The organism is Lapidilactobacillus gannanensis (genome assembly GCF_003946675.1).
Taxonomy (GTDB): Bacteria; Bacillota; Bacilli; order Lactobacillales; family Lactobacillaceae; genus Lapidilactobacillus; species Lapidilactobacillus gannanensis.
Map to the genome: position 1 here is coordinate 1 of NZ_RHOT01000008.1, position 57671 is coordinate 57671.

Sequence of the window (57671 nt, forward strand, 5' to 3'; positions counted from 1 at the left end):
TACCGGAATCATGCCGTAAAAGAAATTGCATAGAAACTTTAATTATTTGAACTGTCTACTTGACGCGGACCAGCGCCGACATTAATTTCGGTCGAACAGCTTTTTGATTGTTCTCTCTAAAATTTGGTGATCAATAAGACCAAGGCGTTAGTGATTAAGCAGAACAGATTTTGACGCCATTGCGGGCTTGCTGGTTGTGGAAACACGGCCGAGCGAGTAGGAGACAGTAAACTGCCGCCCGCTCACACCACCATATTCCACGCCATTCAATCGCTGGGACTCTGCCGTCATGCAACTAGAGAGCAACTTAAACTTTTCTCGATAAAGCGAGCTCAGTATTTTTTAAATAAAATGATCGTGCTTCAGCCGATACATGACCCACACAATTGGTGCCACCGAAATCACGACCGAGAATACCCAACTCCATTGCTTGTCAGCTAGTGGGAGCGCCATATTCATCCCGTAAAATCCAAAAATAATTGGTGGGATCATCAGCACAACAGAATAGATTGTCAGTAATTTCATCACTTGATTTAAATTGTTATTCAATAAATTATTAAACGTGTTAGACAGCTTATCAACAATATCGCTGTTTAATTCCAACATTTCTTGGGCCTGATGAGCCTCGACCTCAATATCTTCTAATTGCGCAATATTTTGCGGGCTTAAATTAACATTTTCACCTCGTTTGGCAATTAAACGTAATTGGCCAATTGCGACCAGATTACCATTGGCCCCAGTTAAGAAATAGGTCAGTGCCGTACTTAAATCAGCTAATTCAAAAATATGTTTAGAGGAACTACGCTGATGTAGATGTTCTTCTATTCTTAAGCGACTTTCAGTCATCTTTTGAATATAATCAAAGTAGGTCGTACTAATATCATAAAGTATTGCTAACAATGAATCCCACATACCCCGAGTTTCGTCGGCCTGATTGACAGCATCAACGGCTGATAAGATATGGCTCGTCTGAGCAGTCACAAACACAAATAGCTGATTGCCTTTCAAAATAAAACTGATTGGTTTAATAACGCGCTTATCAGTTTCATTAGCTGTCACTGGAACATTATAAACAATCAACCAACTGCTGGTAAACGGATTATACTCTACACGCGCGCGTTCCAAGGGGTCAGTGGCATAACGTAAAAATTCAGTGGTTAAATGATAATCCTGTAATAATTTTTCCCGATCCGCAGCGGTTTCATCAACTATGGCAATAATCTGATTATTAGCTTTCGTAACTGGTCCGACTCTTAGCATCGACTTTCTCCTTCAATTCTAATCATATCAATAAGCCTAAAGCAAATATCCTGAATAAACAAGTCATGATTAGAAAAAAGTGGCGGTCGAAACAAAGATATTTCTTAAGCCAATAAGTTAATCAATTGCTCACGTGTAATGCCCGTGAAATAGTCACTCACATTAATTTTCTCCAAAGCCGTGGTTAAATGACCGCGATCATAAATTACCCCAGTCAATGAAGCCGCTAGTTCATGAACATCACGAGGACCAAAGAAATCACCAAAAAAGGTGAGGGCGGTCAGCCGACCATTTTCAACTAAAAGGCGCGCATCAATTGTGCCATAGTCGAAGTGCTGCCGCCGCTGAATACTAAATTGCGGATTTTTGCCATAAACCCAATTCCAATTACGATAAGTTGCCGCTGCAATTTGATCAATTTCTTTTTGATCATTAGCCGTTAATTGGTACTCATGTGCTTTAATTGCTGCCAAATCAGTCACACCATAAATCTCTTTCAACAACTCATCACGAAATTCAGCGGTGGTTAGATTTTGATATTGAGGATTTAAATAGGGACTTAAATTAGTTACGCGCGAACGAACCGATTTAATACCCTTTGACGCAATTTTATCAGCCGGGACGTTCAAGGCATTGGTCAGGACATCAAGGTCAACATCATAAGATAAAGTTCCATGACTGAAAGTTTTACCATTACGGGTATACATCGCATTGCCTGAGAACTTCTTACCAGCAACAAGGATATCATTACGGCCACTAACTTCAACAGAGGCGGCACCCATCTTCCGTAGTGCCGTAACAATTGGTTCAACCATGGCTTTAAAATCGCCAAACTGCTGGTCGTCAGCATTGACAACAAAGCTAAAACATAAGTTACCTAAATCCTGATATACAGCGCCACCACCAGATAACCGGCGAGTAACCGTAATATCATGTTCATCAACATAAGTCTGATTAATTTCTTCAAAGGTATTTTGATTCCGACCAACAATGATACAAGGCTTTTCAATATACAACAGTAGTAGCGGTTCATTAAAATCCTTTTGGTTCATTAAATATTGTTCTGTCGCTAAATTATCACGAATATCATTCTTTGGCATCACGACATAATACATGGTAAATCCCTCCACCCAAAACCATTTTAATTGCCTACTAATTATAAGCTATTCCTCAATAAAGCGCATTAAACTTGTCTGTTCTGATTGCCAAAATTAACTAAAAAAATACCACGTTGATCAAATAAGGCGTCGACGTGGTATTTATAATATTATCTACGTTAATAACTAGGTAGGTAACTAGTGAGTATTAGTTTAAAGACTACATTGTTTCCCAATCACGGGCCCAAATCATTGACATGGCCTTCTCACCAGTATGAACCCCAATGACAGGACCAATAATGCTGGTATCGAATTTAACTTGCGGGAAGCGCTTCGTAAACTCTTGCAACCATTCTGCCTTTACTTCAGGGGCATTGGCGTCAAAAATTGTACAACGAATTGGATATTCCTTGTCAGCAATTGCTGCTGCAAAGTGACTTGAAATCCACTCGAAAGCGCGTTTTGCTTGACGTTCCTTGGCAATTGCCGTGATCTGGCCTTTACCTTTAGCATTAATATCAATGGTTAAAATTGGTTTGATCTTCAATAGACCAGCCACAAAACTTGACGCATTACTTAAGCGACCAGTGCGCCGCAAATGAGACAAGTCATCAACCTCAAAATAAACCCCAGTTGTTTCCCGAAGTTCGGCCAAGGCAGCTAAAATCTTCTCTGGATTGGCACCAGCTTGTGCCATCTTACCAGCTAGTAACGCACTGTATGCAGTTCCAGCACAAGTAATATGCGTGTCAAAAGGATAAATTTTCAGCCGTTTTTCGCGTTCAGCATAAGCCTTAAGATTATTATAAAAAGAACTGATCCCACTAGAAATCACTGGTGCAATCAAAGCTTCATAACCAGCGGCAACTAACTTAGAAACAATAGCTTCAACTTGGCCGATTGATGGTTGAGAACTAGTTGGTAACACTGGATCTGTCCGCAAGCGGTCATAAAACTGTTCCTGACCAACATCAACCATGTCGAGTAGGGTTTCATCCCCCCAAATAATTGGAATCGGTAAAATATTAATATGATAGCGTTGAACTTCTTCCGGTTTCAGATAGGCTGCACTATCTGTCATAACTGCAACTTTCATCATGAGACCCCTTTACAAATAAGATATAAGATTGAATAAATTTTACCATATTCATCGCATTTTTTCACGGTTGAACTTAAGATCAGGGCTAATTATTGCCATGGCCGCGGAATAGCCATCAATGACTACTTCATGATAGTGATGATTAAGTTGTTATTACCAATGATGAACGAAGGGGAGACTGGTCCAACCGCAACGGGAAATTTTTTTAGTCATTTGCGAGAACAAAAGCTTTACTTACTTTAAATCAGCTGATATGATGAATTCATGCTTTTAACTTATTGAGGGAGTGTCATTTTATGAATCAGGATTATTTAAATTTAGCCAAACAACGTCGGTCAATTTATGCTTTAGGTAAAGAAGTATCTTTGAGTGATCAAGAAATTGTTGATTTAGTCGAACCAGTGATTGCAGAATCACCAACGCCGTTTAATAATCAAACGACGCGGGCCGTTTTCTTATTTGGTCAAGCTCATGATCAATTGTGGGATATCGTGATCGAACGACTTAAAACAGAAGTGCCAACTGCCGAAGCTTATGCAAAAACAGTTGCTAAACTAAACAGTTTTAAGGCCGGCCATGGGACGATTCTTTACTTTACTGACATGGCAATTGTTCACCAAATGGAACAAGACTTCGCTTTGTATAAAGATAATTTCTATGACTGGTCAGAACAAGCCCAAGGAATTATGACAATGGGTGTTTGGACGACCTTGGCTAATAATGGCATCGGTGCTAGTTTGCAACATTACAATCCATTGATTGATGAAGCCGTTGCTCAAGCTTTTAATATTCCAGAAAATTGGCGGTTACGCGCTGAAATGCCGTTTGGTTCAATTGTAGCGCCAGCGGGTACTAAAGAATACATGGATGCGGCCGATCGTTTTAAAGTATTTAACTAAATAGCTAAGAAAATAACGGGTGATCAATGAGGCACCCGTAAAAATGAGCATTAACGTAAAATAACGAGCAATTCTGCGAAAGAATTGCTCGTTATTTTACGTTAAGCGGAACCAACTGCTTTTTGCGAACACCTTGTAGCAGCTAAAGGTTGCTTTAATTTTGAAAAAATTAGGTCACTGTTTCTGGGCGATGGCTAAGCCGGTGTCAGGTCAGCCGTAGGTAGCTTGGTAGCACTCGGCCATTGCCGTTAGTAGGCAATTGGGTCATTTCTGAGTTACTCACTGATAAATTGCTGCCCGGGCCAGTTGATGGGCTGCGCGATTTTGACGATCCGCAATTTTTTTGACAAAGAATAGTGGGCACTGATCAGTTAAGGCCAGTATTTGAGCCAGTTCCAAGCCATAGTGCTTACTATAGCGTTTATCTAAACCATCAACTAACAATTGACTATCGGTTTGCAAAACTAAGGTATTGGTGGTAAGTAGCTTGTGGTCGGCTAAGTAGTTCAAAGCCCAGATGGCAGCTTGCCATTCAGCATGATGATTATCACAATAAGCCACTTGCCGGCTTTGCTTGAGTTGTAATTGATGCTGATCATCAGTCAAATAAAACCCCAGGCCCGTTAATTGTCGAGCTTGGTCAACAGCTGCATCAGTATTCAACCATAACATTGCGTCACCTCCTTGTTAGCAGTAATCAAAAAACTAACTTCATTAAGCTTAGTTAATTACTCGCAGCTTGTAAACCAACAACTATTTTCGGTTATTTTTCAAAAATTAATTCTAATTAAGAATCCACTAATCAAAGGAGTTTTTTACTAAGTTCACAGCAGACTATGCTAAAATAGGAAAGTATTACGATAAAAAGTCGATTGAGCGCCAGTAGTTTGCCTCAATTAGCTGAGAATGAAGGGTGTCGCTTGCAGAAAATGAGATTTTACTGTCAACCAGTCAGTTTAAACCGCCTTAATCTATGGCTCTGGCTAAGTTGCATTTTATTTTTAGGAATTATCTTTCAATTGGAAAAAACTGATGCCATTAGTTTAGTGGCAATTATTTTAGGCGTTATTTTTCTGATTTTGGCGATTTATGTTGGGCTTAGTTCATATATCCTGCTTGAACCAGCAGCGCACCAACTTAGCTTACGCTATCCTTTTAGTCGTCAAGGACTCATTATTTCTCCGCAGCAATTCACTTTGGTCAGTGAAAGTCCGCGGACAATTACCATTAAAAGTAAAGGTACTAGTCAATATCGTTTCTGGCTAGGTACTAAAAAAACACAACAACTATTAAAATATTGGGAGGAATTAATTTGAAAAAAGATATTGAAATTGCTCAAGCTGCAACTGTGGCTGAAATCAATCAAATTGCGGCAAAAATTGCTTTAAGTCCCGCTGATATTTCCCCGTATAGTCATGATAAAGCTAAATTACCTTTAACAACCTTAAATAAGTTACGCCAACGCCCCTTAGGAAAATTAGTGTTGGTCACCTCGATTAATCCCACGCCAGCAGGTGAGGGCAAGTCAACAGTGACAATTGGGTTAGCTGATGCTTTAAATCAACTTGACCAACAGGCCGTCATTGCCTTACGGGAGCCTTCTTTAGGTCCGGTTATGGGCATGAAGGGCGGTGCCACAGGTGGTGGTTATGCACAAGTTGTCCCAATGGCCGATATTAACCTTCATTTTACGGGAGATATGCACGCTTTAACAGCTGCCAATAATACTTTAGCGGCGCTAATTGATAATCATCTACATCAAGGTAATCAATTACAACTCGACCCCAAGCGGATTGTTTGGAAACGGGCACTAGATATTAATGATCGTGCTTTACGAGAAACAATCATCGGTTTAGGCAAACCAGCTAATGGCCAAATGCGAAGTGATGGCTTTGATATTACAGTTGCCAGTGAATTAATGGCAATTCTTTGTTTGGCTACTGACTTAACGGATCTCAAGGCGCGCTTAAATCGAATTTTAATTGGTTATACTTATGATCGTCAACCGGTTTTTGTAAAAGATCTTGGTGTTGCCGGCGCTTTAACGGTGTTATTAAAAGACGCCCTGCAGCCTAATTTAGTTCAAACGCTTGAACAGACACCGGCTATTATCCATGGGGGACCTTTTGCAAATATTGCCCATGGTTGTAACAGTATTCTAGCGACTGAGGCTGCGCTTCATGCCGGTCAATATGCGATTACTGAGGCTGGTTTTGGCGCTGATCTCGGCGCTGAAAAATTCTTAGATATTGTGACACCGCAATTACCTAAAGCGCCTGATGTGATCGTGGTGGTAGCCACAGTTCGCGCGCTTAAATACAATGGCGGTCAAGCGTTAGCCGATTTAGATCAGGAAGATTTAACTGCCCTAGAGAAGGGTTATGCTAACCTACAGCGTCACTTACAAAATATGCAAAAGTATGGCATCCCAGTTGTGGCTAGTATTAATCGTTTCGCACAGGATACGACTGCCGAATTAGATTTATTGCAAAACTTGATTAGTGCTGATGGCGTGGCCAGTGCTTTAACAGAGGTCTTTGCCAAGGGCAGTCAAGGTGGCCGCGACCTTGCTAAATTAGTTATGACAGCCAGTCAACAACCAGCTAACTATCAACGTTTATACCAAGACGACCAATCACTAACTGATAAAATGACGACGATTGCCCAAGAAATTTACGGTGCGCAGGGAATTGAACTTACTGCAACTGCGCAACGACAATTGCGATTACTAAAGCGTCAGGGCTGGACGAATTTACCTATTTGTATTGCCAAGACCCAATATTCCTTCTCGGATCAAGCCAAGTTATTAGGCGCGCCCAGCGGTTTCACCCTAACAATCCGCGATTTGATTCCTAAATTAGGCGCCGGTTTTATCGTCGCGTTGGCTGGTAACATCTTAACAATGCCAGGACTTCCGCAACATCCCGCTGCAGAAAAAATTGATATTGATGCACAAGGGACAATTACTGGTCTCTTTTAGTAGTAAACAAATATAAATAGTATAGGTGGAAATTATGCGACTGCTCATTTTAGTCTTTGGAATTTTAGTAATTGGCGCTGATCAATGGTTAAAAAGCTGGATCAGCAGTAGTTTAGCGATACAACAACAAGTCACCTTAGTCCCTGGTTGGCTGTCTTTAACCAATATTCGCAATACTGGCGCTGCTTGGAGCAGTTTTGAAGGCCAGACTTGGTTTTTCTACTTAATCACAATTATCGCATTGGCAATTGTGATTCCGCTATTGATCAAGGCTTACCGTCAAAAAACTAGTGTTACTTTTTATACTGGCTTAGTTTTAATTATTGCTGGCACCATTGGCAATTTTATTGATCGGGCCAGCCAAGGTTATGTGGTTGATATGTTCCAACTGGATTTTGTTAATTTTCCCATCTTTAACATTGCAGATATGGCGTTAACAGTTGGGGTCATTTTATTATTTATTTATGTTATTTTTCTGGATAAGGATACCGATACTAAATGAAAACTTACCAAATAACAATTACCACAGAAAATGGACGTTTGGATAAAGTGCTTAGTGAACAACTTGCTGACTTAAGCCGCAGCCAAGTCCAAGCGGCCATTAAAGCTGGACGTGTCCAAGTTAATCAAGTGCCACTGACGAAAGCAAAATATGCCGTTCAAGCTGGTGATCAAATCAACTTGACAGTACCAGAACCAGCACCGATTGAAGCAGTACCAGAACCGATGGCGCTTGATATCGTTTATGAGGATGATCAAGTGATTGTTGTCAATAAGCCGCAAGGGATGGTCGTTCATCCAGCACCGGGTCATCTTCATGGGACTTTAGTCAACGGATTATTGGCTCATGGTCAGTTAGCCAGCATTAATGGTAAAATTCGGCCAGGAATCGTCCATCGAATTGATAAGGATACTTCCGGGTTATTGATGGTGGCCAAAACTGATTTGGCGCAGCAATCATTAAGTCAACAGTTAAAAGCAAAGACGAATCTGCGGGAATACTTAGCGATTGTTCATGGCACAATTGCTGAGGAGCAGGGGACAATCGATGCGCCTTTAGCTCGTGATCCGCGTAATCGTCAACGGCAAGCTGTTGTTGCTGGCGGTCGGCGGGCAGTTACTCATTTCAAAGTACTCGAACGGTTTCCTGGTTACACTTTAGTTAGTTGTCGTTTAGAGACTGGCCGAACACATCAGATTCGCGTACATTTCCAGTATATTGGCCATCCCTTAGCTGGTGATCCGGTGTATGGTCCTAAGAAGACTTTATCAGGCCATGGTCAGTTTCTACATGCAGCTAAATTAGGGTTTACTCATCCCACCAGTGGTCAGTGGCTAGCATTTTCAGCACCTGTCCCAACAATTTTTGCGACAACTTTGGCTAAGTTACGCCGTCAAGCCGCAGGTGAGCAGTCACTTGACAGCAAGTAAGTTAACCACTACACTAATTATAAATTCACATCCTTTAAATAGTCCCGCGAGGCTACAAGGTTAGTTCGACGCCAACTAGAAACGGCCGTCATTAACTCACTCCAGGGTCATTGAACCATGGGGTGTTTTTTATCAGGAGGGTATTATGGCAAAAGTTATTTTGGATAAAACAGCAATGCAACGTGCTTTAACACGAATCACTTATGAGATTATTGAACAAAATCGTGGCCTCAATGATTTAGTTATTGTCGGGATCAAAACCCGCGGGGCGATTCTTGCGCAACGGATTGGTGAACGGATTGCGCAGCTTGAAGGAACCAAAGTGCCGATCGTGACTTTAGACATTACTGATTATCGGGATGATCGGCCCCAAGCAAGTAAACAGCCACTTGACTTAGGCCTGTCGATCACTGGCAAAAATGTCGTCTTAGTGGATGACGTGCTTTATACTGGTCGCACCATTCGCGCTGGTTTAGATGCCTTAATGGCTGCTGGACGGCCACAAAAAATCGCCTTAGCAGTGCTCGTGGATCGTGGCCATCGCGAACTCCCAATTCGGCCAGACTTTGTTGGAAAAAATATTCCAACCGCTCGTTCGGAAAAGGTCAAAGTTCAAGTTGAAGAAATTGATCAACAGGAACAAGTTTTATTGGCTTAACGAATTGACTTAGCTTTGAAGCTTATTAAACAGAAATCCAGTTAGATTGAAGGTCGATTTTTTTGAAACGTTACCTCATCCTTGAAGATGGCACTGTTTTCCCAGGCAATGCTTTTGGCGCGCGAATCAACACTACTGGTGAACTTGCATTATACACAGGGGCTACTGGCTATCAAGAAACGATTACCAACGACAATTATGCTGGCCAAATCGTGGCCTTTACCTACCCACAACAGGGTGCCACTGGGATTAACCGTGATGATTACGAAGCCATTCAGCCAACAATAAAGGGGATGGTCATTGGTGAAAATTATCAACTCCCGAGTCATTGGCAAGCGCAAATGACCCTAGATCTGTTCTTGCAAGCACAGCGAATTCCTGGGTTAATGAATGTGGATACCCGGCGTTTGGCTCGTCATTTGGCAAAGTACGGTAATATGAAGGCCAGTTTTATGGATACCCATGATGCCCATGCTCATGACCAGATCAAGGCGCTCGTAATTGCTAATAATCAAGTCAGCCAAGTATCGACTAAACAGCCATTTCCCAGCCCCAATATTGGTAAAAATGTTGTCGTCATTGACTTAGGCCTTAAAAACACCGTCTTACGTGAACTTTCAAAACGTCAATGTAATGTGACTGTTTTACCCTTTGACGCCGATAGCGACATGATCAACACCATTGCACCAGATGGCATTTTAGTTAGCAACGGTCCCGGAAAACCGGAAGCTTTAACCAAGACAATTGCAACTTTAAAGGCTGTTCAAGAACGCTATCCGATTTTTGGGATTGGCTTGGGATTTGCTGTCATGGCATTGGTTAATGATGTGCCAGTTTTACCACGACCAGTCAGTCAGCATCGCATTAATTTGGCCGTCCGCGAGAAAATCACTCAAAACACTAATTTTGCTGCTCAAAATAGTAGCTTTTATTTGCCAGAATTACCAGCGAATTCTGATTTATTCGTGACTCATGTGGCCGTTAATCATCAAGAAGTTTTAGGTTACCGACACCGGTATTTTCCTAACTTTGCGATTAATTTTGATCCAGAAGCAGCTGCTGGACCTTGGGACACGTTACACTTTTTTGATGATTTTATTGATTTAATGGATGCAAATATTAGTCGAAAGCAGAGGCTAGAATCATGAGTAAACGAACTGATTTAAATAAAATTCTAGTCATTGGTTCCGGACCATATGTCGTCGGGCAATCCACTGAATTTGATTATTTAGGCACGGAAACTGTCGTTACCTTAGCACAGGCAGGCTATCATGTGATTCTCGTTAATTCCAATCCGGCAACTAATATGACTGATCGTTATCCCAATGTTAGCGTTTATTTAGAGCCAATTACATTGAAGTTTTTGACAGAAATCATTCGTAAAGAACTGCCTGATGCAATTCTGGCTAACGTTGGTGGACAAACAACAATTAATCTAGTACTGCAATTACGACAATCAGGATTATTAGATCAGCTTAATATTCAAACAATTGGCACCGACTTAACTCATGAAAATCCTGCAACTGATGTGGATCAATTTCAAGCGTTAATGGAGCAGTTAAATTTACCACTGTTAAGTTCACTTTTTATTGACCAACTTGACCAGATTCCCCAAGCAATCGATCGTTTGGGATGGCCAATTATGGTACGACCAGTTAATTCAATTGGTGGCACTGGCGGTGGCCTCGCCGAAAACCAGACACAATTGGAAAAAGTGTTTGGTCAGGCAACAGCAATTTCTCCATTCCATCAAGTCGCATTAAGTCAAAGTGTCCTTGGGGCTAAAGAGATTGAATTCGAAGTTTTACGAGATCATGCAGATCAGGTTGCTGCCATTTTTAACTGTGAACAACTTAATCAGGTCGGCATTCATTCTGGTGATTCGATTGCGTTAGCGCCCATCCAAACTTTAACTGATCGACAGGTTGAAGCCTTGCGGGCAATGGCAATTACAATTACCCGGCAATTACAAGTTGTCGGTTCTTGCAACATTCAATTTGCAGTGGATACTAAAACCGATCAAGTTTGGATTTTAAAAGCGACCGCACGCTTAGGTCGAACGAGTGCCTTTGCTGCCAAAGCCTTAGGTTATCCCATTGCTAAAGTGACCGCCTTATTAGCAGTGGGGCTACGTCTGGACGAAATCGCCCATCCCTATGAGTCTGGGAGTACTGCCTTAGTCGAGCCAGCGTTTGATTATTTAGTTTGCAAATTCCCTGGCTGGTCGTTTGACCGTGTTTCAGGTGCTGATCGGACTTTAGGCGCTGAAATGAAGGCTACTGGTGAAGTGATGGTCTTCGATCGTAATGTTGAGGCTGCTATTCTAAAAGGGGTCCGTTCTTACAATTTACGAGTTGATCATCTTTGGAAAGCTGAAATTGCCGCATTAGATGACGATCAATTAACAGCCTATTTAATTCATCCCACTGATGAAGAAATATTTTGTTTAGCAGAAGCATTGCGACGCGGCTATTCGGTAACTGATTTAAGTCATATTTCCAAAATCGACGCCTTCTTTATTCAAAAAATTCAAAATATCGTTCAATTGGAACAAGAACTAGTGGCTCATAAAGCCGATATTGAAACTTTGCGGCGAGCAAAATACTATGGCTTTTCTGACTTAGAAATTAGTCGGCTCTGGGAGATCACAACAGATCAATTACGAATTTTTCGCAAGGAAGCCGATATTGAACCAGGTTTCCAAGAAATCAACAGTTTGGCCAGCAATCCCTTAGTCCATTCAAATCAATTCTTTATTACCTACGCCACTGAAAATGAGATTTCTGAGCAGGCTCATAAAGAGAAAGTCTTCGTTATTGGTGCCGGTCCTACGAAAGTTGGTCAGGGGAGTGAGGTTGATTATGAAACGGTCCATGGCTTAGAAGAATTACGACGGCTGGGGTATGAAACAATTCTACTCAATAATAATCCCGATGCATATTCAACCAGTGTACAACTCGCTGATCATTTGTATTACGCGCCAATCAACGCTGAAGCTGTTTTGAATATTGCTAACGTTGAACGGCCAACTTATGTCATCACACAACTAGGCGGTAAGTCGGCCAGTAAACTGACCGCCGCTTTGGCAGACGCTGGCTTACAAATTCTTGGTGCGACTGGCGCAGCCTTAGATCAGGTTCATCAACCTGAGAAAATGCAACGATTATTAGCTGACTTACATTTATTGGGACCTAGAATTCGTCAGATCACGGAACCTTTAGCTGACGCCACTAGCCAGGAATGGGCCCGTCAATTGCCATATCCAATTCTAATCCATCCCAATCCTGAACATCGTTTCTCACCAACAGAAATTCTTAAAAGTGAGACAGATTTACAGCATTATCTGGCTCGCTTTAAGCGTGATTTGGCAAATTATCCCTTTACGATCCGAGAATTTTTAAGTGGCGATAAATATGAAGTTGACGGCATTTATGACGGCGAGCAAGTTTTGATTACTGGTATCATGGAGCATTTAGAGCATTCTAGTTTGCATTCTGGGGATGCCATGACAATTAGCCCCGCTCGTAATTTAAGTGACGCCATCTTATCCCAGATCAAACAAGTCTTTTTGCAATTTGGCCAGCAATTGCAAATGCGCGGTTTCATGAATATTCGTTTCTTAGTTAAGGATGAGTTATTATACGTCTTGGCCGTTGATTTAAAGGGCAGTCGTAATCTTGCCTTTATTAATAAAATGACCAAAGAATCGATTATTGCACTAGGGGTTAAGGTGCTGATGGGTAGTCGCTTAGTTGATTTAGGCTATCAAGATAACCAAGTACTGACCACAGCTAATGTCCATGTTCGTATTCCAGTTTATTCATTCACCAAAATCAACCAGCGGCAAAAATTAGCCAAGGCTCAAATGAAAACAACTGGTGAAGCGATTGGCTCTGATCTCACTTTTGAAAAGGCACTCTATAAGGCATTAGAAGCTGCGCGACAGCCATTACCAGCTTATGGGCGAATTTTATTCTCAATTGCTTCGCACGATTTAAACCGCGGTTTGGAAATTGCTCAACGTTTTAAACGTCTTGGTTACCAAATCGTTGCCACTGCCCACACCGCGACTAAATTTCAACGTTCTGGGTTAGCAACTGATTTCGTTCACGATATTGGTCAACGCCAACCAGATATTGCAGCAGAAATCAGTCAAGGCAATATTCAAATGGTGATCAATACCACCGAGTGGCGGGGCCCAGTGAGTATGTCAGGCGCTTTGTTGCGAGAATTATCGGTAATGCATAATGTCCCCTTGATCACCACTTTAGATGAGGCGGAAGCAATCTTAACGGTTTTAGAATCACGGGCATTTGCAATCGAACCCTTATAATCTGACTATTACACCTTGATTCAAGTTAACTGTTAAATTGAACAACAAAAAAGGCCTGTGCCACAATCCTTGATTTATCTAGCGGGATTGTGGCACAGGCTTTGTCGTTGCTAAAAACCGATTTTGAAACAGTTGCAGTCATTTTACTGGTTCATTTAACTTGATGCGACATAATTCGTGTTAAGACACCAATTATTTTGATTATTGCCAGCGTCATCATTAAAGGTATCTAAAGTCTAGTAAGAATTTATTTTTTTTGGCGTAATTGGACTACTAAATCTTGAGTTGGTGTCACATAAATCGTCTGTTGCCCAGTATAAATAACGAAACCAGGTTTGGCCCCATTAGGTTTATGAATAGCTTTTACTTGAACATAGTCAACTGGCACCTGACTGGATTGACGTGCCTTGGAGAAATAAGCCGCCAGCATCGCCGCCTCTTTAATTGTTTCCGGAGTCGGGTGATCACTTTGAATAATCACATGTGAACCAGGCATGTTTTTAGTATGCAGCCAAATATCTGTCTTGCGAGCCTTCTTCAGCGTTAATTGATCATTTTGTAAATTATTCTTCCCAACTAAAATTGAAGTCCCATCACTGGCATAAAATTGTTCAGCAGGATTAATTTTAACGCGCAGTTTTTTCCGCTTTTGCGTCCGTCGCAATACACCTTGTTGTTCTAATTCAACCCGAATATCTTCAATATCCTTAGGCTCGCCAACCTCAACCTGAGCCTGAACGCCTAAAAGGTAATCCAACTCGGCTTGCGTTTCCTCAATCTGTTCTTGAACCACGGTTAAAGCAGTCTTGGCTTTGTTATAGCGCGTGAAATATTTCTGGGCATTTTTAGCCGGTGTTAAATCAGGGGCTAAAGTAATTGTTAGTGGCTTTTCGTCATCGTAGAAGTTGGGCAAGGTTACTTCAGTACCATGTTCAGGTAATTGATGCAAATAAGTGGTCAAGATTTCACCTTTAATTCGATCTTCATCGGCATTATGAGCACGATCAATGGTTTTTGCCAGTTTCTTCAGTTTATTCTCATTACGCTTGATCACATTATTTAACCGTTGCAGCATCGCGCTAGCCAATTGATGTTTGCGGTCTGATTCCGCTTTAGTGCCATAGAAGGAATCTAACATCGCACTTAAACTGTCAAAACCAGTTTGTTGATCAGTCAGACTTTGATAGGGAATCGCACTAAATTGCAGTTGTCCTTTTTCGTTTTTGCCAATCGTCGGTTGTAATTGCGCAAATTCAGCCCAAAAGGATGTCACAATTTCTTTCAGTTCCACGACACTAGTTACCCGTTGTAAACGTGTCGCTAGTTCTTGAGCTGTATCTTTACCTAAACCCTGATAAGCTTGCTGCAAAACTGTCACCGGTCGATTTTTCAAATCTCTTAGTTTTAGCAGCAACTGTTCCCAATCAGCAGTTGTCAGTTCGTGACTGAAAGGCTGCCAACCTGTTTGCTGTTCTGGTTGCACATATTGAGCCCCGGGCATTAATAACCGATAACGATTTTGATCGGGGGAAACATGCTTAATAAGATCAAGAATTTTATTAGTGGCAGTATCAACCAAGATCACATTACTATGGCGACCCATAATTTCCACAATTAATTGTAAATTCTCTTGATCACCCAATTCATCACGCGAGCGAATTTGTAGTGTCAAGATGCGATCATTAGCTACCTGCGTCAAACTAACCAAGCTGGCATTTTCTAAATACTTCCGTAAGGTCATCACAAAAGTTGGCGCTGTTTTAGGATTAGCGTAGGGAATCGTCGTAATTTGTGCCCGTGCTAACTGTGGATTAGCGGATAAGAGCAGCGGGTAATTATGGCGGTGACTCCGAATTACTAACACAACCTCGTGAGGGTAGGGTTGCTGCACCTTAACAATTTTACCGCCCTCAAGTTGGGCTTTTAATTCGGCAGTCATGCCATGGAGAAAGACACCATCAAATGACATTAAAATCATCCTTTCAGAAATAAATAACGTTAAATTTATTTTTTTAAACCAGCAAAAACTTAGTTATTGGTTATCATTGTAAGTTACATCAGAACTATTGTATAATACATGCATTGCAAGAAATCCTAATCAATCGCAGTTTGCGAGAAAGTGAGGCTAATCATGCTTGATTTTACAGCGGTGACCTTAGAGTTTATTAAACAAATTCGTTTAATTGAACAAAAGCTGAGTCTCAGTAATCAATTGCCAGTTTCACAAATGCGTTTATTACTTAAGATGGACCAGACTGAAGTTAATTTACGTTTCTTAAATCAAGAACTGGCACTAGACCCGTCGACCTTAAGCCGACAGTTGGCCGGACTTACTCAAAAGGGCTATGTTCAAGCTGTCAGCAAAAGCGATAAACGGCAACGTGATTACGCTTTAACAGCTAGCGGCTGGGCCAAGCACCAAGACCTATTAAGTCAATTAGCAAGTTTAGAGCAAGCCTTAGTGGCCAATTGGGCACCCGAAGAAGTGCAATTGTTGACAACATTATTAAACCGTCTGACCACACGGACCCACAAATTAACACTCATACCAGACAACAATTCATAAAATAAAGTTAACCATTAATCGCGCCAGCGCCTAGACTACTTATTTTAACATAAATCAAAGTCTGGTACGACAACGGCTATTAAGCCAATTAACAACTGATCAGGGGGACTTATCTTGAAAATTGCAATTGTCACTGACAGCACGGCGTATTTATCTGCCGCTGAGTGTGCTAAGAATCAGATTACGATTGTGCCAATGCCGGTGATCATGGCCGACCAAGTTTACCAAGAGGGTGTTGATTTGACAACTTCGGAATTTTATCGGCGGTTGCGAACTGAGACCACCTTACCAAGTACTTCCCAACCGGCGATTGGCGAGCTACTTAGATTATATGAAAATTTAGGTAACGCTGGCTATGACATTGTTCTCTCGATTCATTTAGCCAGTACTTTATCAGGTTTTTATAATACGTTGAAATCGGCAGTCAATCAGGTTAAGAATACACGTGTTATTCCTTATGATTCTGGCATCACAGTTAAGCTCATGGGCTACATGGCGATTTATGCAGCTCGATTAGCCAAAGCTGGGTCTCCTATAAATGAAATTATTCAACGTTTAGACCAGCTAAAGCAACAAATCAATGAAGTCTTTATTGTCAATGATTTAAAAAATCTAGTCCGCGGTGGGCGCTTATCTAATACATCTGCAGTGATTGGCACGATGCTGAAAGTAAAACCGCTGTTAACTTTCGACGATCAGAGCAACAAAATTGTCCTTTTTGAAAAAATTCGTTCCTTAAAGCGCGCTTATCGTCGTGCTGAAGAGATTTTTGCCACTGACTTTGTTCAAAGTGCCCAACCATTGCGTTTAATTATCATTCACGCCAATGATGAACCCGCAGCTTTAGCCTGGCAGGCAGAAATTCAAGCCAAGTATCCGCAATTGGTGACCGAAATTTCTTATTTTGGCCCCGTCATTGGGACTCACTTAGGTGAAAGTGCGATTGCCTTAGCTTGGTTACCCGATATTTATCAACTAAAAGACTAATCATTCAACAAAGAAAACGCTATTATTTTTTTGACACTTTTAAAAAAGTGTCCTTTTTTTTTACAATGAAAAGTGTTTGACTATTGGTATTCGCAACGAGGTGTTTATAATGAAAGTTGTACAAGGTATTAGATAAGGAGTGATTCGGATATGACTCGTAAAGCATATATGATTGGTGCCGGAGTTGGTAATCTGGCAGCTGGACTTTATTTAATTCGTGATGGTCATTGGCAAGGCAAGCAAATTACCATGTTTGGCCTAGAAACTCATGGTGCTAATGACGGTGCTGCGGTTAGTGATTATGAACATGAATACAGCAACAGTCCTCTAGGTAATAACAAAGGTTACTTAGCTAAAGGTGGCCGGATGCTGAATGAAGAAACTTATGAAAATCTTTGGGACCTTTTGGCCTCAGTTCCTTCAGAAGATCATCCGGGCTGGAGTGTCACTGATGATATCTTGAATTTTGATCATGATCATCCCACTCATGACGTTGGTCGCCTGATGGATAAAACTGAAGGTTTGCGGATCAACGGTGGTAAGAATGATTATCGTCATATGCAATTTAATAACCGCGACCGGAAATTATTAACAAAATTAATGATGATGCCTGAATCCAAGGAATCTGAACTAAACAATATTAGTATTGAAGAATGGTTCCAAAGCAGTCCTCATATGTTCACTACTAACTTCTGGTACATGTGGGAAACAACTTTTGCTTTCAAACGGCAAAGCTCAGCAATGGAATTACGGCGCTATATGAATCGGATGATTCTTGAATTCAGCCGGATCAATACGCTGGAAGGGGTCACGCGGACACCTTATAACCAATACGAAAGTATGATTTTGCCAATGCGTCATTTCTTAGAGAAACAAGGCGTTACTTTCGTTGATAACTGCAAGATCACTGATTTTGTCTTCAAGGATACCCCATTACGTGATGAAATCACGGTCACTGGCTTGAAGTACGAACGGGTTGATAAAAAGCCCGGCGATAAAGATCATACTGGCGAAATCAAGATTGATCCTGATGACTTTGTTTTCGATACTAACGGTTCAATCACTGATAGCAGCTCAATTGGTGACATGGACACACCAATTAAAGAAAATATGGAATACGCAGCCTCGGCTCAATTATGGAAACAAGCTGCTAATCATTTCTTCCAATTAGGTCAACCTGATAAGTTCTTTAATGATCGGGAACAATCTGAGTGGTGTAGCTTCACTGTAACTGCTAAGAATCATTATCTCTTGAATGAAATTGCGCGGATCACTGAACAACAACCAGGGAATGCTTTAAATACCTTCGTTGATAGTAACGAATTATTATCAATCGTTGTGCATCATCAACCACATTTCCATGCCCAAAAGGAAAACGAGACGATTTTCTGGGGTTATAGCCTTTATCCACGTCAGGTCGGTGACTACGTTGACAAACCGTTCATCGAAATGACCGGTCGGGAAATGCTTGAAGAATTCATTGGTCAGTTGGCAGCAATTGATCCAAGTTCTGATAACATTCGTAACCATATGGATAAAATCATGGATAGCATTGTCAATGTCATTCCAGTTTATATGCCATATGCCAGTGCCCTCTTTAACCAGCGGGCAGTGGGGGATCGGCCAGCAGTTGTGCCTAAGGGTTCAACTAACTTAGCCTTTATCAGTCAGTTCGTTGAAATGCCATTTGACATGGTCTTCACCGAACAGTACTCGTTCCGGGCAGCCCAAACAGCTGTTTATCATTTCCTAGGTATTCCTGAAAGTCGCTTAACTAAGATGCATCATTACGAAAAGGATCCACGAATCTTAGCTCGGGCAACGAAGACGATGTTCCGTTAATTTAGGGTTCTAACTTATTAATTCACACAAGCACCATGATGCAACTTCCTGCATGATTCTCACGCCTTTTCCTTGAGGTGTGAGAATTTTTTTGTCTTGCAGTCAAAACACCGATATTGCTGTTATTAAAACTTGCTTTAGTCGCTCCTTAGTTAGGTGACGGCAGGGGCCCAGCGATTTTGAGGGCGTGGAGCGCTGTGGCCGTCGATTTGAGCTTATTGCTTTCAGCAACAATCTCAAATGCGAGGCTTTGACTAGCTGCTAAAGCAGCAAGACAAATTTCACAGCTGACGCCAATCGCTGGGCCCCTGCCTGATTAAGTAGTTTGATTCGGCAACACTGTGAGAAAAACAGATTGATGTAAACTAATAGTTTGATTGACAAGCATGATAGATTTAAGAAGTTAGTGTAAGCTTTAAAGTGTCAATCAGATATTTGAATTTTCCCATTCAGATGTAAGCACTGTCTAATTTAGTTGAGTTATCCTGCTATATTGGCTTTAAGCAGTAACAACCGTGAAATGAACCAAATCAACTCCAGACGAAATGAAGGGCGTGGTTGTCAGCCGCCAAATTTGTCTTATTGCTTTAGCAATTAGACAAAGGATCGTATTGATGACAATTTGGTTTGTAATTGGCATCAATCGATGCCGGCAGCGTTCCACAACCAGCAAGCCCGCAATGGAGTCAGAACCGATTCTGCCTGTGCATCTTCATTAGACTTGAACACTTTAATCCTAATCAGTCGAGCAAAGTTGAAATGAATCCATTTTTTTGTAGAGTTTTCCTTATTTTCTGAAAATTGAGGCTTATGCCTGTGTTATAATGAATAGTTAAAAATTATTCAGCAATTACTTAGGAGTGATGCTCGATGTCACAAAACAATAAAATAGCGCGACTACTCGTTCATCTACAACAAGATTTACCAGTATTATTAGGTGATAACTTAGTCGGCGTTTATCTGCACGGCTCGTATGTACTTAAGTCATACCATGAAAACGTCAGTGATTTAGATTATATTATTGTCGTCAAAGAGCCTTTAACCGATCAACAAAAATTAACTTTAATGACTTGGACCGTCACGACAGGTTGGCAATTGGCACCTAAAAAAGGCTTGGAATTTCATGTTCTTTTAGAGAAATGGACTCAGAACTTTATTCAACCATTACCATTCGACTTTCATTTTTCACCAATGCATTGGCCTGACTATCAGGAAAATCCTTTACAATACGTGCAACAAATGCAGGGAACTGATCCAGATTTAGCGGCACATCTGACGATTTTGACGCATTATGGTGAGGTAATCAGTGGGCCCGTGATTAAAGACGTTTTTGCACCAATTCCTCGGACCGCTTATCTTAAGAATATTCTTGCTGATGTGAGTGCTGCCGAGCAGGAAATCTTAACTAATCCAGTTTATGTTAGTCTCAATTTGGCCCGGGTCTTAGCGTATATCCAAACTGACCGTATTCTTTCTAAAGCAGCTGGTGGTCGTTGGTTGTTGGAACAAAACATTCTGAATCATGATCAGCGTCAGTTGATCAGTTGGTGTTTGGCCCAATATGAAGCGACAACTACCAGTGAATTGCCGGTTACCACGGCTGTTTGCCAAAGGTTATGCCAGGCAATTACTAAATGCAATTAATGCCCAACTGAAAATAATGGCAAAAAGTGAGGTCTAAAAAATTGACAATTACTTTCGATTGTTATGGTACGTTGCTAAATATGCAACCAATCCAAGATAAACTTGGTGAAATTTCTCGGGCGGCCAAGTTAACGACAACGGCCGAACAAGCTCAAACTTGCTTTAATAGTTACGAAGATCGGCTAATGTACATTGAAAAAGTGATTCCTTATCAAGATTTGTTAGCGCAAATCGTTCGTTTTATGGATTTGGAATTGGGCAGTGGGCACGTTTTCCAGAATAATTTACCAACAATTGTCCAGGCTTATCGCGATTTAGAACCATATCCTGATGTCCTACCAGCTTTGCGGCAATTAAAGCGTGCTGGTCATCAATTATATTTAATGTCCAATTCTTCAGAAATGTTGATGAGCGCTCATTTAGAAAAATTCGGCGATTTATTTACGCACATTTTTCTGCCAGAAGAAACAGGTTGTTATAAACCTGACCGGCAATTCTTTACAACTGTCAGTAAAACCTTAGACTTCGCCAACCATGATCATTATCATCTTGCTAACGGTTTCTGGTGGGACGTCCTGCCGTGCCAAGAACTAAATTGGCCATATTTATGGATCAATCGGCACGAATGGCAAGCGGCTAGTAGTTTTGGGGACATTCCCCAATTACCTGATTTGAAAACGGCACCGGAATTCATTGCGAATTTGACTAAGTAACATCGTCGCACCAGTAAACGACCACAATATCTGATTTAGAATTGCTACCAAGCAGACACTCTTTTTAAATTGGCCTTGACAGTCACTGATAAGTTATGTATGCTAGTACCAATAAATAAATCAGTCCTTTAATTTTAGTCCTGTGAGGCTAACAAGGAGACGGAGCACGCGAATCAGGTCGTACTGTAGTTTAAATGCACCACAACTGGACCTAAATTCAACTTATCCTCTTACTCGTTACTTTACGGGTAAGGGGATTTTTTTATGGCCATGATAATTAAATGATTAGCGAGGTGAGGTGGCGAGCAGGAGGTTTACTGTTCAGCGTACTAACGAATTAAACGCAATTTCTTTTGAGGAGGAGTATTAATTTGAAGTCTGAGTCAACTCAACATCATGCTAGCAAACCAGTTCTGGATATTCACGAAAAACCCCAACCACTTCAATGGTTCGGCCTATCATTACAGCATTTATTCGCCATGTTTGGTGCCACAGTGTTAGTGCCAATTTTAGTCGGATTAGATCCCGGCATCGCTATTTTAAGCTCTGGTGTGGGTACATTAGTTCATTTATTTGTCACCAAGGGTAAAATTCCCGCTTATCTAGGTTCGAGTTTTGCCTTCATCGTGGCCATGCAAGCTTTAATGAAATCAGACGGTTATCCCGCCATTGCTCAAGGCAGTATCTCCGTTGGTTTAATCTATTTATTAGTCGCTTTATTGGTGCATAAGATTGGTTCCAGCTGGATCGATAAATTATTGCCGCCAATCGTTGTTGGCCCCGTGATCATGGTGATTGGGCTATCGCTTGCTGGGAACGCGGCCAAAGACGCCATGATGAACAACGATCATTACGATCTTAAGTTTTTTGCGGTTGCTTTGTTGACTTTGGCCGTCACCATCTTTTTTAACACTTACTGTAAAGGGTTCTTAAGCTTAATTCCGATTCTATTGGGCATTATCAGTGGTTATTTAATTGCAGTGGTCTTCGGTCTGGTTGATTTCAGCAGTGTCATCGCGGCACCGTGGTTTAAGATGCCGAACTTTGAGTTTCCTTTTGCCAGTTATCAACCGAAAGTTTATTGGAGCGCCATTATTGGTATGACACCAATTGCTTTTGTCACGATGACTGAGCATTTAGGTCATATCATGGTGCTAGACCAGTTAACCGACAATGATTTTCTTCGTGACCCAGGCTTGGATCACACCATGACTGGTGACGGTTTAGCTTCAATTATTGCTGGTTTCATTGGTGGTCCGCCAGTGACTAGCTATGGTGAAAATATCGGCGTTTTAGCAATCACCAAAGTTTACAGCGTCTACGTCATCGGTGGCGCTGGTGTTTTAGCAATTATTTTCAGTTTTATCGGTAAATTAAGTGCCTTGATCATGAGTATTCCTAGTCCAGTGATTGGCGGTATTAGCTTCTTATTATTCGGCGTGATTGCCAACAACGGCATGCGCATTATGGTCGAAAAACATGTTGATCTTGATAACAAAAAGAACTTGATCATTGCCGCTGTCGTCATGGTTATCGGAATCGGTGGTGCTTATTTACAAGTCGGCGCTTTTCAATTAACCAGCGTCGCATTCTCAACAATTATCGCAATCATTTTGAATTTAATTTTGCCTGATGATAAAGTTTTGGCAGCTGAAAAATAATAATAATTACTAATTAACAACCACAAATAAAAAACTCGGATTCGATACTATGAATCCGAGTTTTTTATTATGGAAAGAAGTGGCGCAGATAAACAGTCAATTATATTATGTTAACGATTTAAGTTAACATAATATATATTATCGTAAGAATAACTTACAAATCAGCAATCTGAATTTACCGCCCTGATTTTTAATTCTCCGTCAAAATTAGCCGGTTTTTACAAAAAAAGCCCCCTCAGACAATTAAATTTGTTTTTGGGCGCCAATTTTTTATTTTAAATTAATTTCAGCAATAACTTTGCTACTTTCATCAGGTTGAATCGCTTCAATGGCAATCTGGTCAATTAAAACTGGCTCTGGTTCTAATTGCCGCTTCAATTTCTGAATCAGTGTTGATTGATTCAACTTGCTAGCTGCAACTGAACTTAAATGACCTAAAGTGACATGTGATTGATACTGATATTGTTTTTGTTCGTATGGTGCTAACACGCCAGCATATAATTGGTCATGCAATTGTTGAACCCGTTGATGACCAGCTGTTAATTCCCAATATAAATGATAATCTGGCTGCCAACTAATCTTAGCTAATTCAACCTTAAAAGATGTTGTGTCGGCTAACTGGTCATTAACCAGCCGAATTAATGCGGTTGCCGTTAAATCGATTGGTGTAAACGGAAATACTAAGGAAATATGCGGCCGAATCTTAGTCGCCAAAGGATCATAAACTTGACGAATTTCTGTGACTTGCTGTATTTGCTGTAGTTTTGGGAAAATAAGAATAGAATACGTCTGATTCATTGCTAACACCAGCTTTATTTTTGCGATTAATTGCTCAATTAAATACTATTTATTTACATTCAATTGTTGATCCAATTGTTGCAAAAATTGATGAACTTGCGCGACGTAGCCATAGCGCTGATTGAGTTGGTCTAAAGCGACTGGATTATGGGTACTGGCCAAACCGGTCTCACAAACTTGCTGATACAACTCGAAATACGGTAATTTTTGTTGACGTGCTATTTTTAACTCAGCAGTTAAATCATAGCTGACTTTTCTGAACTCAAGGCCGTCATAACCTTGTTCATCCAAGCTAAGCAAAGCATATTGCGAGCGATGATCTGTAAATAAGCGTGGCCAAGCACTATAAGGTTGACCAATTGAACCAGGATTAATGACCAATTGATCTGTTTGGCTGGTACGCATAATTTGATGGTGCGTATGCCCATAAATGGCGATATCCACCCTATTTTTGGTCTTTGGTGCTTCACTGAATAAACGGTTAAAGTTGGCCTGCTCTTGAAATGGCAGCAATTGATGACCATAATTCCGTAATGGTAAGTTATGTGTCAACGAAAAAGTTAGTCCCGCACGTTGGATCATTTGCTGAATGGGTGCTTGATCCAATTGACGATAATATGCCGGCTTCAGCGTTTGTTTAACGTATTGGACCAAGGCCGCAATATAAACATCCTGGGTATTAGTCAAGTCAACGGTGGCACTGCCTAAATTAGTCATTTCAAAAATAAAATTATCCCAATTACCTTTGAGCAAAACAGTTAAATTGACTTGATTCAACAATTCAAAAAGTGAATTTGTGCCCGGTCCTGGCATTAATAAATCACCTAAATACCAGTATTCAGTAGCTCCCTGACGTTCAGCATCGGCTAGCACAGCAGTCAATGCAGTTTGATTCCCATGAACATCAGAAATTAAAGCAATTCGTTGTTGCATTTTGGTCAACTTCTTTCTTTTTAATAATTAGCTGACCAACTAAATTCTAGCTCCACTTGACCAACCGTTTCATCTAATTGACGGCGGGTAATTCTAAAACCCTGTTGCTGATAAAATTGACAGGCGCCTTGATTACGTTCATAAGCATAAAGTACTAGCACTGGTTTTCGCGCCTTAAGAGTAGCCATTAATTGTTGGCCAATCCCTTGATGCTGCCAATCATGAGCCACGAATAAGCCTGCTACTTCATGACTTTCAGGAAGATAACCTAGGAAACCAACAATCTCTTGATTGTGTTTAGCAACCATTAATTGACTAGTTGATAGTAATTCACGCACCTGATCTTGATGACTCAACCAATAATCTGGCGAGACAAAATTGTGGGCTGCTAAATTACCGGCCAGCCAAATCTTCATGAGTTGATCTAACTCACTTGCAGTTGGGGTGGTTAAACTGACAACTTCTACCATAAACAGATCCTCCTATTGAATCAACCGATGTTCCTGTTTACTTGTTTTATAGACAGTTTTGCCCATTTGATTGGATCACTTTTTGATACCAATAAAATGATTGCTTCGGGTATCGTTTCAGTGTCCCTTGGCCAGCATCATCTAAATCAACATAAATGAAGCCATAGCGTTTAGACATTTGTCCGGTGGAAGCACTGACCAGATCAATACAACCCCAAGGCGTATAACCCATCAAGTTAACCCCATCGTCAATTGCCCCGGCCATAGCCTTAATATGAGCCTGTAGATAGTCAATCCGATAATCATCATGAATCTGCATTTGGGCATCAGGTTGATCGACTGCTCCCAGACCATTTTCAACAACAAACAATGGTTTTTTATAACGATCATAAAGTTGATTCAAGGCAATGCGCAGGCCCGTCGGATCAATTTGCCAACCCCAATCACTGGCTTTTAAGAAATGATTCTTGACGCCGCCGACTAGATTACCATTTGCGCTGGCATGATCCTGCTGTGTAACTTCAATCGTCGTCGACATATAATAACTGAAGCCGATATAATCAACTGGATAAGCTTTTAGCAAGGCTAATTCCTCATCCGTCCAGTCAAGATCACTGAATTTTAAATTGTACTCAGCTAATAAGCGCTTCGTATATGCCGGATATTGGCCACGGACCTGGACGTCACCGCAGAAGAAATTAAAATCTTGATTCTGTTGCAATGTTGCCAGTTGGTTGACTGGATTTGAATCGTAGCCATAACTGGTGGCGTAGAGAATCATACAGCCAATTTGCAAATTAGGATCAAGTTGATGACCAATTTTAACTGCCAGCGCACTACTAACAAACTGATTATGCCAAGCTTGGAAAATATTCCGTTGATCATTGGCGCCATTAGCTGGTACTAAGCCTTGCCCCATAACCGGGAAATGAGCAGCACTATTAATTTCGTTGAAAGTCAACCAATACTTCACTTGCTGATGATAACGGGTTAAAACTGTTTCGGCAAAGAGCTGATAAAACTTAATCAAAGCCTTGTTCTTCCAACCACCATACTTCTTAGCTAAGTTAAGTGGCATCTCATAGTGGGAAATCGTAATAACTGGCTCAATCTGATACTTCAAGCATTCAGCAATAACAGCATCGTAAAACTGCAAACCAGCTTCATTAGGTTCAGTTTCGTCACCTTGTGGGAAAATTCGTGACCAAGAAATCGAGAAGCGATAACATTTGAAGCCCATTTCAGCAAATAGCGCAATATCCTCACGGAAATGATGGAAGTGATCAATTCCTAAGTGATTGGGATAGCGATATCTTGTTTCATCAATTGTCCAATCAAAGTCTGGCTGTTGCACGATTTTAAACCGATCAGGTCCACCTGGTAAAGCATCAGCAATCGATAAACCACGACCGCCTTCCTGATAACCACCTTCTAATTGATTAGCAGCAGTTGCGCCGCCCCATAAAAAGTTCTTCGGAAATTCTGTTGTCATCAAACTAACTCCCTTCAATTCGATCACGCTTATAGATAATCATCATGATAAGCTATGCTTAATCTTAACACGCTTATCAAATTTGCGGCAAATTCTTTTTGAGAATGTTAATCAGCTAATAACGTTTAAGGCTTGGTAATACTAATTGGTAAAGTGCGCGACCATTAAAACCTAGTGAAAGTGCTCAAACAGAATGGCACATAAAAAGATCTGCTCGATAGTGCCACATTTGACCAGGAAGATTATCAAGTAGACTTTTGCGATGTCAGCACTAGCGAATAATCCCCTTCATACCCACCACAAAAACTACCAATAGAGAACTCAAGTTTAGTCGTTTCCACTAACATTTCATTTATATCTCGCAACTATCTGACCTCCTCATTAATTACTTTCGCCTCAGGAACTAAAACGATAAAGAACGCTGAATCTAGAAGAAATAATCTAGATTCAACGTTCTCTTGTAATACTTGAAAAATATTTTTAATATGCAGCTGTTAATGGTGGCACAATTTGCTTCTTTCGAGAAACAACACCTGGTAGTGCAACCAAGTTATCGACTAATTTCTTGTCAAATGCCTTTTCAAAGTTAGCTTGGCCAGATGCAGAGCCTAATACCAGCCCTTCAGAATCGCTGTTCAAAATGTTAGTCATGATCAATACGAATAAATCGTAATTTTTATCAGCGATTTCTTGATTGATCACTTTTTCAAAAGCAGCTTTCCGTTGTAAAACACTGTCTAAGTCAACTGTGTTTACTTGGGCGATGCGTACAGACTTGCCATTCATTTCAAAGCTCTTAGCGTCCATATCGATCAATTCTGCTTCAGTCTTGCTATCAAGGTTAGTCCCAGCTTTCAACATATCAAGACCATAGCTTTGATAGTCAACGCCAGCAATCTTAGCTAATGCGACAACTGCTTGGCGATCCTTCTCGGTTGTTGTTGGTGATTTCAGCAATAAAGTATCTGAAATAATTGCTGATAACATCAAACCAGCGATTTTAGTAGGAATTGCAATTTCGTGTTCATCGTACATTTCCCATAAAATCGTGCTGGTACAGCCAACTGGTTCAGCACGATAGAATAATGGATTAGCGGTATTGAAGTTGTTGATTCGATGATGATCAACCACATGTGAAACTTCAACGTCAGCAATATCACTAACACTTTGTTGAGGTTCGTTATGGTCAACTAACATAACTTGCTTAACTTCATTAGCCGCTGTCTTAATGACCCGTGGTGCCTCAGTTTCGAAATGCTTTAAAACATAAGCAGTCTCTTCATTAGGATCACCTAAAGCAACCGCCTCAACATCAGGGCCTAACTGCTTTTGCAAGTATGCATAAGAAATTGCTGCCACAATTGCATCTGTATCAGGATTCTGATGTCCAAAAACTAACTCTTTTGCCATTAATAAAACTCCTTTACAATCAATCTGTCTTATTCATTGTACCGCATTTTAGAGGTGGCGTGAATTACCTAAAACAGTTTGATAGTCCTTTTCTGCAAAAAAAGCGTCCCATTCTTTGAAGAAGCGGGCAATTCGTGGAATTTTACCTTTATCTTGACGATAAACAAAGGCAATATCAAAATTAATCGCTGGGTCAAAGGCAGTTGCTTCCATCTTAAATTCGCCTTGATGAGCTAACCAGAAGCTATATGGTAAGGCTGTTGCCAATTGCCGAGCTTCTGCGAACTTGACGATTTGATACGGTGACGTGAATTGAGCACGGCTAAGCGGTTCGTCGACCATTTTATTTTTGTAGACTTCCCGCAATAATTGGGCAATAAAGTAATCTGGTGGATAAGTTACCCAGTCACTCTTATTTGTTGATTGTAAGCGTACTTTCTTCTTGCCAACTAACTTTTGATCATGATGTAAGAACATCAAGTGATCTGAGAAAATCTTTCGAGTATCATATGAGCGCCAGTTCTTAATACTCTGGTCAGGTACATACATGACAGCTAGATCAATTTGGTTGTTCTCCAACTGTTCCCAGATTTCGCGACGAGTCAATAGAACGAAGCGTACTTTAATGTTGGGATATTTCTCAGAAAAATGAATGAAGAAAGTTTCAAAAGCACTATCTTCCATCGAAGACAAGAAGCCAATATTAATTGAACCACTTGTTGGGCTAGTTGACTGCTGAACCTTATTTAAAGCCTCGTTAACGAGATCAAAAATTTGTTGCGTCGTATTCAGCATCGTCCGACCAGCATCGGATAAATATAATTTTTTACCAATTGAGAAGAAGACCGGGGCCCCCACCGTCCGTTCTAGCTTCTTAATTTGCTGCGTCAAAGCAGGTTGTGTAATACCTAAAATTTGTGCAGCTTGCGTGTAATTCATTGTTTCTGCCAACTTCATAAAATAAGTCAACGTTTTTGATGCAAAAAGATTTTCTTGTTTTGTCTTCATGACAAATCCCCCCAATTTTAATTATGGTTACACGTTAACATTATCATAGTATAAGCAAAAAAAAAAGCAACAATTTTGATTGTCCTTACATTTCGTACCCTTAAAATCATAACAGGCACGGAATCAAGGCTCAAGTCAAAGTATTACTCTTTTTTATAATTTTTCAAAATAAAAGCGATAATGACCAGTCAACTTTCAAAATAACTATTTAGACCAGCCTTGATAATCGTTAACATGTAATAAGTTCTCCGCATTAACAACTCGCTCATGAGTTGGCGGTTCAATCCCTTTTAGCGGATAATCAATGCCTAATGTTTCATACTTAACGACACCCATCGTGTGATATGGCAAAATTTCGACCTTATCCACTGTTTTTAAAGTTTTAATGTATTCGCCAAGCTCACGTAAATTATCATCGTAATCAGTCCGTTCAGGAACTAATACGTGGCGAATCCACATATGATGACCATTATCGGACATATATTCAATCATCGCGAGGACAGTCTCGTTATTAAAGCCAGTCAAGCGCTTATGCCGATCAGTATCAATTTGCTTAATGTCGACTAGAGAAACATCAGTTACCGCCATTAATTGTTTAAATTTGCTAAACCAAGGCTCTTTATAAGTAAAAGGCTGACCACAAGTATCTAGGCAGGTGTTGATTCCTTCGGCTTTGGCCTTAGTAAAAAGATCAATTAAAAAATCAATTTGTAGCAATGATTCACCGCCACTACAAGTGATACCACCACGCTTACCCCAGAACGCACGGTATTTAATGGCCTCCGCCAGAATTTCATCAGAAGTCATTTCATCACCAGTCCCGATGTTCCAAGTATCAGGGTTATGGCAAAATTCACAGCGCATTCGACAGCCTTGGAGAAAAATCACATAACGAATACCAGGGCCATCAACGGACCCGAAAGTTTCAATTGAATGAACGTAGCCAACGACTGGCTTAGTTGTTGTCGAAAGTACCATAATTATCTATCCTTTCTTGAAGCAGAGTAACTCGGTTCGCGATTCTTTGGTACATATTAGGGTGATTGTTGAAATTACATCTTCAGTATAAAACAGACACTCATTTTAATACTGCTTAGCTTAAGCAATTACCACTGAATCCTGTTTCTAATAAAACTACAAAAGACAATAAACCGCTAAAGTTTATTGTCTTTTGTAGAAAGCGTTCAGGAACGCTTCCTACCGTTGCAAAATGTGTTGTACTACATTGTCTCGAAGTAAGTCCGAGAAATAACGTCGTCTTGCTGTTCTTTTGTCAAATCAGCGAAGTATACGCAGTAACCTGATACCCGGACAGTTAATGTTGGATATTCTTCTGGATGTTGTTGCGCATCAAGTAATGTATCACGGTTAAAGACATTGATGTTCAAATGCATACCATTATTTTCCATGTAACCATCAACCATGTTAACTAAAGTATCTTTGCGGGCTTCATCATCATGACCTAAAGTATTTGGTGTTACGCCAAAGGTATTTGAAATACCATCACGAGCAAAGTGATATGGTAATTTCGCAGTTGAAAGTAATGATGCCAAGGCACCGTTCTTTTCAGCGCCGTATGCAGGGTTAGCACCTGGTGAGAATGGTTCGCCGGCTTGACGGCCATTAGGTGTAGTCCCAGTGTTCTTACCATAAACAACGTTAGAAGTAATGGTTAAGATTGAAGTGGATAACTTCGCACCACGATATAAGTGATGTTTGTTCATCATTTCGAAGAAGTGTTGTACTAACCATTTAGCGATATCATCTGCACGATCATCGTTGTTACCATAACGTGGGTAATCATTGTCGTCAGCGATGAAGTCAGTCGCAATCCCGTCTTCGTCACGAACAACTTTAACATGACCATACTTGATAGCTGAGATTGAGTCAACAGCATGTGAGAATCCTGAAATACCAGTAGCGAACGTCCGGTCAAGATCAGTGTTCTTCAAAGCCATTTGGGCAGCTTCATAATAATACTTGTCATGCATATAGTGGATTGCATTCAATGAGTTAACATAAATGTCAGCTAACCAATCCATCATTGGATCAAGTTTCTTCATGAATTCTTTGTAATCAATATATTCACTCTTAATGCCTTCATAAGCAGGTCCAACTTGAGCTTTACCTAATTCATCAACACCACCGTTGATCGTGTAAAGAATAACCTTAGCTAAGTTAGCCCGCGCACCGAAGAATTGCATACCTGTAGCAATTGGTTGTGCTGAGACACAGCAAGCGATGCCGTAGTAATCAGTACCCCATTCGTTACGCATTAAATCATCATTTTCATATTGAATAGTTGAACTCTTGATTGAAACTTCAGTCGCATAACGTTTGAAACCTTCTGGCAAACGTTCTGACCATAACAAAGTAATGTTTGGTTCAGGAGCAGCACCCATGTTGTCCAAAGTCTTTAAGAAACGGAAAGCAGTCTTAGTAACATGATGACGACCATCAATGCCCATACCACAAAGTGATAATGTGGCCCAAATTGGGTCGCCTGAGAACAATGAGTTGTAGTCTTCAGTCCGAATGAAGCGAACCATCCGTAATTTCATGACCATATGATCAATGAATTCTTGGGCTTGTTCTTCAGTAATCGTACCACGCTTCAAGTCACGGTTAATATAAGCATCAATAACAGTATCAATTCGGCCAACAGACATTGCAGCACCGTTTTGAGTCTTAACGGCAGCTAAGTAGCCAAAGTAGATCCATTGAATGGCTTCTTGAGCGTTTTCTGCAGGACGGCTTAAATCGAAGCCATATGAAGCAGCCATTTTCTTGATGTCATTTAAAGCACGATATTGTTCTTGAACTTCTTCACGAAGCTTGATGACATCATCAGTCATTTCGCCATCGCCAATGTTTTCAAAATCATGTGCTTTAGCAGCCATTAAACGGTCGATCCCATAAATAGCAATCCGTGGGAAGTCAGAAACTAGTCGGCCACGAGCATAAGCATCGGGCAAGCCAGTGATGATCTTGTAATGACGGCATTTCCGCATAGCTGGTGTATAAACATCAAAGACACCTTGGTTATGGGTTTTACGGTCTTCAGTGAAGATCTTATGTTCTTCCGCATCAGTATCAAAGCCGTAAGCCTTCAAAGCATCTTCAGCCATCCGAATGCCACCAAATGGCATGAACGCACGTTTCAATGGTTTGTCAGTTTGCAAACCAACAATTGTTTCTAAATCTTGGTTAATATAGCCTGGTTTATGTGAAGTGATTGTACTCACAACTTTGTTGTCGGCGTCAAGGACACCGCCAGCCTCACGTTCTTGCTTCTTTAAATCAAGAACACGATTATTTAACTCCGTTGTGGCTTCAGTAGGGCCAGCAAGAAAGCTCTCGTCGCCGTCATATTGATTTAAGTTCTTTTCAATGAAATCACGGACGTTGATTGTTGTTTGCCAATCCCCGCCGACAAAACCTTCCCAATATTCAGGTGTGGTTGTTTTTTCCATCTGTTTCATAAAAATAGCCTCCATATCAATCAATCTAGTTACAACACATTTGATGATTTAAGTATAACATGTCACAAAACTTTTGCAAGCCTTTTCTTTCCCAATTATTGGGCTTTAAAAATTAAATAAAACGCTATCATATCAATGTATAGCGCAATATTCTAAGCATTTTTGAGCAAGCTCTCACAAAATATTTTTTATTTTTTTCAAATGTAGTATAACAGAATTTTGTCGTTGTATTACAACAATTTTCACTGTTTTACCATTTTTTAACACTTAATTAGCGCATCATTGCAGTTCAATTGTATGGCGATTACCGTAATCAAAAATAAACCATAGTGCCTAACCAAAAGCATGCAGCCAATGATTATTAACGTCAAATGCCGAGCAATTCTAACGAATTGCTCGGCATTTTTGCGTTAAGCGGAACCGTTGCCTTTTGCGAACACATTTCAGCAACTAAGATTAAGTTTATTTTTTTGTTAAGCTGTGGTTCTTTTGATCTGATAATCATTTCCATCTCAACCAAATCAAAAGTTGCAATCTCAATCTCCGCTTCAGAAAAGCAAACGCTAGCTGAAATGATCACAACCAGTTAATTGCAGGAAGCCGGCTCTGATGCTTTAATGATGCCTTAATCATCAGTTGTCTCGGGCTCAGCTGGGACGACTACTAAAGAAATCGGTTGACCAGCATCTGTTGGGTCCAAAACAAAACTACCATTTGAGTAACGGTCGCTAACTGATAAATCAGCGGTTTGCACTGGTAATTGCGCACCAGTGTCTGTTGTAATCAATAATTGTGGTTGTGCTGGATCAATTGCTGCAGCCGCAACGATCCGATGTGGTTTAGCTTTCAACTCGCGCAGGACTAATAAACCTCGTCGTGCGCGATTGCTAAGTGGTAATTCACTTAAGGCCATCTTCTTGAAGGCGCCACGCTGAGTCAAAATTGCCACGTCTGCCATTTGTTCTAGTTGAGACTGAGTTAAAATCAAGGTGCTAACAACAACATCTTGCTCTTTCAGGCTCATCGCTTTGACACCAGCTGCTTTGGCACCAACAACCGGCACATCACTTAGCGCAAAGTGTAACCCAAAACCGCGCTCTGAAAAAGCAAAAACTTCAGCAAATGGCGCTGTTTCAGGCAACAAATAATCAACGCTTAAAACATGAGCTGTCGTACTTTTAAGTGTGATGGCTGCCTGTAAGCGGGTCCGATAAGTTCGTCCGGGTAACAAATTCTGCAAGTTGACCTGTTTGATATAACCATCAGAAGTCGTTAAAACAAAATTCCCCTGCTCACTTGCTAAATCCTTAAAGCGGTAAACTGCCAAAACTGCTTCATCAGTGGCCAAGCCAACATTTTGAGACAAATGCTGACCAGTATCTTTCCACTTCACATCAAGTAATTCATGAACTGGACGATAAAGTAACCGGCCTAAATTCGTAAAGATATATAAGTGTTCTAGGGTATTCACCTGCGCCTGAAAAATCGGATAGTCTTCATCTTTCAAACCATCATCACTAGCATCAGTCGCTTGGAAAGAACGAATACTACTACGCTTAAAGTAACCATCATGACTGACTTGAACCATAACATCTTCCGAAGTGACCATGACACTAGTATCAATCTCTAAGCTAGCGACTTTGGCTTCGATTTTAGTTCGACGAGGACTTGCAAATTCTTTCTTAATTGCTAATAATTCTGATTTGATCATCCGATCTAATTCGGCTGGTTCAGCAAGAATTTTTTGATAAGTGGCAATTGTGCTGGATAGTTCCTGATGCTCAGCCTCTAGCGCAGTCACATCAGTATTGGTCAAACGATATAATTGCAGAGAAACAATTGCTTCAGCTTGAACTTCACTGAATTGATACTGGGCCACTAAATTTTGCTTAGCATCCCCTTTATTCTTGCTACTCCGAATTAAGGCAATCACTTCATCTAAAATCGATAAAGCTCGAATCAAGCCTTCAACAATGTGCTGCCGCTTTTGAGCCTTTTTTAAGTCAAATTGAGTTCGCTTAGTCAAGACATCCCGTTGATGTGCTAAATAAGCGACCAAGGCTTGTCGTAAACCAATTTGTTGTGGTCGCAAATCAGCAATTGCAACCATATTGAAATTATAAGAAATTTGCAGATCAGTGTTTTTAAATAAATAATTGAGAATACCTTGCGCATCCGCATTTCGTTTTAATTCAATCACGATGCGTAAGCCAGTCCGGTCAGTCTCATCACGAACCTCAGAAATACCATCCACTTTCTTCAGTACGCGCAACTCATCAATTTTTTTGACCAACAAGGCCTTATTCACTTCGTAAGGCAACTCTGTCACTGTAATTTGTTCCCGCTGTCCACGTAAGGTTTCGATTGCCGTCTTGGAACGTAAATAAACCCGACCGCGACCAGATTGGTAAGCATCTTTCACGCCAGCAACACCTTGTAAAATGCCACCGGTTGGAAAATCTGGCCCCGGAACAAACTTCATCAAATCAGCAAGTTCCGCCTCAGGATGACTCATTAAGTAAATTACCGCATCAATAACCTCGTTAAGATTATGTGGTGGAATTTCCGTGGCATAACCGGCCGAAATACCTGAAGAACCATTCACTAATAAGTTCGGAAAATGGGCTGGTAAAACAGTCGGTTCTTCGCTAGTATCATCGAAGTTTAAAACCATATTTACCGTTTCTTTTTCAATGTCCTTCAACATGAGGCCAGCAATCTTGCTTAAGCGGGCTTCAGTATACCGCATTGCTGCTGGCGGATCGCCATCCATCGAACCATTATTCCCGTGCATTTCAATTAATGGTGCCCGCAATTTCCAATCTTGGCTCATGCGGACCATTGATTCATAAATCGAACTATCACCATGGGGATGGAAATTACCCATCACATTACCAACAGATTTAGCCGACTTTCGAAATTCATGATCATAAGTATTGCCATCCAAATTCATGGCATAGAGTATACGACGCTGAACTGGCTTTAATCCGTCACGAATATCAGGTAAGGCCCGCTCTTGGATAATATATTTCGAGTAACGGCTAAACCGTTCGCCCATGACTTTCTCAATGGAGAGCTCTTCAATTTTTTGTGGTTGTTCAGCCAAACTCATCACACACCTTTATGTTGTTCAACTTGCTTTAATAAATCTTGCGTACCCGTTTCCCCTTGGACATCTTCGGCAGCAGTTGTATCAAGAATGCTACCTTCCTCATCCAAAGTAAACTTAACGTTATCTTCGATCCAGCGCCGACGAGGTTCAACTTTATCACCCATCAGAGTTGTTACGCGCTTCTCAGCCAAAGTGGCATCTTCGATTTTGACCCGAATCAAGGTACGCGCAACGGGATCCATCGTGGTCTCCCAAAGCTGATCCGCATTCATTTCACCCAAACCTTTAAAACGTTGCAAACTATAATTATGACCTAGATCGGCCGTTGCGACGACCAGTTGATGCTCCGTCCAAGCGTAACGAATCACACTTTTGGCGCCGCGACCCTTTTGTACTTTATACAGTGGTGGTAAAGCAATGTACACCTTACCCGCTTCGATCAGAGGCCGCATGTATCGATAGAAGAATGTCAGCAGTAAGATTTGAATGTGAGCACCATCGTCATCAGCATCGGTCATAATAATAATTTTGTCATAATTGGCATCTGCTAAATTAAAATCAGCACCAACACCAGCACCAATCGTATAGATCATGGTGTTGATTTCTTCGTTTTTAATGATGTCTTGTAACTTCGCTTTTTGGGTATTTAATACTTTCCCGCGTAAAGGTAGAATGGCCTGAAAATGACGATCACGGCCTTGTTTAGCAGAACCGCCGGCTGAATCACCCTCGACTAAGTAAAGTTCATTCTTTTTAGGATTACGCGATTGGGCTGGCGTTAATTTACCAGAGAGCAAGCCTTCATGACGTTTGCGCTTCTTACCATTACGGCTTTCATCACGAGCTTTACGAGCAGCATCGCGGGCTTCACGAGCTTTTAACGCTTTTTGAACTAGCATTTGGCCTACGTCACCGTTTTCTAGCAAGTAATAAGAAAATTGCTCATAAATCAAACTATCAACGGCTGTTCGTGCTTGTGGTGTTCCTAGACGCCCCTTAGTTTGGCCTTCAAATTCAAGAATTTCTTCGGGAATGCGCACAGAAATTACCGCACTAATTCCTTCGCGCACATCACTACCTTCAAGATTCTTATCTTTATCTTTCAGCAAGTTAGTTTTTCGAGCATAGTCGTTAAATGCTTTGGTCAACCCTGACTTCATCCCAGTTTCATGGCTACCACCATCAGCAGTCCGCACATTATTAACGAAGGAAATAATATTTTCAGAATAGCCGTCATTATATTGAGCAGCGAAATCGATTTCCATGCCATCCTTTTCGCCCTCAACGCTAATCACGTCGGTTAACGTATCCTTATCTTCGTTTAAATAACGCACAAAAGATTGCAGGCCGTCATCATACTTGAAGGTTTCTGATTGCTCGGTTTGCTTATCGGTAATCGTAATGCCAACACCCTTAAGCAAAAAGGCCGATTCACGCAGTCGTTCAACTAAAGTATCATACTTGAATTTAGTGGTCGTAAAAATTGTCGGATCAGGCAAAAAAGTGATTTTAGTACCTGAAGCAAGCTTACTTTTTCCAATTTCTTTTAACGTACCTTCAGGATGACCACCGTTAACAAAGCGTTCACGATAAAGCCGATGATCACGAACCACTTCAACCTCCAACCAGGATGAAAGTGCATTGACCACCGAAGCACCAACCCCATGTAAACCACCAGATGTTTTATAGTTACTCTCAGTAAACTTACCACCTGCATGTAACACAGTTAAAATAACTTCAATTGTTGGCCGCCCTGAAGCGTGCATCCCCGTTGGCATTCCGCGACCGTGGTCAGTAACGGTTAAACTGCCATCCTGATTAATGCAGACATTGATCTCCGTACCGTAACCAGCCATCGCCTCATCTACGGCATTATCAATAATTTCATAAGCCAAGTGATGCAAGCCGCGACCATCAGTCGAACCAATATACATCCCTGGCCGTTTGCGAACAGCATCTAATCCTTCTAGAATCTGGATTGAACTGTCATCATATTTTTGTTTGGCTACCATTTGAACCTCCAAAATTCTCGTTTCCCACTGCCATGCAAGCTTCACGCAGACAATGCGAAACAGTGCCGCAAAATACTTGCCAGCACTGCGTTTAATTGCTTTTAAAAAAATGTATTTGTCGCAGTGACAAACATACGTTCTATCTATTAAGGTTACGCGACTGAATAATGATTGTCAACTGCAGCAGATTTTTGTAGAATAGGGCTTAGTGCCATTATTCTGGTTGTCCAGCTACATTAAATCACTTCAACCAAATCAACATGTCCTACGGAGGAATCATTTTGAAATTTGCAGTCTTAATTATTTTAGCATATCTTTTAGGCGCTTTCCCATCTGGGGTGATAGTTGGTCAGATTTTTTTCAAAAAAGACATTCGCCAATTTGGTAGTGGCAATATTGGTACAACAAATACTTTTCGCGTCTTAGGCCGAACAGCTGGGATCGTCGTTTTAGCTTTGGACATCCTCAAGGGCACAGTGGCAGCTAGTTTACCAGTTTGGTGTCAGCTAGGTCTCCCCCACTACTTTATTCTAGTTTTTGGCTTGGCGGCAATCCTAGGACATTCTTTTTCTATTTTTATTAAGTTCTCTGGTGGTAAAGCCGTCGCCACTAGTGCTGGTGTGTTACTGGCTTACAATCCGCAATTTTTCGTCATCGCGGTGAGTACCTTTGTCTTGATTATGTTGATTTCAAGTATGGTCAGTATGGCGAGTATGTTGGGGATGATCCTAATCACGATTTTCTCGTTTTATTATCATGACATCTTTCTCACCTTAACAGCAGTCTTACTAACAATTTTTATTTTCTATCGTCATCGCGCCAATATCAAACGGATTCGTCAAGGTACTGAAAATTTAGTTCCTTTTGGTTGGTACTATCATCAGCAAAAAAAGAAAAAATAAGGTTGTTAACGCCATAAACCCGCAAGAAAAAACAGGTGCCTACTTAGTTAATGATTGTCAGAATCTCGACTTTCATTGATTAAGCAGGCACCTGTTTTTATACGGCGTCAGTAGCAACTATCGCGGACTGACTAGGAAAAACTAATTTGATATTTGGCTTTGAAGTTTTCTTGCGGGGCCAACGTGTTCATTCCAAATTTATCAGTCAATTCACCATTACTATCTGTTAAATCAGCAATCCCCCACCAAGGCTCGATACAAACATAATCGCCAGTCTGCGGATAAGCCGACCAGACGCCAACAAAGGGCGCATCCTTCGTTTTCAGATTAATACTGTGTTTAGTTTTATCAGAACGAATCTCAACCTCATTGGTGCCAGCCAATTGGAAAATCAAAGCATCGTCCTTGAAGACGTCATGATTGATTTGCCAATCAACATCAGTCGGTGCCAACGTCCGGTGGGCATAATCAACACCTGTTGTCGTCAGCGGAATTTGAATACGACTTTTACTTGGTTTGAACCGTAAAAAGTAATCCGCAAAATCAACGCCACTTTCCACAGGTAAGCGGAAACCAGGATGGCCGCCAACGCCAAAAATCAGCGGCTCAGTTGAACTAGGATTGTTGACATAATAAGTCACGTTCAATAACCGATTGATCAAGGAATACTTAACCCGAAATTCAAAGGCAAACGGATATTTGGCCCGTGTCTCATCATTATCAGTTAATAAGAAGGTTAAACTATGATCAGTTTCCCGTTCCAAATTGAATTCTAAATCACGAGCAAAACCATGTTGGGTCATGTGATAAGTTTTCCCTTGGTAAGTATATTGGTCATCTTTTAATTTACCAACAATGGGAAACAAATTGGGCGCATGACGACCCCAAACCTGGGGATCTGCCTGCCACAGGTATTCCACACCAGAATGCTGGTCAATCAGACTTTGCATTTCTGCTCCTTTAGTTGCCACAGTTAATTGATAGAATTCATTGGTTAGTTTAACATTCATTAATTTTACCTCCATGTTTGCCAGAATAGTGCTAGTTAGTGCCTTAACGTCTGATTCTGCACAAGCTTTTTTCTTCATTACCATAACAGAATACACAAAACCTGACAAATAGTCAGCACCTGATTTGTCATGTTTTTTTAAGTAAGCTATTTCCGCGCCATTACTCATAGCCTTAGAAAAATTGTATTTTATAGAATATACTTCGTCAAATCTTGATTTGAGGCAATGGCGTCAATGCGATCAGCCACATACTTCTCAGTGATCATAATTTCGCCCATTTGCATATCCGGACCATCAAAGAGCACTTCTTCAAGGACTTTTTCCAAGATTGTCGCTAACCGACGCGCACCAATATTATCAGTACGCTTGTTAACATCATCGGCAACTTCAGCGATTTTCTCAATGGCTTCTTGCGTAAAGGTCAACTTCACCCCATCTGCTCCGACCAACGCAATGTATTGTTTGATCAAAGCAGTATGTGGTTCGGTCAGGATTTGAATGAAGTCAGCTTTGCTCAAATCATCTAATTCGACTCGAATTGGGAAACGACCTTGAAGTTCAGGAATCAAATCGCTTGGCTTAGTCTGGGCGAAGGCACCTGAGCCAATAAATAGCATATGACTAGTATCCAAGGGACCATATTTTGTATTGACCTGAGAACCTTCAACAATTGGTAAAATATCGCGTTGCACACCCTCACGAGAAACCTCACCGGAACTATTCTGGCGCTTAGATGATAATTTATCAATTTCATCGATGAAAATAATACCATCATCTTGCGCACGTTTAATCGCTCGTTCTTGCAGATTTTCTCGATCAATCAATTTTTCTGAATGTTGCCGAATTAAAATCTCCCGGGCCTCTTTGACAGGCAATGTGCGTTTCACTTTACGGCTAGGCATCAACTGGCCCAACATTTCGCTCATATCAACACCCATACCGCCCATTGCATCCATCATTGGATTTACTTTTTTAGACTCAGGCACTTTGATGGTGACTTCGCGATTTTCTAACAAACCCCGATTGAGTTTCTCTGCTAAGTCCATTCGTTGATTCTGCACCGCTTCAGACACTTGTTCAGTTTCAGGCTCGTCAGTTTGATTTGGTTGGGCCTGCATTAATTGATTCATCATTTGCATCCAATTACCGTTATTGGCTGGTTTAGTTTGCTTTTTCTCGCCAGGCGCCAATAAACGAATTAATTCCTTATTAGCTTCGCGTAAGGCCTGACCACGAACCTGATCAAAAGCAATTCGTTCTTCGATTGCGACTGCAGCATCAGCTAAATCACGAACCATCGCCTCAACATCGCGACCAACATAACCAACCTCAGTAAACTTGGTCGCTTCCACTTTTACAAAGGGTGCATCGACGATCATTGCCAGTCGCCGCGCGATTTCAGTTTTACCAACCCCTGTTGGGCCGATCATTAATAAGTTTTTCGGGGTAATATCTTTTTGTAATTGTTCATTTAATTGGTGGCGCCGATAGCGATTGTACAGGGCTACGGCTACTGCGCGCTTGGCTGAGTTCTGGCCGATCACATAATCATCCAGGGCAGCAACAATTTGGCGCGGGGTTTTCTCTAAAGTCATCTTTTAATTAACTCCTTTAAAACTGATCTGTAATAATTTCGTGATTAGTAAAAATATCAATATCAGCAGCAATATCAATCGCTTCGTGAGCAATATCAACTGCCTTCATTGCTGGTGCTTGGCGAGTCATGGCGATTGCGGCTGCCTGGGCAAAATTACCGCCAGAACCAATGGCAATCACATCTTCATCAGGAGCAATCACTTCACCATTGCCAGAAATCAAAAGTAATTGTTTCTGATCAAAGGCAATTAACATTGCTTCAAGTTTCTGCAAAGTTGGATCTTTACGCCAGTCTTGTGCCAACTCAACTGCTGAACGTTGCAAATCACCTGCGTAAGTCCGCAATTTCTTTTCAAACCAATCTGATAATGTAAAAGCGTCAGCCACACCGCCGGCAAAACCAATAATCACTTGATCATCGAAAATGCGACGAACTTTGTGCGCACTCGCTTTCATAATATACTTCTCGCCCATTGTGACTTGACCGTCACCAGCGATGGCAATTTCGCCTTGATGTTTGACTGCAACAATTGTTGTCATGAACTATCCTTCTTTATTTTTAGATTTTTGATTTTTAGGTTTTTGCTGCGGATCATCCTGATCAGTCTGCTTGACCTCAGTGGATGCCCCAGTTTCACTAACTGCTCGTGGAAAATACTGGCGATAATCAGCTTGCAGATGTTGCATCGTGACATGAGTATAGATCTGCGTTGTTGATAAACTAGCATGACCCAATAATTCCTGAACTGTTCGCAAATCTGCACCGTGATTTAACAAATGTGTCGCGAATGTATGTCGCAACATATGGGGATGAATATCACTGTGCAAACTGGAACGCTTGATAACTTGTTTCAGAATATAGGAAATACCGTGACTAGTTAACTGCTGGCCATAATGATTGACAAACACAAAGTCATGAGTTGCCTGTTGTTTGGCCATTAATTGGGGCCGCGCCTTTTTTAAATAATCATTTAGTGCATTTAAGGCATGATGACCAAAGGGAACATAGCGATCTTTATTGCCTTTCCCATGAACTAAGATAATTCGTGTTTGAAAGTCAATTTGCGTCAAGGTCAACTCACTTACCTCACTGACCCGCATCCCCGTCGCGTAAAATAATTCCAACAACGCGCGATCACGTAAACGCAGCGGCTGATCACCTTGGACAGCTTCAAACAAAGCGGTCATTTCCTGTTCGTAGAAAAACCGTGGTAAAACTTTCGGCGCGCCCTTAATTTCGATTTGAGTAAAGGGATTACGCTCTACTAGTTTATGATTTTCCAGATAACGATAAAAGGACCTTAAGGCTGATATTTTCCGACTGATTGTATCACGAGCCAACTTTCGCTGTGTCAAATCATCTAGAAAAGTTTCAATCTCTAATCGTCCCACATCACGATAAGAAGCTAGGCCACCATTGGTATTTAAAAAATCAGTAAAATCCTGAATGTCATCTAAATAGGCACTTTTTGTTAATCCAGAGTATTGCCGTTCCACCACTAAATACTGACCAAACTGCCGCACCCATGCTTGTTCTGCCATAGAAAAACACCTACCTCAATGTCTCTACTTTAACATAATCAAGGAAGGTGTTGTTAAAAATAAGTAACCCACAAACTCGTTGTCTTTCAAATTTATGAACAGATTTCTCCTGCTACGCCAGTCAATCAGATCATCACAGTCCTAATACTGGCTGATCAGTCGTAGGTTTTAACTTCATTGACGAACTGATCAAAGTCTTGGAGTGCTCGTTCTGCGTACGCTTCTTTGCGCATTTTTTTATCGCGAATATGTTCCTTAAGTTCAGGGAAAATACCGAAATTAGCATTCATTGGTTGGAAATGTTTACGATCAGCATGCGTAATATAGTAGGCCATTGACCCCATTGAACTCGTCACAGGTGCCGTCATTAGTGGCTGATTGCGGAATAAATGTGCCGCGTTGATTCCGGCTAATAACCCACTGCCCGCACTTTCAACATAACCTTCTACCCCAGTCATTTGACCAGCGAAAAATAAATCTGCTCGTTGTAGCGACTGATAAGTTGGCGCAAGTACTTGTGGCGAATTCATAAAGGTATTGCGGTGCATGACCCCATAACGAACGATTTCCGCGTGTTCCAACCCAGGAATCATTCGAAAAACTCGACGCTGTTCTCCAAACTTCAAATGAGTTTGGAAACCCACTAGGTTATACAAACTACCAGCCGCATTATCTTGCCGTAATTGAACGACCGCATATGGCCGCTTACCAGTACGAGGATCTTCCAAACCAACTGGTTTCATCGGCCCAAAGATCATTGTTTTGATGCCTCGCCGCGCCATTACTTCAATTGGCATGCAACCATCGAAAACTTGATTATCTTCAAAATCATGAACTTCCGCTGCTTCAGCAGTAGCCAGCGCTTCACGAAAAGTCAGGAAAGTTGGTTCATCCATCGGACAGTTTAAGTAAGCTGCCTCGCCTTTGTCGTAACGAGACTTCAAATAAACCTGATTAAAATCAATGGAATCTTTAGTAATTATTGGGGCAGCCGCATCAAAGAAATGTAAGCCCTCGGCGCCATTTAATGCTTGAATGGCAGTGGCGAGTCCTGGTGCGGTCAAAGGACCAGTAGCAACTACCGTGGGCCCTTGAGGAAAGTCAGTTAATTCTTCATTAATCACAGTCACTAGTGGATGCTGGCGCAACTGGGCAGTCACATAACCCGAAAATTTATCGCGATCGACAGCCAGTGCGCCACCAGCAGGAACAGCGCTACGATCTGCAGCCGTCATAATCAATGAATCCAGCCGCCGCATTTCTTCTTTGAGCAAACCAGCACCATTGGTTAATTGGTTAGCGCGCAAAGAATTGGTACAAACTAATTCAGCAAAATCATTCGTGTGATGCGCTGGCGTACTTTGACCAGGCCGCATTTCGTAAAGATGCACCGGAATACCGCGTTTGGCAATTTGCCATGCCGCTTCACTGCCTGCAAGGCCGGCTCCCACAACATTAACAAAAGATTCCACAATCTTTCCTCATTTCTCGTCAAACTGGTTTATTTTTGTAATTGTTCTTCATAATCACCATTAGGACATAACACCTGATGACCACCCTTAACCTTTTTATCAACTAAGTAATGACGGCACACTGGGCAATTGCGACCAACTGGTTTATCCCAAGAAACAAAATCACAGTCTGGATAACGGGAACAACCATAGAAAATGCGATTTTTCTTAGATTTCCGTTCCAAAACCTGTCCTTTTTGACACTTAGGGCAAACAACCCCAATTTCTTTAACGATTGCCTTGGTGTTACGACAATCTGGGAACCGGCTACAAGCGTAAAACTTGCCAAAACGGCCCATTTTAACCACCATTGGCGCACCGCAAATGTCACAATCAAAGCCAGCTGGTTCATCCTTGATCTGAACTTTCTCAATCTTCTGTTCAGCTTGATCTAGCTCTTTAGCAAATGGTTGATAATATTGATCGACTACCTTCACCCATTCACCCTTACCAGCTTCGATGCCATCAAGTTCATCTTCAAGTTTGGCGGTAAAATCAATGTTAACAATATCTGGGAAGAATTTCTCAATTAACTCGTCAACAATTTCGCCAAGTTCAGTTGGTTCAAAGCTTTTACCCGTTAATTTAACGTAATATCGTTTTTGAATGGTATCAATAGTAGGTGCATAAGTTGAAGGTCGACCAACACCGTTTTCTTCCAGCGCTTTGACTAAACTGGCTTCAGAATAGCGAGCTGGTGGTTGAGTGAAATGTTGTTGCGGATCAGTCTTAGTCAATTTGACCTCATCACCAACAGCTAATTCTGGTAATTGATTCTCTTTTTGATCATCATTGCTACTATGATAAATCTTAGTAAATCCAGCAAACTTCATCTGTGAACCATTAGCGCGGTAATTAACACCGTTTTGCTCGAGCTCGACCGCTACTGTATCATAAATTGCTGGTGTCATCTGACTAGCCAAGAACCGTGACCAAATCAACTGATACAGGCGGAATTGATCCCGCGATAAAATTTCCTTAAGACTTTCCGGTGTTCGGACCACTGCACTGGGCCGAATTGCTTCATGGGCATCTTGAGCCCCTTCAGGATTCTTGGTCTTATGCAGTTTAGTAGCCGCATAAGGTTCACCTAATTCCTTACTTTCATGCAAGAAGGTGGCTGCCTCATGTTTAGCCACTGAGGAAATCCGTGTGGAGTCAGTCCGCATATAAGTAATTAAGCCGACGGTCCCGTCTTTCCCCAGATTAATGCCTTCATACAACTGCTGGGCAATCATCATGGTTTTACGAGTTTTAAAGTTCAACCGACGATTGGCTTCCTGTTGCAACGAACTTGTTGTAAAAGGTGCCGCTGGGAATCGTTTCCGTTCCTTTTTCGTCACTTTAGTAATCGCAAAAGGTTGCTGTTTATCGATTTTTTTGAGCACTGCTTGAACAGCAGCATTGTCAGGTAAAGCTTCCTTTTTACCGTTTAACCCGTAAAAGTTACCAGCGAATTTCTTACCGCGACCCTTTTGAAACTCAGCAGCCAAACTCCAGTATTCTTCGGGAATAAAGGCTTTGATTTCTTTTTCTCGATCAATCACTAGCTTAAGCGCCACTGACTGCACTCGTCCGGCACTCAGACCTTTTTTTACTTTAGCCCAGAGGATTGGGCTAATCGAATAACCAACGATTCGATCCAAAACTCGGCGTGCTTGCTGGGCATCGACTAAATTCATATCAATGCTTCGAGGTTCCTTAAAAGCATCTTTTACCGCATTCTTGGTAATTTCGTTGAACACGACCCGATTGTTGGCTGCTGGATCTAACCCCAGAATATGGGAAACATGCCAAGCAATCGCTTCTCCTTCGCGGTCGGGATCGGCTGCGAGGTAAACATGATCAGCTTTTTTAGCGGCACTTTTTAATTGTTTAATGACATCGCCTTTGCCTCGAATTGAAATATACTTAGGCTGATAATCATGATCGAAATCAATCCCCATTTGGCTTTTAGGTAAATCACGAATATGGCCCAAACTAGCGACCACGTGATAATTCCGGCCGAGATATTTTTCGATTGTTTTGGCTTTTGCTGGTGACTCCACAATCACAAGATTTTTAGTGGCCATGCAAAAACTCCCTTCTTTTCCTACTAATTCTTAACCTTAATAGGCTTTATCGGCACGTTAAAAAAGTCCGTGCTCAAATCGGAAATAATCATAAGCTAGTTTTTAGCCACTTGTCAACCATGAACTTTTTTACAAAGCGGAAAAAGGCGTTTTTTTCACGGCGGTCTACTACAATTTCAACATTCAACAAATCTTGAGATAACGCTAGTTCTGCTTCAGTTTATTTTATCGCTAAACTAGCATTGGCATTTTTTGTCCCATTAAGGTTGGGGAAGTCGGCCAAAATATCAGCTGCCGTCAAAACGGGCGTGGCGCCTGCCTGCAATAATTGATTAGTTCCTGCCGAAAGTGGTGACAGCAAACTACCTGGTAAAGCATAAATATTGCGATTTTCTTGTAAGCCTAAATTGGCAGTAATCAACGAACCACTACGCTGTCGAGCCTCCGTCACCAAAACGCCGCTACTTAAACCAGCAATAATTCGATTACGTTGGGGAAAGTGAAAGCGCCGTGGCGGTGTTGCCGGTGGATATTCAGATAATAAAAGCCCTTTTTGGGTAATCAATTGCTGCAACAATTCATTTTGAGCCGGATAATAAACATCTAGACCAGTTCCAATGACACTAATAGTGGCGCCGTGAGCCAGTAATGTTTCTTGATGGACTAATTGATCGACTCCAGCCGCCAAGCCACTCACAGTGGTAATTCCTGCTTGAACCAAGTCAGGAACAAGTCGGCGCAAACAGGCATGACTATAGGTGGTACATTCGCGAGCACCAACAATTGCCAATTTTTCCGCTGTCAATAACTCGCGGTGACCTGCATAAAACAATAATACTGGCGGCTGAAAGATTTCTGCCAAGGCTAAAGGATAATCGGCATCTAAAATAGTTAAATAATGGTCAGTCATCGTGGGCGCTGCCAATGACGCTGGCAATATTAAATTAGGCCAGCATTGCTGCAACCACTTATTTAACGCTGGCCAAGTACTCGGTAAAGGGGTTGCTTGCGCTTGCAATAGTCGGGCTAATTGTAATTGTTCCTGATAAGACCATTGCTTAGTTAGTTTTGCTGCCAAAAGTACTGTATTTTTGTCCATAAAAAAATCACCTACCTGCATACCAATTAAGTACGCGAAACTAGGTCATTTTTCTGAATCATTTTAATTTAAGGCTAGCCAATCTCAAGGGACCTTTTTTGAATAAGCCTTTCAAGTTAGCAATTGCCAAACATTAATACTAATGAAGTGCTGCCTGCACTGGTGCAAAACTGCGCCGATGAATTGGCGTGACGCCTAATTCGGCCAGACCAGCCAAATGTTTCGCCGTGCCATAGCCAGCATTATCCACAAAATCATAGCCAGGGTAAACCTGATCATACATCGCCATCAAATGATCACGCACCTGCTTGGCCACAATACTGGCCGCACCAATACTAGCTGACTGCTGATCACCTTTGATCAGTTTTCGTTGTGGCAACCGAACCGGCACCGTCATGGCGTCAACCAGTAAAAATTGCGGCCGGTAATAAAGTCCACGAACTGCTTGGCCCATAACGATTTCAGTGGCATGATAAATATTCTCCCGATCAATCAATTGCGCATCACCAACACCAATACTAATATCTAGTGCTACCGCCAGAATTTCACGATACAGCCGTTCCCGCTCTTGGGCCGTTAACCTTTTAGAATCATCTACGCCTAACAAATGAAAATCATGAGGTAAAATTACTGCTGCTGTGACAACTGGTCCCGCTAAAGGGCCCCGTCCCACCTCATCAATTCCTGCAATTAAGGGGTACTGGGGCCACAATTGCCGTTCTAGTGTTAGTTTTTGCTGTAAAGCCGCTTGTAGTTCAGCCGTCGCCTGTTGCTGACGTTGGTAGCGTCTTAACGCCTGCTGGACACCCTTGCGCGGATCGGTGGCAAGCGCAGTCAAAAGGGCTGCACTGGGAGCTGCAGCTAAAGCAGCGCTAATCTTGGCTATAGTTGCTTGACCAACTTTTTCTGGCAATAGTAGTTCTTCAGTCATGGACGGTAGCCTGCCAAGTGGCTGGTACTTGATCCAATGTGATTCGTCCCAGCTTACCCTTACGATAATCTAATAAGAAACGCGTGACCATCCGTTCATATTCATCACGGAAACCTAATTTTTTAGTCAAAGCCATTAACAAATCAACCGGTGCCAACTGCAATTGCTCAGCTGAAAGTTGATAATGTTGCTGTAATAGTTGGGGATAATTAGCCTGATAAAATGCTAACGCAAATAAGACGATATCATCTTCATGATAAAGTCCCTCCTTGATTGCGCCAGTCAAGGCCAACTTCTGACCAATTAACTGATCCGCGAATTTGGGCCAGAGCACACCCGGTGTATCTAAAATGGCAAAATTCTGTTGTGTTTTTAACCAATTTTGCTTACGGGTTACACCTGGACGATTACCCACTTGAGCAACATTTTTACCGATCATGCGATTTAAAAACGTTGATTTTCCTGTATTAGGAATACCAACACACATGGCGCGAATCGTCGTTTCTTTAATTCCTTTGGCTGCCTGTTGCGCTAATTTAGTCGCCAACAATTGTTTAGTTGCCCGTAACACTGGATTCAAAGGCTGACCATGTTGTGAATCCAGGGCTAATGAAGCCAGACCCTCACCTTGATAATATTGCAACCACTGTTTAGTCACTTGTGGGTCAGCCAAATCTGATTTATTCAAAATAATTAAATGATCTTTATGCTGAATTAATTGATTTAATTCTGGATTGCGCGAACTTTCTGGTAAGCGCGCATCAACCACCTCAATCACCACGTCAACTAGTTTAAGTTGTTCTTGAATTTGCCGTTTGGCCTTGGCCATATGACCAGGATACCATTGAATTGTACTCATTTTTTAAAACATCCTCTTCTATATAAACACGTTCAGCGCAGCCACTGGCCATTAAAATAGCGCACCAGTCTGCTTTCAAAATTATTTAATGATCCATGAAAAGCTTACCAAAAAAACCGGTGAAATTCATCCCCATTTTGTCATTAATCATCCCACAAACGAAACAATCGTAGTCACTTCCTGACAAAAGAAAAAATAGACGTGTCCATAATTATCAGCGTAGATTTCTGACGCTAATAAGTTTATCTTCGGTCACATCTATTTTTTATAATGGTCGATTAAGCTTGCGTATTAGCTTGTGCTTCTTGGCTCGTTTTCACAGCTGTACGCATCATTTCGTCGTGAGCTTGTAAGAAAGCCGCGACCTGAACGTACAAGGCCGTGTAAGTATCCTCATTGAATTCACCATTGGCGGTTAAACCCGCTTTAGTTTGTAACTGTTTGACTGCGGCGGTCGTACTGTCATCGAAAATCCCCTTGGTATTGTCAACAGCGTAACCTAACGCTTGTAAGTTTTCTTGGAGCAACTTCACTTGATCACTGACATCACCATTTTTTAAAGTTGCGTCATTTGAAATCAAAGTCAATTTAGCAATGGTCGGATAATCAACCACTGTATCGGGTGTGATCCCGACTTTATTGATCCAAGTTTTATTCGGCGTCAACCATTTTGCGGTGGTAAACTTCATTTCACTGGTCTCACTTAAAGGAATGACCGTTTGCACCGTCCCCTTACCAAAGGATTGCGTCCCCACAACTTTATCACCTGCAGATTGTTGCAAGGCCGCTGTGAAAATTTCTGAAGCGCTGGCACTACCACTATCGACCATCACAGTCACCGGTTCAGTAACTTTGAACCCGTCATCATACTTCTTACCGGCACGATAAACCGTTTCGTTTTGGTCTCGATCAACGACCCGCATAATAACTTTTTTATCTTGTAAAAACATGCTAGACAGGCTTAAGGCCGTATTCATTAGGCCCCCACCATTGCCCCGTAAATCCAGAACAAAACTCTTTGCCCCTTGTTTGCGGAGTGCTTTAATTGTCTTCTTCATACCACTAACTGTGTTCTCAGCAAAAGTCGTTACTTGAATCACACCAACCTGCTTATCAGTTGGACTCAAAGTGCCAGTTACGGTGGCCTGATCAACTTTCCCACGCTTTACTTTAACTGTGAAAGTCGTTGCGCCACGTTTGATTTTTAATTGAACACTGGAACCCTTCTTGCCCCGAATTTTGCTAACAGCATCATTAACGGTCATTTGGGCCGTTGATTGCCCATCAATTGCTAAAATAATATCATTAGCCTTTAGCCCCGCCTTAGCAGCTGGCGCATTCTTGATCGGTGACACAATCTTAATGCCCGCATTATCCTTCTGAACTTGGGCACCAATACCTTCAAATGAACCAGAAATTGATTCGTTGAGATTTGAGGTTTCTTCAGTGGCTAAATACTCAGAAAAAGGATCATTTAAACTTTTGAGCATGCCAGAAATAGCTCCGTTAGCCAACTTTTTCTTGCTGACCTTAGTGTAATAATTCTTCTGAATCAATTGGTAGACTTGATCAATTTGGCGTGTTTCCGCATTAGCTGCTAAATTCTTGCGAACTTGCACGGTCACAATCAAAACGCCGACAATTAGTCCGACTAACAAAGCAATCACTAAACTAAACCAATAGGTTAGCCGAGTAAAATGCTTACGCCGTGGGACCTTTTTCTTGCTTAAAGGCGTTTTCGTCTGCTTTGTGGGCGTCGTAGTTGTTTCATTTTCACTGTCATTATTTGTTGCCATTATTATGCCTCACTATCCAAATAGAGTTGGTAAGCCTGATCGAAAATCAACATACTGGGTAAGTAACCGCCATTCAACTCTAAATAGCGAGAAATCTCATCGTAATCTTTACTTTGTTTGGGAAAAGAATGGTCGAAAAACGCATTGTTCGCGAACTCCGCAATTTCACTATGATTATTAGGATCGCGCTCAGTCATTAAAAATTGATAAAAACTTCGTCTCAGTTCCATTCGTTAACCTCTTATTTCTTTATTCTGGCAGATACACGCTAAAATTGATTTGGTTTTTATCTAAATCAATTTGATTGGCGCGAACACTCATACCATTTTTCATTTTATACTTGCGTAAATGCAAAGTAATCGTTTCTTTTTTAGTATCTAAGCTAATCCAATTAGGTACTTTATAGTCGTTACCAATGAAACTCATCACCTGACTAATTGGAATTGGTAAGGCGCCAATTGACAATGACTCCGCCTTTAATTGAATATCACCGTTTTCCATGACATAAGGGTCCAGGTTCAAGGTAAAAGGTACAGTTGAACCAAGAAACTTAAATTTGCCGCCCAAAACGGCCTGATCTGTAAATTTAAAGCTATATTGAAATTCGTCATTTTTTAAGTAATGCTTCAGCGAATAAGCAACAATCCGATTGGCCTGTTGCTTCGTCAAATCAACATTAAATACCGGTTCATCAGCTTGTGAAACATCTGCAGCTAATTGATTGGTTGGTTGCGTGAAAATTTTAGAACCAAGAAAAATCCCGCCGCCTAGTAATAGCCCAATGAGGATTAAACTGATCCATTTCCAAATATTAACTGGACCACGTTCTTGCTTTGTTTTTTTTGCTTTTTTTACTTGATGGCGTGCTTGTGTAGCCATAACCAGTCGACTCCTTTAAAACAATTTTCTGAAAACAATTTATTTGCTAACTTGGTAGAGCCAAGTGGTTTTTCGTGCTTGAATTTGTTTGATGAATTGCTGTGAGATCGCCTGATACCCCCGATTATTCGGATGGAAGTGATCTTCAGTAAACAAATAAGGATTTAAAGCCTCTTTCTTAGCTTTATTATTGGCCAAGACTGACCCCTTAGGTTGGGTCATGACTTGGTCGATATCAACATAGTACGTTTGGTCGAATTCTTTAATGACCTTTTGTGCCGTTGCATTCCAGTCATCCATTGCTGTTTTCATATCAGTAATTTGTGGGAAATAAACATAAAAAGGATTATAAATACTTGCTAGGAAAATTGGCGCCGTTTTGTTATAAGACCGAATTTTTTTCAGCAAACGTTCCAGATTTGCTTGATAAGTTGTCCGGGCACTTTCAACTTTTTTCAAGTCCATATTCATGACATTTTTATTGATAATATGCATCAAGTCATTAGCACCAATCGTCATAGTAATCAAATTAGCCTGAGCCAACCCGCGCTGAATTTTCGGTTGCTTAACAATCCGTTGGTAAACCTGAGTAGAAGTATCACCACTAACGCCGAAATTCTGACTGACCACATCGGTGCGATCGTCATTTGCTAGTTGGCTTTTAACCAAAGGAACGTAACCGCCATTTTCAGTCGCATCGCCAATCCCATAAGTCAATGAATCACCGATCGCCACATAATGAACTTTTTTTAAAACCTTTTTTGTTGTCGCCGTTTTCACTGTTTGTGGTTTTAACCCATTTTTAGCAGACTGATTGTTGGGTGACTTAATTAGAAAATTCAATCCGACCACAGTAATAGCAGCAACAACTGCAATCACCACGATCACCTTAATTACTTTCAAAATATTCTTCAAAACTTTCACACCTACATTAATATATTAAAAAGGCGGAACCAGCGCTCCACCTTTGGCAAAATTTATGCTGTATAGAACATGACGGCAATAGCGCCAGGACCAGTATGAGTGGCGATCACTGGACTAGTTGGTGCCACTAAAACAGGCACGTCAGGTAAGACAGTTTGTAGTTGATTCTTTAGCTTCTCCGCAAAGTCAGCGTCATCGGCTTGAGAAATACCAATCATTTTGATTGGCGCTGCTTGTTTCATTTTCTCAATCAACTCACGATAGAAATTGTTGATTGTTTTCATACCGCGGCCCTTATGAATCGCTTCTAATTGACTATCGTGTAATTGTAAAATCAGTTTGATATTCAACAAACTAGACAACATACCAGATACCCGACTTAACCGACCGCCCTTAACTAAATTGGTCAAATTAGTAACCGACATATAGAGCTGAGTCCGTTCCCGAACCGATTGAACGGCCGTAACAATTTCTTCACGACTAGCGCCGGCCGCTGCCATTTCAGCTGCTGTGATCACTTGAAAAGCCATGGCCCGGTCAGTAAATTCACTGTCGATAACCGTAATACTTCCCTTAGAAATCTGGGCAGCCTGACGTGCCGCATTAACTGTACCACTAATCGTTTCAGTCATATGAATCGAAATAACCTGACTGCCATCTGCGGTCAACTGGTCAAATTGGTCTAAAATCGTACCAATTGAAGGTTGACTAGTTTGCGGCAAGTTCTTGGCTTGGGACATTTGGGTCATAAATTCTGTTCGGGATAAGTTAACCCCGTCAGTATAAACTTCACTATCGATCACGATTGTTAATGGAATAATCGTAATTTGATATTTAGCAATCTCTGCTTCCGTGAGCTGAACTGAAGAATCAGTCACAATTTTAATCTTATTAGTCATGATTCATGCTTCCTCTCAAAAAGGATCTGACTCGCGTCTCATTGTGCAAGTATAACAGAATTAAGCCTAAAATTCATCCAACAAACTGGTAAGAATCGCACTTACTGATAAAAAATTTACGCTTGCCGCACCTTTAAAATCAGCTAGTCAACCCCCACTCAATTGAAAAAAACTTAGCACTACGCTAAACCCTCGTTTTAACTTCAATTGAGGTTGACTTGTTACCACACCGAAAAAGTCGTTTAGACCCGTTATTCAACTAAGACGCGCCTAAACTAACACAAGTTAATTTCGCCGTTGCCAATGCTCAAATGTTAATTGGGGCGAACTTTTAGTTGCTGGAACAACTTGTTGTGCTAATAAATCAAATTGATTCCACGCTAAACGCGGCATCACCACATCACCCAAATAAACATGGTCAATCTTAGTACAATACAAATCGGTCACTAAATCAGCAAACAACTTAAACAAGGCCACCCCGCCAATCACATAAAAATCTTGTTCAGGCTGCCGTAAAACTGCTTGTCGCAATGCGGTTGCATCATTGAAGACCGTTACCGCATTAGGAAAATCATGAGCTGGCTGATGAGTCAGGACCCAATGCTCCCGCTGAGGCAAGGGCTGCTGATTGGGAAAAGATTGCCAGGTCCGATGACCTAAAATAATCGTCTGTCGCCACGTCAACGTTTTAAAATGTTTTAAATCAGCCGGTAAATGCCACGGTAACCGACCCTGCTGACCAATCACCCCACCAATTGATTCTGCCCAGACAAATGCTATTGCCATTCTTCAACCTCCTTGACGTTATGCACACAAATTCTACGAAAGCCTACGCTAAACTGCTACTGGTGCTTTAATTGCTGGTAACGGCTGATAGCCTTCCAGCTTAATTTCAGCTACTTGGTAATCTGCTAAGTCTGCTTTGATAGCAGTTGGCAAAAGTAATTTTGGTGCTGCTTGTGGTGTTCGGGCTAACTGTTGCCGCACCTGATCCAAGTGATTACTGTAAATATGCGCGTCACCTAAAGTGTGAATAAATTCGCCGGGCACTAAACCAGTTTGCTGCGCTACCAAGGCCGTTAATAGGGCATAGCTGGCAATATTAAACGGCACACCTAAAAAGGCATCCCCACTGCGTTGATACAATTGTAAAGATAAACGACCATCATTAACATAAAACTGAAATAAGGTATGGCAAGGCGGTAATGCCATACTAGGAATATCTTCTGGATTCCAAGCACTAACAATCAAGCGTCGTGAATCCGGCGTTGTTTTAATTGCTTCAATCACAGCAGCCAATTGATCAATCGTGTTGCCCTGACTGGTCCGCCAAGCCCGCCACTGACTGCCATAAATCTGACCTAAATCACCATATTTAGCAGCAAATTGTTCATCTGTTAAAATTTGTTCACAGAAAGCTTGATGTTCTTGCTGATAAACTTTAGCAAAATCTGGGTCAGTCACCGCTCGATGACCAAAATCAGTCAAATCTGGTCCTTGATAATCAGAACTGGCAATATATTTTGTAAACGCCCATTCATCCCAAATATGATTATGGTGTTGCAATAAATAGCGGATATTGGTGTCACCCTTTAAGAACCACAACAACTCACTTTTGATCAAACCAAAGGGCACTTTTTTGGTCGTCATTAATGGGAAGCCAGCTTGAAGATCAAACCGCATTTGATAGCCAAAGATACTGTAAGTGCCTGTCTTGGTTCGATCTTCTTTATAATGTCCTTGCGTTAAAATCGTTTCCAGAAAATTAAGATAGGTCTGCTCATTTCGGTTCAAATTACTCACCCTTTATTTAAAATATAACCTGACAATCAGGCTTAACAAAAAATAACCGCATAATCCCCTGACTGGATTATTCGGTTACTAACCTTAACACAAGTAGTTGTTCAGCACTAGTCAAATAAATCGCGCTCAATAAAATTTTTTTAATTACTGAGCGAGCTGGGGAAAAACGTCAAAGACAGTTTTATCAGCATCAATCACCACGTATAAATGACCATTTTTAGGAGAAATCATGCTGGTTTGATAAACATTATCTAAACCAGAAACATCCTTTTGCTTAAATGGGAAATAAATTTGTAAAGGTTGCCGACTTGCTTCTTCAAAAACTAAATCACATTTTTCAATATCTTGATATTTTGTGGCCCGGCCAAACATTCCTAATTCCAGTGAACCAGAATTGATGTCAGTGGACTTAGAATGGTCGGCTTCAGGAAGTATTTCGATTTTAAAGCTCTTGCAAGGATGAATTTCTTGCATGCGCCCGGTACCATTAATGCGACCATATGATGTTGTTACTCGGGCAATCCAAACATCGGCCATTTCAGCATGAGAAACCGTCCATTCATCACCATTACGAAAATAAAACCGTAACTCTTTAAAAACGTGCGCTGCTTCAGTCATCTTTAACAAAACTTCCCTTCATTCAATTGATTTAAACCTATCATATCATATCGCGTAATCGTTTTCGCGACCAATGAATCAAGTCTGACTTTTGATTTTCAACGACCCCAGTTAACACCGCTGTTTTCACCGCAGCTAACAATTGACCTAATTGTGGTCCCGGCTTAAGACCTAATTGTTGGATCAAATCACCGCCGTTCAGTGCTAATTCATGGTCATTCTTGATTGGGAGTTGCTGATAAGCGGCCGTTAATTGTCGAAAATCAGTCTGCCAAGCTAAATTAGCACCAACTGCAGTTAACCGTTGTAACATTTTAGGGTCAGCTTGATATAATTCACTTGCCGTTAATGTCCGGTTTTGCTTTAACAATTGACTAAAATTCCAAGCAGCTAAAGTATCCTGCTGAACTTGATTAGCCGTTTTCCATTGCCGAAGTAATTGCTGTGTCTGCTGATAGGTTAAATTCATGGCTAAGGCCAGCAATAACCAAACGCTAGTCTCATCAGGCAATGCTTGGGCGTCTTGCTGGGCAAAACCAGGTCGGGCTGCTGACCGGTTTTTAAAGAACGGTGTGTGTTGGATCAAACCACTGCTAACAAACTGTGACCAACCTTGCTGCCAGTGGGGACTTAGCATCATTTTAACAAATTCACTGTGAATTCGTTCAACAGCAATTTTTTCAAGTAACGGCGCCATTTTAATTAGACTGGCAAAAGTTGCTGCCTCAATTCTAAAATCAAGTTGACTACTAAAGCGGACTGCTCGCATCATGCGTAAAGCGTCTTCGTGGAAACGTTCGTCACCATTACCGACAGCGCGAATCAAATGCGCCTGCAGATCTGCTAGTCCGGTAAACTCATCGATTACTAAACCATCGGCGCGAACAGCTAAAGCATTAATGGTAAAGTCTCGTCGTTGCAGATCTTTCAACAAAGAACGCACAAATGTCACATGATCTGGCCGGCGAAAGTCTTGGTACCCCGACTCCGTTCGAAAGGTAGTCACTTCATAGTTTCGCTGATGCCAGCGCACCGTGACCGTGCCATGTTTAATGCCCGTATCAATCGTTGTTGGAAAAATTGTTTTAATCTCGGCTGGAAAAGCACTGCTAGCAATATCAACATCCGCAATCGCCTTTCCTAGCAAGTGATCACGCACCGAGCCACCAACAAAATAAGCTTCATATCCATTAGTTGTTATTTGTTGTAGAATAGGTAGTGCCTGTTCAAATTCTAAAGGAAATTCTTTTAAATACATTAATAATTACACCTATTTCTTAATTCAGGGAGTTATAAAAATGCTTAAACAGTTACAAGAAAAATCTTGGTGGGCCACTGCCCAA

50 protein-coding genes (1 of these 50 running past the window's edge) are annotated in these 57671 nt (G+C 41.2%); 16 read left to right on the forward strand and 34 right to left on the reverse strand.

The window, feature by feature from the left end:
- Positions 1–342: 342 nt before the first annotated feature.
- The 3 genes from EKM81_RS03450 to EKM81_RS03460 form a co-directional block, all read right to left on the reverse strand.
- On the reverse strand, positions 343–1260 hold the full coding sequence (locus EKM81_RS03450) for a magnesium transporter CorA family protein (protein ID WP_125648469.1): 918 nt from the start codon (positions 1258–1260) through the stop codon (positions 343–345).
- Between the two features lie 104 nt (positions 1261–1364).
- A complete protein-coding gene (locus EKM81_RS03455) occupies positions 1365–2375 on the reverse strand; it encodes a lipoate--protein ligase (protein ID WP_125648472.1) in 1011 nt (336 codons plus the stop codon).
- 202 nt (positions 2376–2577) lie between these two features.
- Positions 2578–3456, reverse strand: coding sequence for a DegV family protein (locus EKM81_RS03460; protein ID WP_225420162.1), 879 nt, complete (start codon positions 3454–3456; stop codon positions 2578–2580).
- 296 nt (positions 3457–3752) lie between these two features.
- Here EKM81_RS03460 and EKM81_RS03465 point away from each other — a divergent pair, with 296 nt between their 5' ends.
- On the forward strand, positions 3753–4355 hold the full coding sequence (locus tag EKM81_RS03465) for a nitroreductase family protein (RefSeq protein ID WP_125648474.1): 603 nt from the start codon (positions 3753–3755) through the stop codon (positions 4353–4355).
- A gap of 279 nt (positions 4356–4634) precedes the next feature.
- On the opposite strand, the gene EKM81_RS03470 is transcribed toward EKM81_RS03465, so the two are convergent.
- Positions 4635–5027 carry a reverse transcriptase-like protein gene (locus EKM81_RS03470; protein WP_125648477.1) on the reverse strand — a complete coding sequence of 131 codons (393 nt, stop codon included), beginning with the start codon at positions 5025–5027 and terminating at the stop codon, positions 4635–4637.
- A 257-nt stretch (positions 5028–5284) separates the two neighbouring features.
- On the opposite strand from EKM81_RS03470, the gene EKM81_RS03475 reads away from it, so the two are divergent.
- The 7 genes from EKM81_RS03475 to EKM81_RS03505 all read left to right on the forward strand — a co-directional run bounded on the left by EKM81_RS03475 (position 5285) and on the right by EKM81_RS03505 (position 13757).
- The gene (locus EKM81_RS03475) at positions 5285–5671 is read left to right on the forward strand and encodes an EbsA family protein (protein WP_225420165.1); all 387 of its coding nucleotides are present in this window, start codon (positions 5285–5287) and stop codon (positions 5669–5671) included.
- A complete protein-coding gene (locus EKM81_RS03480; protein WP_125648481.1) occupies positions 5668–7335 on the forward strand; it encodes a formate--tetrahydrofolate ligase in 1668 nt (555 codons plus the stop codon). Before EKM81_RS03475 ends, EKM81_RS03480 begins: the two co-directional genes overlap by 4 nt.
- 34 nt (positions 7336–7369) lie before the next feature.
- A complete protein-coding gene (gene lspA, locus EKM81_RS03485; protein WP_125648483.1) occupies positions 7370–7837 on the forward strand; it encodes a signal peptidase II in 468 nt (155 codons plus the stop codon).
- Entirely contained in the window at positions 7834–8766 is a 933-nt protein-coding gene (locus EKM81_RS03490) for an RluA family pseudouridine synthase (RefSeq protein WP_125648486.1), read from the forward strand. The genes lspA and EKM81_RS03490 overlap by 4 nt, the downstream gene beginning before the upstream one ends.
- Positions 8767–8911: 145 nt before the next feature.
- Entirely contained in the window at positions 8912–9424 is a 513-nt protein-coding gene (gene pyrR, locus EKM81_RS03495) for a bifunctional pyr operon transcriptional regulator/uracil phosphoribosyltransferase PyrR (protein WP_125648489.1), read from the forward strand.
- Positions 9425–9486: 62 nt separating this feature from the next.
- A complete protein-coding gene (locus EKM81_RS03500) occupies positions 9487–10572 on the forward strand; it encodes a carbamoyl phosphate synthase small subunit (protein ID WP_125648491.1) in 1086 nt (361 codons plus the stop codon).
- On the forward strand, positions 10569–13757 hold the full coding sequence (locus tag EKM81_RS03505) for a carbamoyl phosphate synthase large subunit (protein WP_125648494.1): 3189 nt from the start codon (positions 10569–10571) through the stop codon (positions 13755–13757). The genes EKM81_RS03500 and EKM81_RS03505 overlap by 4 nt, the downstream gene beginning before the upstream one ends.
- A 247-nt stretch (positions 13758–14004) precedes the next feature.
- Here EKM81_RS03505 and EKM81_RS03510 read toward each other — a convergent pair whose 3' ends face one another.
- Positions 14005–15726, reverse strand: coding sequence for an Rqc2 family fibronectin-binding protein (locus EKM81_RS03510; RefSeq protein ID WP_125648497.1), 1722 nt, complete (start codon positions 15724–15726; stop codon positions 14005–14007).
- A 162-nt stretch (positions 15727–15888) separates the two neighbouring features.
- Between EKM81_RS03510 and EKM81_RS03515 the strand changes: the two genes are divergently transcribed.
- The 6 genes from EKM81_RS03515 (at position 15889) to EKM81_RS03540 (ending at position 23170) form a co-directional block, all read left to right on the forward strand.
- Positions 15889–16323: a MarR family winged helix-turn-helix transcriptional regulator gene (locus EKM81_RS03515; RefSeq protein ID WP_125648500.1), complete on the forward strand. Its 435-nt coding sequence runs from the start codon at positions 15889–15891 to the stop codon at positions 16321–16323.
- Positions 16324–16437: 114 nt separating this feature from the next.
- Positions 16438–17310, forward strand: a complete 873-nt coding sequence (locus tag EKM81_RS03520; protein WP_125648503.1) for a DegV family protein — start codon at positions 16438–16440, stop codon at positions 17308–17310.
- Between the two features lie 150 nt (positions 17311–17460).
- A complete protein-coding gene (locus EKM81_RS03525; RefSeq protein WP_125648506.1) occupies positions 17461–19152 on the forward strand; it encodes an oleate hydratase in 1692 nt (563 codons plus the stop codon).
- A gap of 870 nt (positions 19153–20022) precedes the next feature.
- The gene (locus EKM81_RS03530) at positions 20023–20796 is read left to right on the forward strand and encodes an aminoglycoside adenylyltransferase domain-containing protein (RefSeq protein WP_125648508.1); all 774 of its coding nucleotides are present in this window, start codon (positions 20023–20025) and stop codon (positions 20794–20796) included.
- Between the two features lie 26 nt (positions 20797–20822).
- On the forward strand, positions 20823–21509 hold the full coding sequence (locus tag EKM81_RS03535; protein WP_379881022.1) for an HAD family hydrolase: 687 nt from the start codon (positions 20823–20825) through the stop codon (positions 21507–21509).
- A 371-nt stretch (positions 21510–21880) separates the two neighbouring features.
- Positions 21881–23170, forward strand: a complete 1290-nt coding sequence (locus EKM81_RS03540) for a solute carrier family 23 protein (protein ID WP_125648514.1) — start codon at positions 21881–21883, stop codon at positions 23168–23170.
- A 270-nt stretch (positions 23171–23440) separates the two neighbouring features.
- On the opposite strand, the gene EKM81_RS03545 is transcribed toward EKM81_RS03540, so the two are convergent.
- From EKM81_RS03545 to parE, 11 genes are all read right to left on the reverse strand, one after another.
- The gene (locus EKM81_RS03545) at positions 23441–23968 is read right to left on the reverse strand and encodes a 2'-5' RNA ligase family protein (protein WP_125648517.1); all 528 of its coding nucleotides are present in this window, start codon (positions 23966–23968) and stop codon (positions 23441–23443) included.
- Positions 23969–24013: 45 nt separating this feature from the next.
- Positions 24014–24901, reverse strand: a complete 888-nt coding sequence (locus tag EKM81_RS03550; RefSeq protein ID WP_125648520.1) for a metallophosphoesterase family protein — start codon at positions 24899–24901, stop codon at positions 24014–24016.
- A gap of 20 nt (positions 24902–24921) precedes the next feature.
- Complete coding sequence (locus EKM81_RS03555; protein ID WP_125648523.1) at positions 24922–25371, reverse strand: GNAT family N-acetyltransferase; 450 nt, start codon at positions 25369–25371, stop codon at positions 24922–24924.
- A gap of 46 nt (positions 25372–25417) precedes the next feature.
- On the reverse strand, positions 25418–26863 hold the full coding sequence (locus tag EKM81_RS03560) for a glycoside hydrolase family 1 protein (RefSeq protein WP_125648526.1): 1446 nt from the start codon (positions 26861–26863) through the stop codon (positions 25418–25420).
- Positions 26864–27343: 480 nt separating this feature from the next.
- A complete protein-coding gene (locus EKM81_RS03565; protein WP_125648529.1) occupies positions 27344–28273 on the reverse strand; it encodes a manganese-dependent inorganic pyrophosphatase in 930 nt (309 codons plus the stop codon).
- 48 nt (positions 28274–28321) lie between these two features.
- Positions 28322–29281, reverse strand: a complete 960-nt coding sequence (locus EKM81_RS03570) for a LysR family transcriptional regulator (protein WP_125648532.1) — start codon at positions 29279–29281, stop codon at positions 28322–28324.
- A gap of 204 nt (positions 29282–29485) precedes the next feature.
- On the reverse strand, positions 29486–30259 hold the full coding sequence (gene pflA, locus EKM81_RS03575; RefSeq protein ID WP_125648536.1) for a pyruvate formate-lyase-activating protein: 774 nt from the start codon (positions 30257–30259) through the stop codon (positions 29486–29488).
- 242 nt (positions 30260–30501) lie between these two features.
- The gene (pflB, locus tag EKM81_RS03580; protein ID WP_125648539.1) at positions 30502–32763 is read right to left on the reverse strand and encodes a formate C-acetyltransferase; all 2262 of its coding nucleotides are present in this window, start codon (positions 32761–32763) and stop codon (positions 30502–30504) included.
- A gap of 367 nt (positions 32764–33130) precedes the next feature.
- Complete coding sequence (locus EKM81_RS11140; RefSeq protein WP_164509196.1) at positions 33131–33343, reverse strand: hypothetical protein; 213 nt, start codon at positions 33341–33343, stop codon at positions 33131–33133.
- Positions 33344–33388: 45 nt separating this feature from the next.
- Complete coding sequence (parC, locus tag EKM81_RS03585) at positions 33389–35869, reverse strand: DNA topoisomerase IV subunit A (protein WP_225420163.1); 2481 nt, start codon at positions 35867–35869, stop codon at positions 33389–33391.
- 5 nt (positions 35870–35874) lie between these two features.
- Positions 35875–37887 carry a DNA topoisomerase IV subunit B gene (parE, locus tag EKM81_RS03590; RefSeq protein WP_125648545.1) on the reverse strand — a complete coding sequence of 671 codons (2013 nt, stop codon included), beginning with the start codon at positions 37885–37887 and terminating at the stop codon, positions 35875–35877.
- A gap of 281 nt (positions 37888–38168) precedes the next feature.
- On the opposite strand from parE, the gene plsY reads away from it, so the two are divergent.
- Positions 38169–38789, forward strand: a complete 621-nt coding sequence (gene plsY, locus EKM81_RS03595; protein ID WP_404802848.1) for a glycerol-3-phosphate 1-O-acyltransferase PlsY — start codon at positions 38169–38171, stop codon at positions 38787–38789.
- Positions 38790–38920: 131 nt separating this feature from the next.
- On the opposite strand, the gene EKM81_RS03600 is transcribed toward plsY, so the two are convergent.
- From EKM81_RS03600 to EKM81_RS03685, 18 genes are all read right to left on the reverse strand, one after another.
- On the reverse strand, positions 38921–39799 hold the full coding sequence (locus tag EKM81_RS03600) for an aldose 1-epimerase family protein (RefSeq protein ID WP_125648549.1): 879 nt from the start codon (positions 39797–39799) through the stop codon (positions 38921–38923).
- A gap of 188 nt (positions 39800–39987) precedes the next feature.
- The gene (gene hslU / locus EKM81_RS03605; RefSeq protein WP_125648551.1) at positions 39988–41394 is read right to left on the reverse strand and encodes an ATP-dependent protease ATPase subunit HslU; all 1407 of its coding nucleotides are present in this window, start codon (positions 41392–41394) and stop codon (positions 39988–39990) included.
- A gap of 16 nt (positions 41395–41410) precedes the next feature.
- Positions 41411–41935 carry an ATP-dependent protease subunit HslV gene (hslV, locus tag EKM81_RS03610; protein ID WP_125648553.1) on the reverse strand — a complete coding sequence of 175 codons (525 nt, stop codon included), beginning with the start codon at positions 41933–41935 and terminating at the stop codon, positions 41411–41413.
- A gap of 3 nt (positions 41936–41938) precedes the next feature.
- Positions 41939–42937, reverse strand: a complete 999-nt coding sequence (gene xerC, locus EKM81_RS03615) for a tyrosine recombinase XerC (protein ID WP_125648556.1) — start codon at positions 42935–42937, stop codon at positions 41939–41941.
- A gap of 155 nt (positions 42938–43092) precedes the next feature.
- Positions 43093–44409 (reverse strand): methylenetetrahydrofolate--tRNA-(uracil(54)-C(5))-methyltransferase (FADH(2)-oxidizing) TrmFO, encoded by a 1317-nt coding sequence (gene trmFO / locus EKM81_RS03620; RefSeq protein ID WP_225420164.1) that lies wholly within the window; start codon positions 44407–44409, stop codon positions 43093–43095.
- A gap of 29 nt (positions 44410–44438) precedes the next feature.
- On the reverse strand, positions 44439–46520 hold the full coding sequence (gene topA / locus EKM81_RS03625) for a type I DNA topoisomerase (protein WP_125648560.1): 2082 nt from the start codon (positions 46518–46520) through the stop codon (positions 44439–44441).
- 220 nt (positions 46521–46740) lie between these two features.
- Positions 46741–47619: a DNA-processing protein DprA gene (dprA, locus tag EKM81_RS03630; protein WP_164509197.1), complete on the reverse strand. Its 879-nt coding sequence runs from the start codon at positions 47617–47619 to the stop codon at positions 46741–46743.
- A gap of 139 nt (positions 47620–47758) precedes the next feature.
- The gene (locus EKM81_RS03635; protein WP_125648566.1) at positions 47759–48550 is read right to left on the reverse strand and encodes a ribonuclease HII; all 792 of its coding nucleotides are present in this window, start codon (positions 48548–48550) and stop codon (positions 47759–47761) included.
- Complete coding sequence (gene ylqF / locus EKM81_RS03640) at positions 48543–49409, reverse strand: ribosome biogenesis GTPase YlqF (RefSeq protein WP_125648569.1); 867 nt, start codon at positions 49407–49409, stop codon at positions 48543–48545. The genes EKM81_RS03635 and ylqF overlap by 8 nt, the downstream gene beginning before the upstream one ends.
- Positions 49410–49687: 278 nt before the next feature.
- Positions 49688–51205, reverse strand: a complete 1518-nt coding sequence (locus EKM81_RS03645; RefSeq protein ID WP_125648571.1) for a S41 family peptidase — start codon at positions 51203–51205, stop codon at positions 49688–49690.
- 2 nt (positions 51206–51207) lie between these two features.
- Positions 51208–51435 (reverse strand): YozE family protein, encoded by a 228-nt coding sequence (locus EKM81_RS03650; protein ID WP_125648574.1) that lies wholly within the window; start codon positions 51433–51435, stop codon positions 51208–51210.
- A gap of 19 nt (positions 51436–51454) precedes the next feature.
- A complete protein-coding gene (locus EKM81_RS03655) occupies positions 51455–52084 on the reverse strand; it encodes a YpmS family protein (RefSeq protein ID WP_125648577.1) in 630 nt (209 codons plus the stop codon).
- Between the two features lie 39 nt (positions 52085–52123).
- A complete protein-coding gene (locus EKM81_RS03660; protein ID WP_164509198.1) occupies positions 52124–52999 on the reverse strand; it encodes an SGNH/GDSL hydrolase family protein in 876 nt (291 codons plus the stop codon).
- A 62-nt stretch (positions 53000–53061) separates the two neighbouring features.
- Positions 53062–53907: a DegV family protein gene (locus EKM81_RS03665; RefSeq protein ID WP_125648581.1), complete on the reverse strand. Its 846-nt coding sequence runs from the start codon at positions 53905–53907 to the stop codon at positions 53062–53064.
- 285 nt (positions 53908–54192) lie between these two features.
- The gene (locus EKM81_RS03670) at positions 54193–54693 is read right to left on the reverse strand and encodes a dihydrofolate reductase (RefSeq protein WP_125648584.1); all 501 of its coding nucleotides are present in this window, start codon (positions 54691–54693) and stop codon (positions 54193–54195) included.
- A gap of 48 nt (positions 54694–54741) precedes the next feature.
- Positions 54742–55701 carry a thymidylate synthase gene (locus tag EKM81_RS03675; RefSeq protein ID WP_125648586.1) on the reverse strand — a complete coding sequence of 320 codons (960 nt, stop codon included), beginning with the start codon at positions 55699–55701 and terminating at the stop codon, positions 54742–54744.
- 153 nt (positions 55702–55854) lie between these two features.
- On the reverse strand, positions 55855–56328 hold the full coding sequence (locus EKM81_RS03680) for a hypothetical protein (protein WP_125648589.1): 474 nt from the start codon (positions 56326–56328) through the stop codon (positions 55855–55857).
- Between the two features lie 40 nt (positions 56329–56368).
- A complete protein-coding gene (locus tag EKM81_RS03685) occupies positions 56369–57586 on the reverse strand; it encodes a CCA tRNA nucleotidyltransferase (protein ID WP_125648592.1) in 1218 nt (405 codons plus the stop codon).
- A 40-nt stretch (positions 57587–57626) separates the two neighbouring features.
- Here EKM81_RS03685 and EKM81_RS03690 point away from each other — a divergent pair, with 40 nt between their 5' ends.
- Positions 57627–57671: the 5' portion of a YitT family protein gene (locus tag EKM81_RS03690; protein WP_379881039.1), read on the forward strand. 858 nt of this gene lie beyond the right edge of the window; 45 of the gene's 903 nt are visible here — the first part of the coding sequence; the start codon lies at positions 57627–57629; its stop codon lies beyond the right edge, outside the window.

Excerpts from the sequence above, each read along its gene's own strand:
- EKM81_RS03450 (WP_125648469.1), bottom strand. The coding sequence starts at position 1,260 with ATGCTAAGAGTCGGACCAGTTACGAAAGCTAATAATCAGATTATTGCC.
- EKM81_RS03455 (WP_125648472.1), bottom strand. The coding sequence starts at position 2,375 with ATGTATTATGTCGTGATGCCAAAGAATGATATTCGTGATAATTTAGCG.
- EKM81_RS03460 (WP_225420162.1), bottom strand. The coding sequence starts at position 3,456 with ATGATGAAAGTTGCAGTTATGACAGATAGTGCAGCCTATCTGAAACCG.
- EKM81_RS03465 (WP_125648474.1), top strand. The coding sequence starts at position 3,753 with ATGAATCAGGATTATTTAAATTTAGCCAAACAACGTCGGTCAATTTAT.
- EKM81_RS03470 (WP_125648477.1), bottom strand. The coding sequence starts at position 5,027 with ATGTTATGGTTGAATACTGATGCAGCTGTTGACCAAGCTCGACAATTA.
- EKM81_RS03475 (WP_225420165.1), top strand. The coding sequence starts at position 5,285 with ATGAGATTTTACTGTCAACCAGTCAGTTTAAACCGCCTTAATCTATGG.
- lspA (WP_125648483.1), top strand. The coding sequence starts at position 7,370 with ATGCGACTGCTCATTTTAGTCTTTGGAATTTTAGTAATTGGCGCTGAT.
- EKM81_RS03490 (WP_125648486.1), top strand. The coding sequence starts at position 7,834 with ATGAAAACTTACCAAATAACAATTACCACAGAAAATGGACGTTTGGAT.
- pyrR (WP_125648489.1), top strand. The coding sequence starts at position 8,912 with ATGGCAAAAGTTATTTTGGATAAAACAGCAATGCAACGTGCTTTAACA.
- EKM81_RS03505 (WP_125648494.1), top strand. The coding sequence starts at position 10,569 with ATGAGTAAACGAACTGATTTAAATAAAATTCTAGTCATTGGTTCCGGA.
- EKM81_RS03510 (WP_125648497.1), bottom strand. The coding sequence starts at position 15,726 with ATGTCATTTGATGGTGTCTTTCTCCATGGCATGACTGCCGAATTAAAA.
- EKM81_RS03515 (WP_125648500.1), top strand. The coding sequence starts at position 15,889 with ATGCTTGATTTTACAGCGGTGACCTTAGAGTTTATTAAACAAATTCGT.
- EKM81_RS03525 (WP_125648506.1), top strand. The coding sequence starts at position 17,461 with ATGACTCGTAAAGCATATATGATTGGTGCCGGAGTTGGTAATCTGGCA.
- EKM81_RS03530 (WP_125648508.1), top strand. The coding sequence starts at position 20,023 with ATGTCACAAAACAATAAAATAGCGCGACTACTCGTTCATCTACAACAA.
- EKM81_RS03545 (WP_125648517.1), bottom strand. The coding sequence starts at position 23,968 with ATGAATCAGACGTATTCTATTCTTATTTTCCCAAAACTACAGCAAATA.
- EKM81_RS03550 (WP_125648520.1), bottom strand. The coding sequence starts at position 24,901 with ATGCAACAACGAATTGCTTTAATTTCTGATGTTCATGGGAATCAAACT.
- EKM81_RS03555 (WP_125648523.1), bottom strand. The coding sequence starts at position 25,371 with ATGGTAGAAGTTGTCAGTTTAACCACCCCAACTGCAAGTGAGTTAGAT.
- EKM81_RS03560 (WP_125648526.1), bottom strand. The coding sequence starts at position 26,863 with ATGACAACAGAATTTCCGAAGAACTTTTTATGGGGCGGCGCAACTGCT.
- EKM81_RS03565 (WP_125648529.1), bottom strand. The coding sequence starts at position 28,273 with ATGGCAAAAGAGTTAGTTTTTGGACATCAGAATCCTGATACAGATGCA.
- EKM81_RS03570 (WP_125648532.1), bottom strand. The coding sequence starts at position 29,281 with ATGAAGACAAAACAAGAAAATCTTTTTGCATCAAAAACGTTGACTTAT.
- pflA (WP_125648536.1), bottom strand. The coding sequence starts at position 30,259 with ATGGTACTTTCGACAACAACTAAGCCAGTCGTTGGCTACGTTCATTCA.
- pflB (WP_125648539.1), bottom strand. The coding sequence starts at position 32,763 with ATGAAACAGATGGAAAAAACAACCACACCTGAATATTGGGAAGGTTTT.
- parE (WP_125648545.1), bottom strand. The coding sequence starts at position 37,887 with ATGGTAGCCAAACAAAAATATGATGACAGTTCAATCCAGATTCTAGAA.
- EKM81_RS03600 (WP_125648549.1), bottom strand. The coding sequence starts at position 39,799 with ATGAATGTTAAACTAACCAATGAATTCTATCAATTAACTGTGGCAACT.
- hslU (WP_125648551.1), bottom strand. The coding sequence starts at position 41,394 with ATGACTTTAGAGAAAACCCCGCGCCAAATTGTTGCTGCCCTGGATGAT.
- hslV (WP_125648553.1), bottom strand. The coding sequence starts at position 41,935 with ATGACAACAATTGTTGCAGTCAAACATCAAGGCGAAATTGCCATCGCT.
- xerC (WP_125648556.1), bottom strand. The coding sequence starts at position 42,937 with ATGGCAGAACAAGCATGGGTGCGGCAGTTTGGTCAGTATTTAGTGGTG.
- topA (WP_125648560.1), bottom strand. The coding sequence starts at position 46,520 with ATGGCCACTAAAAATCTTGTGATTGTGGAGTCACCAGCAAAAGCCAAA.
- dprA (WP_164509197.1), bottom strand. The coding sequence starts at position 47,619 with ATGGACAAAAATACAGTACTTTTGGCAGCAAAACTAACTAAGCAATGG.
- EKM81_RS03635 (WP_125648566.1), bottom strand. The coding sequence starts at position 48,550 with ATGACTGAAGAACTACTATTGCCAGAAAAAGTTGGTCAAGCAACTATA.
- ylqF (WP_125648569.1), bottom strand. The coding sequence starts at position 49,409 with ATGAGTACAATTCAATGGTATCCTGGTCATATGGCCAAGGCCAAACGG.
- EKM81_RS03645 (WP_125648571.1), bottom strand. The coding sequence starts at position 51,205 with ATGGCAACAAATAATGACAGTGAAAATGAAACAACTACGACGCCCACA.
- EKM81_RS03650 (WP_125648574.1), bottom strand. The coding sequence starts at position 51,435 with ATGGAACTGAGACGAAGTTTTTATCAATTTTTAATGACTGAGCGCGAT.
- EKM81_RS03655 (WP_125648577.1), bottom strand. The coding sequence starts at position 52,084 with ATGGCTACACAAGCACGCCATCAAGTAAAAAAAGCAAAAAAAACAAAG.
- EKM81_RS03665 (WP_125648581.1), bottom strand. The coding sequence starts at position 53,907 with ATGACTAATAAGATTAAAATTGTGACTGATTCTTCAGTTCAGCTCACG.
- EKM81_RS03670 (WP_125648584.1), bottom strand. The coding sequence starts at position 54,693 with ATGGCAATAGCATTTGTCTGGGCAGAATCAATTGGTGGGGTGATTGGT.
- EKM81_RS03680 (WP_125648589.1), bottom strand. The coding sequence starts at position 56,328 with ATGACTGAAGCAGCGCACGTTTTTAAAGAGTTACGGTTTTATTTTCGT.
- EKM81_RS03685 (WP_125648592.1), bottom strand. The coding sequence starts at position 57,586 with ATGTATTTAAAAGAATTTCCTTTAGAATTTGAACAGGCACTACCTATT.